This window comes from Rhizobium sp. 01T444 (assembly GCF_056398305.1).
On record NZ_JBFTPD010000002.1, the window covers coordinates 170,748 to 227,893 of the forward strand.

General features: G+C 59.9%; 55 protein-coding genes and 1 pseudogene (2 of these 56 cut by a window edge). 41 read left to right on the forward strand and 15 right to left on the reverse strand.

Going from position 1 to position 57,146, the window contains the following annotated elements; all coding sequences use genetic code 11:
- The 4 genes and pseudogenes from AC1DTN_RS03555 to AC1DTN_RS03570 all read left to right on the forward strand — a co-directional run.
- A protein-coding gene (locus AC1DTN_RS03555) for an efflux RND transporter permease subunit (protein ID WP_439016334.1) crosses the window boundary here: on the forward strand, positions 1-2,882 show its 3' portion. 316 nt of this gene lie to the left of the window's left edge; the window shows 2,882 of its 3,198 coding nt (coding positions 317-3,198); the start codon falls outside the window, past its left edge; it ends in the stop codon at positions 2,880-2,882.
- Positions 2,883-3,131: 249 nt separating this feature from the next.
- A pseudogene (locus AC1DTN_RS03560) lies at positions 3,132-4,049 on the forward strand (NAD(P)-dependent oxidoreductase); the annotation flags it as partial.
- Entirely contained in the window at positions 4,046-5,830 is a 1,785-nt protein-coding gene (locus AC1DTN_RS03565; RefSeq protein WP_442206904.1) for an IlvD/Edd family dehydratase, read from the forward strand. The pseudogene AC1DTN_RS03560 and the gene AC1DTN_RS03565, both read left to right, overlap by 4 nt.
- 115 nt (positions 5,831-5,945) lie before the next feature.
- Positions 5,946-7,757, forward strand: coding sequence for a putative bifunctional diguanylate cyclase/phosphodiesterase (locus tag AC1DTN_RS03570; RefSeq protein WP_442206903.1), 1,812 nt, complete (start codon positions 5,946-5,948; stop codon positions 7,755-7,757).
- A gap of 132 nt (positions 7,758-7,889) precedes the next feature.
- On the opposite strand, the gene AC1DTN_RS03575 is transcribed toward AC1DTN_RS03570, so the two are convergent.
- On the reverse strand, positions 7,890-8,090 hold the full coding sequence (locus AC1DTN_RS03575) for a KTSC domain-containing protein (protein WP_051942244.1): 201 nt from the start codon (positions 8,088-8,090) through the stop codon (positions 7,890-7,892).
- 266 nt (positions 8,091-8,356) lie between these two features.
- Between AC1DTN_RS03575 and AC1DTN_RS03580 the strand changes: the two genes are divergently transcribed.
- Positions 8,357-8,890 (forward strand): hypothetical protein, encoded by a 534-nt coding sequence (locus AC1DTN_RS03580; RefSeq protein WP_442206902.1) that lies wholly within the window; start codon positions 8,357-8,359, stop codon positions 8,888-8,890.
- Here AC1DTN_RS03580 and AC1DTN_RS03585 read toward each other — a convergent pair whose 3' ends face one another.
- Together AC1DTN_RS03585 and AC1DTN_RS03590 are read right to left on the reverse strand one after the other, a co-directional pair.
- Positions 8,891-9,730, reverse strand: coding sequence for a DUF6030 family protein (locus AC1DTN_RS03585; RefSeq protein WP_442206901.1), 840 nt, complete (start codon positions 9,728-9,730; stop codon positions 8,891-8,893).
- 126 nt (positions 9,731-9,856) lie between these two features.
- Complete coding sequence (locus AC1DTN_RS03590) at positions 9,857-10,066, reverse strand: KTSC domain-containing protein (RefSeq protein WP_113325391.1); 210 nt, start codon at positions 10,064-10,066, stop codon at positions 9,857-9,859.
- A 263-nt stretch (positions 10,067-10,329) separates the two neighbouring features.
- Between AC1DTN_RS03590 and AC1DTN_RS03595 the strand changes: the two genes are divergently transcribed.
- Positions 10,330-10,668 (forward strand): hypothetical protein, encoded by a 339-nt coding sequence (locus tag AC1DTN_RS03595; protein WP_113325390.1) that lies wholly within the window; start codon positions 10,330-10,332, stop codon positions 10,666-10,668.
- A 267-nt stretch (positions 10,669-10,935) separates the two neighbouring features.
- Positions 10,936-11,784, forward strand: a complete 849-nt coding sequence (locus tag AC1DTN_RS03600) for a GNAT family N-acetyltransferase (RefSeq protein WP_113325389.1) — start codon at positions 10,936-10,938, stop codon at positions 11,782-11,784.
- Here the strand turns inward: AC1DTN_RS03600 and AC1DTN_RS03605 are convergent.
- A complete protein-coding gene (locus AC1DTN_RS03605) occupies positions 11,781-12,698 on the reverse strand; it encodes a DMT family transporter (RefSeq protein ID WP_442206900.1) in 918 nt (305 codons plus the stop codon). The genes AC1DTN_RS03600 and AC1DTN_RS03605 overlap by 4 nt on opposite strands.
- Before the next feature lie 188 nt (positions 12,699-12,886).
- Between AC1DTN_RS03605 and AC1DTN_RS03610 the strand changes: the two genes are divergently transcribed.
- Entirely contained in the window at positions 12,887-14,185 is a 1,299-nt protein-coding gene (locus tag AC1DTN_RS03610) for an adenylosuccinate synthase (RefSeq protein WP_113325387.1), read from the forward strand.
- Positions 14,186-14,245: 60 nt separating this feature from the next.
- Positions 14,246-16,630, forward strand: coding sequence for a hypothetical protein (locus AC1DTN_RS03615; RefSeq protein ID WP_442206899.1), 2,385 nt, complete (start codon positions 14,246-14,248; stop codon positions 16,628-16,630).
- An 87-nt stretch (positions 16,631-16,717) separates the two neighbouring features.
- Here the strand turns inward: AC1DTN_RS03615 and rpoH are convergent, their stop codons facing one another.
- Positions 16,718-17,626 (reverse strand): RNA polymerase sigma factor RpoH, encoded by a 909-nt coding sequence (gene rpoH / locus AC1DTN_RS03620; protein WP_037104500.1) that lies wholly within the window; start codon positions 17,624-17,626, stop codon positions 16,718-16,720.
- A 268-nt stretch (positions 17,627-17,894) separates the two neighbouring features.
- Here rpoH and AC1DTN_RS03625 point away from each other — a divergent pair, with 268 nt between their 5' ends.
- The gene (locus AC1DTN_RS03625) at positions 17,895-18,056 is read left to right on the forward strand and encodes an entericidin (protein WP_113321620.1); all 162 of its coding nucleotides are present in this window, start codon (positions 17,895-17,897) and stop codon (positions 18,054-18,056) included.
- A gap of 13 nt (positions 18,057-18,069) precedes the next feature.
- On the opposite strand, the gene AC1DTN_RS03630 is transcribed toward AC1DTN_RS03625, so the two are convergent.
- Positions 18,070-19,095, reverse strand: coding sequence for an RluA family pseudouridine synthase (locus AC1DTN_RS03630; protein WP_113321621.1), 1,026 nt, complete (start codon positions 19,093-19,095; stop codon positions 18,070-18,072).
- 42 nt (positions 19,096-19,137) lie between these two features.
- On the opposite strand from AC1DTN_RS03630, the gene AC1DTN_RS03635 reads away from it, so the two are divergent.
- Both AC1DTN_RS03635 and AC1DTN_RS03640 read left to right on the forward strand, forming a co-directional pair.
- Positions 19,138-19,530, forward strand: coding sequence for a hypothetical protein (locus AC1DTN_RS03635; protein ID WP_477919993.1), 393 nt, complete (start codon positions 19,138-19,140; stop codon positions 19,528-19,530).
- A gap of 7 nt (positions 19,531-19,537) precedes the next feature.
- The gene (locus tag AC1DTN_RS03640; protein WP_113321623.1) at positions 19,538-20,362 is read left to right on the forward strand and encodes a TrmH family RNA methyltransferase; all 825 of its coding nucleotides are present in this window, start codon (positions 19,538-19,540) and stop codon (positions 20,360-20,362) included.
- A 6-nt stretch (positions 20,363-20,368) separates the two neighbouring features.
- Here AC1DTN_RS03640 and AC1DTN_RS03645 read toward each other — a convergent pair whose 3' ends face one another.
- Together AC1DTN_RS03645 and AC1DTN_RS03650 are read right to left on the reverse strand one after the other, a co-directional pair.
- Complete coding sequence (locus AC1DTN_RS03645) at positions 20,369-21,529, reverse strand: coiled-coil domain-containing protein (protein ID WP_442206898.1); 1,161 nt, start codon at positions 21,527-21,529, stop codon at positions 20,369-20,371.
- Between the two features lie 129 nt (positions 21,530-21,658).
- Positions 21,659-22,249: a DUF1134 domain-containing protein gene (locus AC1DTN_RS03650; RefSeq protein ID WP_007815180.1), complete on the reverse strand. Its 591-nt coding sequence runs from the start codon at positions 22,247-22,249 to the stop codon at positions 21,659-21,661.
- 181 nt (positions 22,250-22,430) lie between these two features.
- Here AC1DTN_RS03650 and chpT point away from each other — a divergent pair, with 181 nt between their 5' ends.
- Together chpT and AC1DTN_RS03660 are read left to right on the forward strand one after the other, a co-directional pair.
- Positions 22,431-23,078, forward strand: a complete 648-nt coding sequence (chpT, locus tag AC1DTN_RS03655) for a histidine phosphotransferase ChpT (RefSeq protein ID WP_113321625.1) — start codon at positions 22,431-22,433, stop codon at positions 23,076-23,078.
- A gap of 113 nt (positions 23,079-23,191) precedes the next feature.
- Positions 23,192-23,554, forward strand: coding sequence for a response regulator (locus tag AC1DTN_RS03660; RefSeq protein WP_037104520.1), 363 nt, complete (start codon positions 23,192-23,194; stop codon positions 23,552-23,554).
- 127 nt (positions 23,555-23,681) lie between these two features.
- On the opposite strand, the gene ctrA is transcribed toward AC1DTN_RS03660, so the two are convergent.
- Positions 23,682-24,383 (reverse strand): response regulator transcription factor CtrA, encoded by a 702-nt coding sequence (ctrA, locus tag AC1DTN_RS03665; RefSeq protein WP_007815188.1) that lies wholly within the window; start codon positions 24,381-24,383, stop codon positions 23,682-23,684.
- Positions 24,384-24,819: 436 nt separating this feature from the next.
- Here ctrA and AC1DTN_RS03670 point away from each other — a divergent pair, with 436 nt between their 5' ends.
- Positions 24,820-25,170 (forward strand): hypothetical protein, encoded by a 351-nt coding sequence (locus AC1DTN_RS03670; protein WP_007815190.1) that lies wholly within the window; start codon positions 24,820-24,822, stop codon positions 25,168-25,170.
- 116 nt (positions 25,171-25,286) lie between these two features.
- Here AC1DTN_RS03670 and AC1DTN_RS03675 read toward each other — a convergent pair whose 3' ends face one another.
- On the reverse strand, positions 25,287-25,565 hold the full coding sequence (locus AC1DTN_RS03675) for a GNAT family N-acetyltransferase (protein ID WP_442206897.1): 279 nt from the start codon (positions 25,563-25,565) through the stop codon (positions 25,287-25,289).
- Positions 25,566-25,617: 52 nt separating this feature from the next.
- Here AC1DTN_RS03675 and AC1DTN_RS03680 point away from each other — a divergent pair, with 52 nt between their 5' ends.
- Entirely contained in the window at positions 25,618-26,133 is a 516-nt protein-coding gene (locus tag AC1DTN_RS03680) for a paraquat-inducible protein A (RefSeq protein ID WP_439016231.1), read from the forward strand.
- A gap of 15 nt (positions 26,134-26,148) precedes the next feature.
- On the opposite strand, the gene sciP is transcribed toward AC1DTN_RS03680, so the two are convergent.
- Positions 26,149-26,424, reverse strand: coding sequence for a CtrA inhibitor SciP (gene sciP, locus AC1DTN_RS03685; RefSeq protein ID WP_007533628.1), 276 nt, complete (start codon positions 26,422-26,424; stop codon positions 26,149-26,151).
- A gap of 399 nt (positions 26,425-26,823) precedes the next feature.
- Here sciP and AC1DTN_RS03690 point away from each other — a divergent pair, with 399 nt between their 5' ends.
- The gene (locus AC1DTN_RS03690; protein WP_442206896.1) at positions 26,824-27,570 is read left to right on the forward strand and encodes a helix-turn-helix transcriptional regulator; all 747 of its coding nucleotides are present in this window, start codon (positions 26,824-26,826) and stop codon (positions 27,568-27,570) included.
- A gap of 24 nt (positions 27,571-27,594) precedes the next feature.
- On the opposite strand, the gene AC1DTN_RS03695 is transcribed toward AC1DTN_RS03690, so the two are convergent.
- Positions 27,595-28,311, reverse strand: a complete 717-nt coding sequence (locus AC1DTN_RS03695; RefSeq protein ID WP_439017268.1) for a sugar transferase — start codon at positions 28,309-28,311, stop codon at positions 27,595-27,597.
- A 685-nt stretch (positions 28,312-28,996) separates the two neighbouring features.
- The gene (cysQ, locus tag AC1DTN_RS03700; RefSeq protein ID WP_439016229.1) at positions 28,997-29,794 is read right to left on the reverse strand and encodes a 3'(2'),5'-bisphosphate nucleotidase CysQ; all 798 of its coding nucleotides are present in this window, start codon (positions 29,792-29,794) and stop codon (positions 28,997-28,999) included.
- A gap of 507 nt (positions 29,795-30,301) precedes the next feature.
- Here cysQ and AC1DTN_RS03705 point away from each other — a divergent pair.
- From AC1DTN_RS03705 to AC1DTN_RS03735, 7 genes are all read left to right on the forward strand, one after another.
- Positions 30,302-31,204, forward strand: coding sequence for a branched-chain amino acid ABC transporter permease (locus AC1DTN_RS03705; RefSeq protein WP_113321631.1), 903 nt, complete (start codon positions 30,302-30,304; stop codon positions 31,202-31,204).
- 3 nt (positions 31,205-31,207) lie between these two features.
- Positions 31,208-32,605, forward strand: coding sequence for a high-affinity branched-chain amino acid ABC transporter permease LivM (livM, locus tag AC1DTN_RS03710; protein WP_113321632.1), 1,398 nt, complete (start codon positions 31,208-31,210; stop codon positions 32,603-32,605).
- Positions 32,605-33,471 (forward strand): ABC transporter ATP-binding protein, encoded by an 867-nt coding sequence (locus AC1DTN_RS03715; protein ID WP_442206895.1) that lies wholly within the window; start codon positions 32,605-32,607, stop codon positions 33,469-33,471. Before livM ends, AC1DTN_RS03715 begins: the two co-directional genes overlap by 1 nt.
- Positions 33,471-34,202: an ABC transporter ATP-binding protein gene (locus tag AC1DTN_RS03720; protein ID WP_439016228.1), complete on the forward strand. Its 732-nt coding sequence runs from the start codon at positions 33,471-33,473 to the stop codon at positions 34,200-34,202. The genes AC1DTN_RS03715 and AC1DTN_RS03720 overlap by 1 nt, the downstream gene beginning before the upstream one ends.
- Before the next feature lie 22 nt (positions 34,203-34,224).
- Positions 34,225-34,578 carry a DUF6867 family protein gene (locus AC1DTN_RS03725; protein ID WP_113321634.1) on the forward strand — a complete coding sequence of 118 codons (354 nt, stop codon included), beginning with the start codon at positions 34,225-34,227 and terminating at the stop codon, positions 34,576-34,578.
- 119 nt (positions 34,579-34,697) lie between these two features.
- Positions 34,698-35,819: a branched-chain amino acid ABC transporter substrate-binding protein gene (locus AC1DTN_RS03730; protein ID WP_477919997.1), complete on the forward strand. Its 1,122-nt coding sequence runs from the start codon at positions 34,698-34,700 to the stop codon at positions 35,817-35,819.
- A gap of 165 nt (positions 35,820-35,984) precedes the next feature.
- Complete coding sequence (locus tag AC1DTN_RS03735) at positions 35,985-36,953, forward strand: 2-hydroxyacid dehydrogenase (RefSeq protein ID WP_442206894.1); 969 nt, start codon at positions 35,985-35,987, stop codon at positions 36,951-36,953.
- Positions 36,954-36,973: 20 nt separating this feature from the next.
- Here the strand turns inward: AC1DTN_RS03735 and AC1DTN_RS03740 are convergent, their stop codons facing one another.
- Positions 36,974-37,885: a response regulator gene (locus AC1DTN_RS03740; protein WP_113185405.1), complete on the reverse strand. Its 912-nt coding sequence runs from the start codon at positions 37,883-37,885 to the stop codon at positions 36,974-36,976.
- Positions 37,878-41,231, reverse strand: coding sequence for a hybrid sensor histidine kinase/response regulator (locus tag AC1DTN_RS03745; RefSeq protein ID WP_442206893.1), 3,354 nt, complete (start codon positions 41,229-41,231; stop codon positions 37,878-37,880). Before AC1DTN_RS03745 ends, AC1DTN_RS03740 begins: the two co-directional genes overlap by 8 nt.
- Positions 41,232-41,408: 177 nt before the next feature.
- On the opposite strand from AC1DTN_RS03745, the gene AC1DTN_RS03750 reads away from it, so the two are divergent.
- From AC1DTN_RS03750 to AC1DTN_RS03830, 17 genes are all read left to right on the forward strand, one after another.
- Positions 41,409-43,313 carry an acid phosphatase gene (locus AC1DTN_RS03750; RefSeq protein WP_442206892.1) on the forward strand — a complete coding sequence of 635 codons (1,905 nt, stop codon included), beginning with the start codon at positions 41,409-41,411 and terminating at the stop codon, positions 43,311-43,313.
- A gap of 184 nt (positions 43,314-43,497) precedes the next feature.
- Positions 43,498-44,790, forward strand: coding sequence for an urea ABC transporter substrate-binding protein (urtA, locus tag AC1DTN_RS03755; protein WP_113321639.1), 1,293 nt, complete (start codon positions 43,498-43,500; stop codon positions 44,788-44,790).
- A 194-nt stretch (positions 44,791-44,984) separates the two neighbouring features.
- A complete protein-coding gene (urtB, locus tag AC1DTN_RS03760; protein ID WP_442206891.1) occupies positions 44,985-46,604 on the forward strand; it encodes an urea ABC transporter permease subunit UrtB in 1,620 nt (539 codons plus the stop codon).
- Positions 46,601-47,764 (forward strand): urea ABC transporter permease subunit UrtC, encoded by a 1,164-nt coding sequence (gene urtC, locus AC1DTN_RS03765; protein ID WP_442206890.1) that lies wholly within the window; start codon positions 46,601-46,603, stop codon positions 47,762-47,764. The genes urtB and urtC overlap by 4 nt, the downstream gene beginning before the upstream one ends.
- A gap of 3 nt (positions 47,765-47,767) precedes the next feature.
- Positions 47,768-48,523 (forward strand): urea ABC transporter ATP-binding protein UrtD, encoded by a 756-nt coding sequence (urtD, locus tag AC1DTN_RS03770; RefSeq protein WP_442206889.1) that lies wholly within the window; start codon positions 47,768-47,770, stop codon positions 48,521-48,523.
- A 1-nt stretch (position 48,524) separates the two neighbouring features.
- Positions 48,525-49,220 (forward strand): urea ABC transporter ATP-binding subunit UrtE, encoded by a 696-nt coding sequence (gene urtE / locus AC1DTN_RS03775; protein WP_442206888.1) that lies wholly within the window; start codon positions 48,525-48,527, stop codon positions 49,218-49,220.
- 178 nt (positions 49,221-49,398) lie between these two features.
- A complete protein-coding gene (locus AC1DTN_RS03780; protein WP_439016220.1) occupies positions 49,399-50,223 on the forward strand; it encodes an urease accessory protein UreD in 825 nt (274 codons plus the stop codon).
- 20 nt (positions 50,224-50,243) lie between these two features.
- The gene (locus tag AC1DTN_RS03785; protein WP_007816043.1) at positions 50,244-50,546 is read left to right on the forward strand and encodes an urease subunit gamma; all 303 of its coding nucleotides are present in this window, start codon (positions 50,244-50,246) and stop codon (positions 50,544-50,546) included.
- 10 nt (positions 50,547-50,556) lie between these two features.
- Positions 50,557-50,808: a DUF1272 domain-containing protein gene (locus tag AC1DTN_RS03790; RefSeq protein WP_113321645.1), complete on the forward strand. Its 252-nt coding sequence runs from the start codon at positions 50,557-50,559 to the stop codon at positions 50,806-50,808.
- 10 nt (positions 50,809-50,818) lie between these two features.
- On the forward strand, positions 50,819-51,124 hold the full coding sequence (locus AC1DTN_RS03795; protein ID WP_113321646.1) for an urease subunit beta: 306 nt from the start codon (positions 50,819-50,821) through the stop codon (positions 51,122-51,124).
- A gap of 27 nt (positions 51,125-51,151) precedes the next feature.
- Positions 51,152-51,562, forward strand: a complete 411-nt coding sequence (locus AC1DTN_RS03800) for a lysozyme inhibitor LprI family protein (protein ID WP_442206887.1) — start codon at positions 51,152-51,154, stop codon at positions 51,560-51,562.
- A 16-nt stretch (positions 51,563-51,578) separates the two neighbouring features.
- A complete protein-coding gene (locus AC1DTN_RS03805) occupies positions 51,579-52,202 on the forward strand; it encodes a Urease operon accessory protein (protein WP_442206937.1) in 624 nt (207 codons plus the stop codon).
- A gap of 3 nt (positions 52,203-52,205) precedes the next feature.
- Positions 52,206-53,918 (forward strand): urease subunit alpha, encoded by a 1,713-nt coding sequence (gene ureC, locus AC1DTN_RS03810; protein WP_442206886.1) that lies wholly within the window; start codon positions 52,206-52,208, stop codon positions 53,916-53,918.
- Between the two features lie 21 nt (positions 53,919-53,939).
- Positions 53,940-54,614: a TIGR02117 family protein gene (locus AC1DTN_RS03815; RefSeq protein WP_442206936.1), complete on the forward strand. Its 675-nt coding sequence runs from the start codon at positions 53,940-53,942 to the stop codon at positions 54,612-54,614.
- 406 nt (positions 54,615-55,020) lie between these two features.
- Entirely contained in the window at positions 55,021-55,884 is an 864-nt protein-coding gene (locus AC1DTN_RS03820) for a GGDEF domain-containing protein (RefSeq protein WP_442206885.1), read from the forward strand.
- Positions 55,885-55,969: 85 nt separating this feature from the next.
- Positions 55,970-56,509 (forward strand): urease accessory protein UreE, encoded by a 540-nt coding sequence (gene ureE / locus AC1DTN_RS03825; protein ID WP_113321650.1) that lies wholly within the window; start codon positions 55,970-55,972, stop codon positions 56,507-56,509.
- 6 nt (positions 56,510-56,515) lie between these two features.
- Positions 56,516-57,146, forward strand: partial view of an urease accessory protein UreF gene (locus AC1DTN_RS03830; protein WP_442206884.1) — the 5' portion only. 41 nt of this gene lie beyond the right edge of the window; 631 of the gene's 672 nt are visible here — the first part of the coding sequence; it begins with the start codon at positions 56,516-56,518; its stop codon lies off the right edge, out of view.

Consider the following 57,146-nt stretch of genomic DNA (forward strand, 5'->3'; position numbering starts at 1 on the left):
AGCAGCTCGTGCAGAACCGCGTGTCGCAGGCCGAACCGCGCCTGCCGGCGGAAGTTCGCGCGCTCGGCATAACCACGGTCAAGAGCTCGCCCGACTTCATCATGGTCGTCAACCTTGTCTCTGACGGGAACAGCCATGACATCACATATCTGCGCAACTATGCGACGCTGAACGTCAAGGACCGGCTAGCCCGTATCGCCGGTGTCGGCCAGGTGCAGGTCTTCGGTGCCGGCGACTATTCCATGCGTGTGTGGATCGATCCGCAGAAGGCAGCCGAGCATAATCTTGCCGCAAGCGACATCAGCAATGCGATCAGCTCGCAGAACGTCCAGGCCGCTGCCGGCATCATCGGCGCTTCGCCGAGCCAGAAGGGTGTCGATCTTCAGCTCAACGTGAACGCCCAGGGTCGTCTGCGCACGCCCGAGGAGTTCGGCAGCATCATCGTCAAGACGGGCGCCAATGGCGAGATCACCCGTCTGCGCGATGTTGCCCGGATCGAACTGGGTGCCGCCGACTACACGCTGCGTTCGCTGCTCGACGGCAAGCCGGCTGTCGCCGTTGCCGTTCTCCAGGCGCCGGGTTCGAACGCAATCGAGATCGCCGACAATGTCCGCGCGACGATGGACGAGCTGCAGTTGGCCATGCCTTCAGGCGTGAAGTACGAGATCGTCTATGATACGACGAAGTTCGTTCGCGCCTCGATCGAGAAGGTCATCGACACGCTGCTCGAAGCCATCGCGCTCGTCGTTCTCGTCGTCATCCTGTTCCTGCAAACATGGCGTGCCTCGATCATCCCGCTGATTGCCGTTCCGGTATCCATCATCGGTACATTCGCGGTCATGTACATGTTCGGCTTCTCGATCAATGCACTCAGCCTTTTCGGCCTGGTGCTGGCGATCGGTATCGTTGTGGATGACGCGATCGTCGTCGTTGAAAACGTCGAACGCAACATCGAGGCTGGGCTCAGTCCGCGTCAGGCGACTTACAAGGCCATGAAGGAAGTCTCCGGCCCGATCATCGCGATCGCGCTGGTGCTTGTCGCGGTCTTCGTGCCGCTCGCCTTCATCTCCGGTCTGTCGGGTCAGTTCTATCGCCAGTTCGCGCTGACGATCGCGATCTCGACTGTCATTTCGGCCTTCAATTCGCTGACGCTGTCTCCGGCGCTTGCCGCCCTTCTCCTGAAGGGGCACCATGCGCCGAAGGACTGGCTGACGCGGTTCATGGACGCGATCTTCGGCTGGTTCTTCCGCGGCTTCAACCGCGCTTTCGGCGCCGGTTCGAACGCCTACGGCAAGGGCGTCGGCGGTCTGGTATCGCGCAAGAGCATCGTCATGGTGATCTATCTTGTGCTGGTCGGAGCGACATACAGCATCTTCAATACGGTGCCGGGCGGCTTCGTGCCGTCGCAGGACAAGCAGTATCTGATCGGTTTTGCCCAGTTGCCGGATGCTGCAAGCCTCGACCGCACGGAAGACGTCATTAAGCGCATGACCGACATCGCTCTGGCGCAGCCGGGCGTTGCCAACGCGATCGCCTTCCCGGGCCTGTCGATCAACGGCTTCACCAACTCTTCGAACGCTGGCATCGTCTTCGTGACGCTGAAGGATTTCGAGGAGCGCAAGACGCCTGATCTTTCGGGTGGGGCAATTGCCATGGCCCTGAACCAGAAGTTCGGCGCCATCCAGGACGCCTTCATCGCCATGTTCCCGCCGCCGCCGGTCAACGGCCTCGGCACGACGGGTGGTTTCAAACTGCAGATCGAGGATCGCGCGGGCTTGGGCAACCAGGCGCTCGACGAAGCCACGAAGGCCGTGCTTGCGAAGGCCTATCAGACGCCTGAACTGGCCGGCCTGTTCTCCAGCTTTCAGATCAACGTGCCGCAGCTCTATGCCGATCTCGACCGCGCCAAGGCCGAGCAGCTCGGAGTTTCCGTCACCGACGTCTTCCAGACGCTGCAGATCTATCTTGGCTCGCTCTATGTGAACGACTTCAACGCCTTCGGCCGCACTTACAGCGTCCGTGTGCAGGCCGATGCCAAGTTCCGCGCCCAGCCGGAAGATATCGGCCAGTTGAAGGTTCGCTCGGCATCGGGCCAGATGATCCCGCTTGCAGCCCTCCTGAAGGTGGACGCAAGCACTGGCCCGGAGCGTGCGAACCGGTATAACGGCTTCCTTGCTGCCGATATCAACGGCGGTCCGGCACCGGGCTTCTCGTCCGGGCAGGCTCAGGCGGCAATCGAGAAGATCCTGCATGAGACACTTCCCGCTGGCATCGACTTCGAGTGGACGGACCTGACCTACCAGCAGATCCTCGCCGGTAACTCCAGCGTCGTCGTCTTCCCGCTGGCCTTGCTGCTCGTCTTCCTGGTGCTTGCTGCCCAGTATGAGAGCCTGACACTCCCGCTTGCGATCATCATGATCGTGCCGATGGGTGTTCTCGCCGCCTTGACCGGCGTCTGGCTCACCGGTGGAGACAACAACATCTTCACACAGATCGGCCTCGTCGTCCTTGTCGGTCTATCGGCCAAGAACGCGATCCTGATCGTGGAATTTGCCCGCGAACTCGAGTTCGAAGGCAGGACGCCACGTGAAGCCGCGATCGAGGCCAGCCGCCTGCGTCTGCGCCCGATCCTGATGACCTCCATGGCCTTTATCATGGGTGTCGTGCCGCTCGTCACCTCGACCGGTGCCGGTTCCGAAATGCGCGCGGCCATGGGTGTCGCCGTCTTCTCGGGCATGATCGGCGTGACCTTCTTCGGCATCTTCATGACGCCGGTATTCTACGTGCTTCTGCGCCGGATGACGGGCAACCGCCCGCTCGTTCAGCACAACGACAATCATCCGCAGGACGAGGACGACCATATGAAGGTCGCTGCGGAATAACCTCTCCTTTGTCGGGTAAATCGGGCGGGGGCCTTGGTCCTCGCCCGTTTCGTTTTAAAGCGTCCTTTGTACGTCCATCCGGACGCCCAAAGGACGCTTTAAATCTTTGAATCTACTCATCGTGCTTCCAAAAATCGATTCCGATTTTCGGGCCGATGCTGTGGGTATGAGACAAAAATGCGTTACGTCCATCAAAACTGTTGCATGCTGAGGTAAGGAGACTATCAAAGGCAGACAACAGTTCGGGAGGGCTGGGTGACGCACGCATCAAAAGACAGCGGGAAGCGCAAGATCGCTTTCCTTGGCACCGGCCTTATGGGCGCGCCGATGGCGCGGCGCCTGCTTGGCGCAGGCTTTTCCGTCACCGTCTGGAACCGTGATCGAACCAAGGCTGAGACCCTTTCCGGCAATGGTGCCACTATCGCCTCCGCACCCGCCGAAGCCGCCTCAGCGGCCGATATCGTCATCTGCATGCTGACCAATGCTCAGGCCGTCAGTCAGGTGCTGTTCGACATGGGCACGGCCGAGGCCATGAAGCCGGGTGCTGTTGTCATCGACATGAGCTCGATCGCTCCACCTTTCGCGCGGGAACACGCAGAGAAGCTTGCCAAGCACGGCATCCGCCATATCGATGCGCCGGTTTCCGGCGGCGTGGTCGGGGCTTCGGCAGGGGCGCTTGCCATCATGGCGGGTGGGGATGCGTCCGTCATTGCTGAACTCTCGGATGTTTTTGCGCCGATGGGGCGCGTCACTCACGTCGGCCCCGATGGGGCAGGGCAGCTTGCGAAGCTCGCAAATCAGCAGATCGTGGCAGTGACGATCGGCGCCGTCGCGGAGGCGATGATGCTGATCGAGGCCGGCGGTGGTTCTCCGGCCGCTTTCCGGGATGCGGTGCGTGGTGGCTTTGCGGACAGCCGCATTCTGGAGATCCACGGCAAGCGCATGATCGACCGGCAGTTCGCGCCGGGTGGTTCTTCGGCTAACCAGTTGAAGGATCTCGACGCCGTCATGGCGACCGCGAAAGCCCTTTCCCTGACCTTGCCGCTGACGGAAGCGGTTCATGCCGAATTCACAGAATTTGTTGCCAGGGGCAACGGCGAGACGGATCACAGCGCCTTGCTGCTCCATCTCGAAGACAGGAATGCCCGACCGGGAGGAAAGAAATGACCGACAGCAAGACCGCCAAGCGCCGCCTGCGTTCGCAGGACTGGTTCGACAATCCCGATCATATCGACATGACGGCGCTCTATCTGGAGCGCTTCATGAATTACGGGGTAACGCCGGAGGAGCTGCGGTCCGGCAAGCCGATCATCGGCATCGCCCAGAGCGGCAGCGATTTGACCCCCTGCAACCGCGTCCATATCGAATTGGCAATGCGCGTGCGGGACGGCATCCGCGATGCGGGCGGCATCCCGATCGAATTTCCGACGCATCCGATCTTCGAGAACTGCAAGCGCCCGACGGCAGCACTCGACCGCAATCTCGCCTATCTCGGGCTTGTCGAAATTCTCTACGGCTATCCGCTCGACGGTGTTGTGCTGACGACCGGCTGCGACAAGACCACGCCTTCGGCGATCATGGCGGCTTCGACGGTCGATATTCCGGCGATTGTTCTCTCCGGCGGGCCAATGCTCGACGGCTGGCATGAAGGAAAACTCGCCGGCTCGGGCATGGCGATCTGGCAGTCGCGCCGGAAGCTCGCGGCTGGCGAGATCGACGAAGAGGAATTCCTGCAGACGGCACTCGATTCGGCACCCTCCGTCGGCCATTGCAACACSATGGGCACGGCCTCGACCATGAACGCGCTGGCCGAGGCGCTAGGCCTGTCGCTGACAGGCTGCGGTAATATTCCGGCTGCCTATCGTGAGCGCGGCCAGATGGCCTATCGTACCGGCCGTCGCGCCGTCGAGATCGTGCTCGAAGACCTGAAGCCGTCCGATATCCTGACGCGCGAAGCCTTCCTCAACGCCATCAAAACCAATTCGGCGATTGGTGGCTCGACGAACGCCCAGCCGCATCTTGCCGCCATGGCGAAGCATGCTGGGGTCGAGTTGTATCCCGAGGATTGGCAGGTGCATGGTTTCGATATTCCGCTGCTGGCGAATGTGCAGCCGGCTGGTGCCTATCTCGGCGAGAAGTTCCACCGTGCCGGCGGCACCCCTGCTGTCATGTGGGAATTGCTGCAGGCCGGCAAGCTCGACGGCGACTGTCGCACCGTCACCGGCAAGACCATGGCGGAGAATCTGCGAGGGCGCGAGGCGCGCGACCGTGACGTCATCAAACCTTACAGCGAGCCTCTGAAAGAGCGTGCGGGCTTCCTCGTACTCAAGGGCAACCTCTTCGATTTCGCCATCATGAAGATGAGCGTCGTATCCGAGGATTTCCGTAAGCGTTACCTGCAGGAGCCGGGCCGGGAAGGCGTCTTCGAGGGCAAGGCTGTCGTCTTCGACGGTTCGGAGGATTACCACAAGCGCATCAACGATCCGGAGCTCGGCATCGACGAGAACACGATCCTCGCCATCCGCGGCGCTGGTCCGCTCGGCTGGCCGGGCTCTGCGGAAGTGGTCAACATGCAGCCGCCGGATCATATCCTGAAGCGCGGCATCAAGAGCCTGCCGACGATCGGTGACGGGCGACAGTCCGGCACTTCGGACAGTCCGTCGATCCTCAATGCCTCCCCGGAAAGTGCGGCAGGCGGCGGGCTTGCGTGGCTCAGGACCGGCGACATCATTCGCATCGATTTCAATCAAGGGCGTTGCGATATGCTGGTTGACGAGGCTGAAATCGAGCGACGCAAGGGCGACGGAATCCCGCCGGTGCCGGCCGATGCGACGCCATGGCAGCGCATCTACCGGAAAACGGTGACGCAGCTGTCAGATGGTGCGGTCATCGAGGGGGCAGCAGAGTTCCGGCGGATTGCCAGGAACCCACCGCGACACAATCACTGATTAAAACAATACTGATTGAAAAGAAGGCAGTCGTAACGAAGAGTTCACCTAGTAACTAGTTCGGTACTTACGAAAAGGCTTCATTAATGAGGGCTTGCGACTATATTATGAGTTTTTGCAGGCTTCGAAGGCTGAAACGAAATTGCCCGAGAATAAACCAACGCGATCAGAGCGAGAGTTCCAGGATCTTCTTCGGCGACTGGAGCTGGCGCTTGATGCTTCGCAAATTGGTGTGTGGGAACACAGCATCAACAAGGATGCTATTCTCTGGGACGCGCAGATGCATCGCCTCTACGGCACCGGTCAGACAGATCGAGAGGTGCCGACCTCTGTCTGGTCCGAGGCCATACATCCTGACGACAGGGGGCAGGCCGAGCGGGATTTCGAAAAAGCGGTTGCCGCCCGGGGTGCCTATAACTCCCAGTTTCGCATCATCCTGCCAAGCGGCGAGATCCGCTATCTGCGGTCACGTGCGCATTTCTATGTCGATGAGGAGGGCACCCCCTCCTTCATCGGTGCCGAATGGGATGTTACATCCGATGTGCTGCTCAATGCCGAGCTCGGCAAGCAGAAGATGATGGCCGAGGCCCGGGCGCTGGCGCTTGAAGAAAGCAATGCGCGGATCGAGCATGTCGCCAATCATGATTATCTGACCGGCATGCCGAACCGGCGCCTGTTCGACAGGCGGCTCGCGGCGTTGCTGGCGGAAAAGAGCGTGTCGACGCTTGCCGTTCTGCATCTCGATCTCGACCAGTTCAAACAGATCAATGACAGCCATGGCCACGCCGCCGGTGATGCCGTGCTGCGCACGGCATCACTCAGAATTGCCGCTGCCATTCCCTCAGATGGCATGGCTGCCCGTGTCGGCGGCGACGATTTCGTTATCGTACTGATCAATTTCGCCGGCCTCGATGCGCTGAAGGCAATCGTTGAGGATGTGCAGAGGCGACTGCTGAAGAAAATCCGCTTCGGGCAGGAGATGCTGCAATCCGGTGCATCGATCGGCGTATCCTGGAGCAGCGACAAAAGGGCGCGCAACCTGCTCGCCGAATCCGATCTGGCGCTCTACCAGGCAAAAAAGCTCGGCCGTAATCGCATCGAATTCTTCAGCCGACAGCTTCAGGACGACTTGCGCGGCAAGCGTCGCCTGGCCGAAGATCTCGCCCAGGCCCTGGAGCAGGGTGAGATCATTCCCTACTATCAGGTGCAGCTCGATGCGCGCACCCGCGAGATCACCGGGCTGGAGGCGCTGGCACGCTGGAACCATCCGGAAAAGGGCGTGCTTGCGCCAGGCGTCTTCCTGCGCATTGCGGATGAATACGGGCTTTCGGCGGAGATCGATGCCGCAGTTCTGCAGCGCGCGCTTGAAGATCGGGCCGCCTGGCAGGCCTTGGGCTACCATGTGCCGCGGATCGCCGTGAACATCTCGCCCGGGCGTCTTGCCGATCCTGCTCTGCTGGACAAGCTGCGCCGGCTGGCCATTCCGCCGGGTGCCATCGTCTTCGAGCTGGTGGAGACGATCTTCCTCGACGATTGCGATGAGAAATTCCTCGCCAATATCGACCTCATCAAGCAGATGGGCATCGATATCGAGATCGATGACTTCGGTTCCGGCCATGCCTCGCTCATCGGCCTCGTGCGACTGAAACCGAAGCGGCTGAAGATCGACCGCCAACTCGTCACCGATGTGGTGGAATCGGCTGAGCAGAGGCGCGTGGTCGGATCGATTGTCGAGATTGCCAAGGCTCTCGATGTGGAAGTGATTGCGGAAGGGGTGGAGACCGAAGCCCATGCCGTGACGCTGTCATGGCTCGGCTGCGACAGCCTGCAGGGTTTTGCGCTCGGCTATCCCTCCAACGCCGCCGATACAGGGCGCCTTCTTGCATCAAACGGCCACGGCGGCAAATCGCGAAGTGTGGCTGGCTGAGATTTGGGGGCTGAAGTTTAGTCGATGAATGGAATGGGAAGCCGATTTCGGTTCGAACGATCCAGTCGGCGAGCACTTTAAGCTAACTCTCAGTGCACTGACACGGCACGCCTTGGGTGCGTGCCGTATTTTTCAGGTAGTGCGGAAGCGGCCCCGGATCTGGCTCATGTAGAAGTCGCCAGGAGAAGCTGCTGCGGTCAGTCCGACGACGATGCCTTCAGGGACATCTTCATAATGGCGGCGTTGACCGTTGGTCAGATAGAGCGTGAGGTGTCGAGTCTCGCGCTTGTAATCGATCGCTTCAATGAGTTTGGACTGCAGTCTAGTTTCCATGCGGTACTCCCCGATGTGTTTCGCGCGAGAGAGGTGGCTGCTGGATCCGACGAGCGGTTCAAGACAGCGTCAAGCTAATCTCCGGTCGATTCAAGTCAAGGATCCAAAGAGTGGAGCCCTACCTATTTTGAGTTAAATGCGTCTGAAGTTTGACGCTCTAAATTAGCCCGAAAGCGTTATGACAATTAAGCGCAACCTGCAGCGGAACAATGCTCCCTCAGCGAGCGTTCAAAAGCGTTTCGTCCAGCCTTAAAATGGGGATGTCCTTGCGGGTGATTGCAGAGCTGATCATTCTTTTCGGCCGCATCTGTTGCGCGCTCGTGGCCGTTGTGGGCACGATGGCTTTCGCCTCCTATCTGATCGCCTCTCCGGTGGATGCGACGCCACGGATGGATGCAGAAAGTGGAGCGATCTGGACCCTCGTGCCGGTTCATATCGATCTGAGCCATCAGCCCTATGAACGCGAGCCCGATCGCTATCCCTTCAAGTTTTCTGCCGGCCCGGCCCTGAAGGTCATCGACAATGCGACCTTTTCCCTTGATGGCAACACCTTCGTCATTGCCGGTGTCGCGCGGATCGCCCGACGGGCGCTTTGCGCCGATGCGCAGGGTCGGCGCCTTGCCTGCGGCCAGAATGCAGCGAGCCTGCTGCGGACTGCCTTGCGCCGCAGCTTCATCGAATGCACCAGCAAGGAGTTAGCGCCGAAGCTGTTCATGGTGAGTTGCCGGCGGGACGGTCAGGACCTCGCCGGGTTGCTCAACGACATGCCCGAGGTGCAGCTCGTTGCCAGCGCGAAGTGATCAGGCGCGTCGCCAGAAGATGAGTTCCGGCACCTGCCAGGAGGGGTCGGGCGCGGGTAGCCAGGTCTTCGGGGAGAAGTAATCCTTCGTGCGGCGCTGTTGGGCGGAGGCCTCCTGAAGCAGGAGCGTGAAGTTGAAGGCGCCCGGCCGAGAATATTCCTGGGTGAAATTGATGAGGGCACCGAAGCCTTCCTCCTTCACATCCCTGAGATTGCGGATTGCCGTCAGTGCATCATGGAAATCCAGCCACGCCGGCTGAGTCAGCATGGTTTCAAAGATGCGCGATATGCTGGGATCAAGCTGTCCGTTGCTGTCGGTCGCGGGACCGAGGAGCTTCACGCGCATGCTCGTAATCGTGCCTCTGCCATTGCCGCGCACGACGAGGAAGAGCGAGCTGACGACGTGCTCCTTCTCCTTCTTGTAGACATGTTCGTAGGAGCATTCGAACGTATCGGAATTGAACGCCGTTTCCGCCCATTCGCTGGTTTCCACGCCGGCTGAGCGCAGCGCTTCGCACATGACCGGGCCGGAAATCCGCCAGGTGCGCAGGAAAACGCTCGCGAGCGCCGGCTGCGGCGGGTCGAACATGCGCGGTGCGATCTTGATGCTGACAGGTTCGGTGCGGCGGAAGACCTTGGGCGGCGGGGGAGGCGGAGGTGCCGCGGGCGGAAAAAGCTCTATGCCGAAGTAGTGGGCTAGCGACTTCAGGTGCCGCATGTCATTCGACAGCAGCACCGTTGCGCCAACAATTGAAACGGACAGAACAATCAGCAGCCACATGACGGCGCGGCCCTTTCGCGGCTGCGGCGCCAGTTTCATGTTCTGATCGGACGATGGCATCGTCAGTTCGCGAGACCTCGGACAATGGAAGTCATCATTTATAAGGCTCGGACCGATGTGGCAATCGATCTCACCTGGCGCGGCGTAATCGATTTAAAGCCGCGCCGGTAAAAGTATCGAAGTGCTTTAAGCTGCGATGCGACGGTAACGCTTTCTGATGCGGTCGATATAATACTGGCCCGGGGAGGGCGCCATCACCATGGTGCTGACGTCGTCAGCCGGTACGCCTTCGAACAGGCGTTCTTCGCCGTTGCGGAAGCAGATGCGCAGGCGCCCGTCTTCCTGGCTGAAATAGACGTTCTGGATAATACGGGATTTGACTGGAACTTCGTGCATCGTTTTTGCCCCTGTTTCGTTTTGAGGCACCTTAAAAGTAAGGATGCGAAGATACCGTCAAGGCGTATGGTAAAGATTGTTTTCTGCTTGAACAGCGACAGTCTAAAAAATCGCGTTTCAATAAAATTGTACGGATCGGCTTAAAAAGCCTGCAAATACTGGCATGTAGAGTGCGCCTCATGAAAGCGGCCGGGCATGGACAGATGCGACCGGCGCTGCGGCCAGGCGGAAATCGCCGGCCGACTGGAAAAGGGGACTTTAAGATGAGCAGACTTCTTCTCGCTGCGACGCTCGCAATGACGGTATCGGCTGCAAGCCAGCCGGCTTTCGCCTTTGGCCCGGGCGGTTTCGGCCGCGATCTCATATACACGTCGGCCATAGGCCATCTGCCCGAGGAGCCGCTGACAACGAGCATTGGCTTCGTTCGCCCGAACATTCCCTTTGCCCTGAGCGCTCCGGCACAGGTCGAAGGCGAGGGCTATCAGCTGAAGGCCTATTCGCAGCAGCTGACCATCGTTGTCGGCTTCGTTTTCGACAGTGTTCTCAGCCAGGCTGCCCAGACCATCGGTACTGCCGAAGCGCTGGGTCCGTTTCTGCGCTAAGGCTTAAATACTTCATATGTCGTCTTTCGATTTGCGCCCGCCGGAAGGATCCGGCGGGCGCAGTAATTTTCTTGAGATTGCAATTACATTGTTTCATGGTAAGGCGAGATCGAAGTTCTTTTGCATTGCATTTCAAAACGACGACACACATCGTTCAAGCCGTGAACGCGAGTTCATCATGACCGGTCTGAGCGCAGGGACAATCGACTTGACGATTGCTTGGCGCATGGCGGAATGGACTTGCGGGTTTCAATCTGGGAAGGTTGCATGAATTCGGAATTTGCCGTTCGTTCCATGCGGCCCGGCGAACTGGAGCTTGCGCTGGAATGGGCACGTCAGGAGGGCTGGAATCCTGGCCTCGACGACGCGATCGCATTCCACGAAGCTGATCCTTCCGGATTTTTCGTCGGCGCCATCGGTGAGGTGCCGGTCGGTTCTATCTCGGTCGTCAAATATGGCGACAATTTTGCCTTTCTCGGTCTTTACATCGTGCATCCCGATTTCCGTGGCCGGGGCTTCGGCAAGGCGATCTGGAACGCCGGCATCGCTTCGGCGGGAGACCGGACGATCGGCCTCGATGGAGTTGCGGCTCAGCAGGCAGCCTACCGCAAGGCCGGTTTCGAGGTCGCCTATAACACGATCCGCTATGGCGGCGTGCCGACATCGGTGCCGCAGTCGTCACTCGTCGCGCAGCCGGTCCCGGATGCGAGGCTCGAAGGCCTGCTTCGCTATGACAGCGGTATTTTTCCGCAGCCCCGTGCGGCCTTCCTTGCCGCCTGGTGCACGGGCCGCAAGGGGCGCAGCTCGGTCGTCGTGCGCAAGAGCGGCAAGATCCGCGGTTACGGTACGATCCGCCGCTGTTATGAGGGCTACAAGATCGGCCCGCTTTTTGCTGGCGACGCAGATAGCGCCGCCGCTCTTCTGGCCGGCCTCATTCCTCAGGCGCATGGCGCGTCGATCTATATCGATATCCCCTCGGCCAATGCCGAGGCTATTGCACTTGCAGAAAGCGTAGGGCTCGAGCCAGTCATGGAAACCGCGCGCATGTATCGCGGTCCGGCGCCGGAAATCCCGCTGAAGAACGTCTATGGCGTGACGACGCTGGAGCTTGGTTAGTCGACCGGCGAAGCAGGCACGGTGGGTGCAGCCGTTTTCGGGCGGCCCTTTTCGGCGATAGCGATGCCGCCGAGCGTCAGCACCAGCGCAATCATGTGGAAAAGCTGCAGCGTTTCGCCGAGCAAGGCGACAGAAAGCAGCGTGCCGAAAACCGGGACGAGATTGATGAACAGGCCGGCGCGATTGGCGCCGATTTCCTCGACGCCTCTGATATAGAGTATCTGCGCCAGCAGCGAGGCGAAGATTGCCGTATAGAAGGCAATCGCCCAGCCTTTGTCATCAGGCCATTGGGCCGCACCGCGGGAGGCTTCCCATAGAAGCAGTGGCAGGGCAGTCAGCGCCGCGCCGAGCGCGGGGATCGCCATCAGCGTGCGCCAGTCGACGACGGGCTTCCAGCGCAGGAAGATCGTATAAACGGCATAGGCGGCGACAGCGATCAGCATCAACCCATCTCCGCGGTTCAGGCTGAGCTGCAGCAGGGTTGCAAGATCGCCATGGGCAGCCGTCAGTGCGACGCCGACAAGGGTCATGCCGAAGCCGACGACCTGGGCCAGCGAAACGCCGGTGCGGAAAAAGACGAAATTCAACAGGAAGATCAGCATGGGAATGCCGGCCTGCTCGATCGCGACATTGATTGCCGTCGTGTACTGCACGGCCGAATAGAGCATGGCATTGAAGGTCGTGTAGCCGATCACACCATAAAAGAAGAGGAGGGGCAGGTTCTTGCGCACCACCAGCCAGTCCTTCTTCAACTGTGACAGCGAGACGGCGGCGATCAGCACGACAGCCAGGAACCAGCGAAGGAAGGTCAGCATCATCGGGCTGACATGGCCGAGCGCCAGCTTGCCTGCCACGGCATTGCCGCCCCAGCAGAGAGTTGCAATGACGAGGCAGATATAGGCTGTAGCTTGCAAGGGGATCTTCCCGTCTTTGTCGTCTCTGGCAGGCTTTTTATGACGGGGCTTAGCCTGCCGGCGGCTGATTTGTCACGTAAAAAGCCGAATCTGCTGTGACAACAGGGTCGCTTTCCCAAAAACAAAGCTTTATAGATGCGCGGGTTTGAGCAGGTGTGCGGTTCTCCGCCGGTAACAGGAAGAGTTTGATGACGAACGTGGTCGTGGTCGGTTCGCAGTGGGGCGACGAAGGCAAGGGCAAGATTGTCGATTGGCTTTCGGAACGTGCTGACATCGTTGTGCGCTATCAGGGCGGACACAATGCCGGCCATACGCTCGTCATCGACGGTACGAGCTACAAGCTCTCGCTGCTGCCTTCCGGCGTCGTACGCCCCGGCAAGATGGCCGTCATCGGTAACGGTGTCGTCGTTGATCCGCATGCGTTGATCGCCGAGATCGGCCGGCTGGAAGCGCAGGGCGTGAAGGTGACGCCTGAGAACCTGCGCATCGCCGACAACGCGACCCTCATCCTTTCCCTGCACCGCGAGCTCGATGCCTACCGCGAAGACGCAGCCTCCAACAGCGGCACCAAGATCGGCACGACGCGGCGCGGCATCGGCCCGGCCTATGAAGACAAGGTCGGCCGTCGTGCCATCCGCGTCATGGATCTCGCGGACCTCGAAGCCTTGCCGGGCAAGGTCGATCGCATCCTGACCCACCACAACGCGCTTCGCCGCGGCCTCGGCGTTGCGGAAGTCAGCCACCAGACGATCATGGACGAGCTGACCTCGATCGCCGACCGTGTGCTGCCTTTCCGCGATACGGTCTGGTTGTTCCTCGACAAGCAGCGCCGCAAGGGCGCCCGCATCCTCTTCGAAGGTGCGCAGGGCAGCCTCCTCGATATCGATCACGGCACCTATCCCTTCGTGACCTCGTCCAACACGGTGGCCGGCCAGGCCGCTGCCGGTTCGGGCATGGGTCCGGGTTCGCTCGGCTATATCCTCGGCATCACCAAGGCCTATACGACGCGCGTCGGCGAAGGTCCGTTCCCGACCGAACTGACGGATGAGATCGGTCAGTTCCTCGGCGAGAAGGGCCATGAATTCGGCACGGTGACGGGGCGCAAGCGCCGTTGCGGCTGGTTTGACGCTGCACTGGTGCGCCAGTCGGTCGCCACGAACGGCATCAGCGGCATTGCGCTGACAAAGCTCGATGTGCTCGATGGTCTCGACGAACTGAAGATCTGCGTCGGCTACAATCTCGATGGCGAACAGATCGACCATCTTCCGGCAAGCCAGGCGGCACAAGCTCGGGTCGAGCCGATTTACGTCACGCTGGAAGGCTGGAAGGAATCGACGGTCGGCGCCCGCAGCTGGGCGGATCTGCCGGCGCAGGCGATCAAATATGTTCGCCAGGTCGAAGAACTGATCGGCGCGCCCGTTGCGCTTCTCTCGACAAGCCCTGAGCGTGACGACACCATACTTGTGACTGATCCGTTTGAGGATTAATGTCGCGGGTCACCTAAGGCGAGTGTTCGGGAGTGTGCCGGACTTCTTGAGAAAGTACTGATGGCGGATTTTATTGCAGTTATTCGGCGGGCAGTCGACGGCCTGTCTGAAAATACGCCCGAGATGCGGGTGAAGGTCTACGAGCGTGCGCGCGGCGCAGTGCAGCGGCAGCTCGAGAACATGAAGCCGCGTCCGCCGGAAGCCATGCTGCAACGCCAGCTCGAAAAGCTCGAGGCCGCAATCCGCGAAGTCGAGGGCGAACACTCGGAAGCCGTGCCTGTCGAGGAACCGGTCGCAGCCGCGCCGGAGCCTGAGGTCCATGAGGAGCCCGCGCTCGAACATGAGCCTGTCGCGGAGACGGCCCCTGTTGCCGAAGCAGCCGTCTCCGAAAGCCATGAGCAGCAGGAGGACGTAGAACCCCCCGTCTACGAGCAGCCTGCCGAGCCGGAGGAGGTCGTTCAGGCGGCGGCTGCCGCCGAAGAGGTGGTGCCCGAGCACGCCGAATGGCATCCGCCTCATGAGGAAGAAGCGCCTGCAGAAGAATGGCGCGCGCCGGAGCAGGCAGAGGTTCATGCCGAGCCCGAGAGCCCTCATGAGCCGGTGGCGGAATATTATCCGGAAGAATCGCGGCCGGAAGAGGTCGCTGCAGAGCCGGTAGCCGAAACCGCCCATGAGGTGGAAGAAGAGCTTCAGCGCGAAGAGGCTCATCAGCCGGCTCCACGCGGCCTTGACCGTGCGTCCAACCGGCTCGTCGAGCCGATGGCCGATTTCGAACCCCAATCGCAGCCGCAAACCAGCGACTTCATCGAGCACACGCGCGAAGAACCGATTGCAATGGATGCGGCAGCGCATTTCGATCGCATGTGGTCCGAGCCGGCTGCCGAAACACCGGCTCCAGTAGCGCAGGAAGCTGAGACCGAATGGGCGCGCGAAGAACTCCATTCCTATGCTGAGGCAACGCCCGCCGTTCCCGCCGATGCTTCGGCACGCGCTCTCAATGAGGTTTCAACGCTCAGAAACAGCGCTTCGCCGGCCGTCATGCCGGCTGCCAAGGAAAATTTCTCCTGGGAAGCTGCCGCTTTCGACGATCTGCCGCCGATCGAGGCTGGCACGGGCAAGAAGACACCAGCTTCCGCGCATTTCGACGACGTCGATATCTTTGCGGAAGTGCATGCTGGCAACGGTTCCGGCTCTGCAGCTCCCGCACCGGCCGCAGCGCCAAGCGAAGGCTGGCGTGAGGCGCGGACACTGCGTGGTTATGACCGCCGCAACGCTGCGACCGATGACGACGACAGCAATCCGCCGATGGATCTGGACCAGATCGTTGCCTCGAAGATGCAGGGCAAGAGTTTCCGCATGGAACCGAAGCGCCGGCGCTTCGGCATCGGCACCATTCTGGCGATTCTCGTTACGCTCGGCATTCTCGGTGGCGCCGCCTACGCGGGCTGGATGAACCGCGAAGCGGTGATGGAAATGGTCGATGGTCTCGTCAGCTCCGCGCCGTCACAGGCTGCGCGCGACGAGACTGTGACGCCAGCCACAACGCCTCCGGTGCAGCAAAACAGTACGCCGGCCACGGCCCAGCCGGCAGATCAGAGTGCTACTACGCCGCCGGCGCGGCCCAACCAGGAAGTTGCCTCGCTGGACGGTTCGGCTGCCAATACCAAGTTTACCCAGCGGCTGCTCGCCGATGGCACCGAAGTCGATAGCGGCCCTGCAGCAGTGCCGGGAACGCCGACGGCGGAAGGCAAGTCGGTTGCCGCGCAGAACGTTGCTGCAGCCGATACCAGCACGCCGAGTGTCCAGTCCGATGCTGCGCCTGCTGAAAACCTGACGCCGAACGGCCCTGCCGCAGCACCTGCGGCGCAGAACACACCTATCGGCGCCACCGAAAAGATGTTCCTCTATGAGGAGCGGATCGGCGAAAGCTCGCCGACGGCAATCGAGGGGTCGGTCGTCTGGACCGTTCAGCATGAAGCCGGACAGGACGGCCGCCAGGAAGCCACCGTGCAGGGCAATGTCACCGTTCCAGAGCGCAATCTTTCGGCGCTTGTAACCTTCAAGCGCAATTCCGACCCGTCGCTGCCGGCAAGCCATCTGGTCGAGATCGTCTTCTCCGTTCCGCCGAATTTCGAAGGCGGCAGCATCGATAGCGTCCAGCGCATCTCGATGAAACGTACGGAGCAGGATCGCGGCGATCCGCTGATTGCGGTGCCGGCCAAAATTACCGACGATTTTCACATGATCGCGCTCAACGACTATCCGGATGCGCGCAAGGCCAATCTGGACCTGCTTGCCACGCGCGACTGGATCGACATTCCGGTCACCTATCGCAACGGCCGCCGTGCGCTGCTGACCATGCAGAAGGGCGCCACAGGCGGGAATGCCTTCAACACGGCTATCAAGGAATGGACAGCGCTCGGAGATCTCTCGACCAGCCAGTAAGGCCGGCGTCGCGGAGCCTCGGAAATCACGCAAAATAAAAGGCGGGCCGCAGGGACCCGCCTTTTTTGATTTCAGATGACGACCAGCTTATGCGGTGGCTTCGACCACACGCACGGCCTTGGCACGCTCCAGCGCTTCCTTGCGGACCGCATCCTGCACCTTTTCAAAGGCGCGGACTTCGATCTGGCGGACACGCTCGCGGCTGATGTCGAACTCGGCCGAAAGATCTTCCAGCGTCACCGGATCTTCAGCAAGGCGGCGAGCCTCGAAGATGCGGCGTTCGCGGTCGTTCAGCACGCTCATGGCCTTCGACAACATACGGCGACGGGTATCGAGCTCATCCTGCTCGATCAGCACGTCTTCCTGGCTGTCGTGGTCGTCCACGAGCCAATCCTGCCACTGGCCGCTGTCGCCTTCAGAGGCCTTGATGGGCGCGTTCAGCGATGCGTCGCCGGAAAGGCGGCGGTTCATCGAAACGACCTCTTCCTCAGAGACGTTCAGCTTGGTAGCGATTTCGGTCACATGCTCCGGCTTCAGGTCGCCGTCATCGATGGCCTGGATACGGCCCTTCAGGCGACGCAGGTTGAAGAACAGGCGCTTCTGATTGGCAGTCGTGCCCATCTTCACCAGAGACCACGAACGCAGGATATATTCCTGGATCGAGGCCTTGATCCACCACATGGCGTATGTGGCGAGGCGGAAACCACGTTCCGGATCGAACTTCTTGACGGCCTGCATGAGGCCGACGTTACCTTCGGATACGACTTCGCCGATCGGCAGGCCGTAGCCGCGATAACCCATGGCGATCTTCGCGACGAGGCGAAGGTGGCTGGTGACAAGCCTGTGTGCGGCGTCACGATCGCCGTGCTCGGAGTAACGCTTGGCGAGCATGTACTCTTCCTGCGGCTCCAGCATCGGGAATTTACGGATTTCGTCCAGGTAACGATTGAGACCGGCTTCGCCGGCGGTAATGGACGGCAAGTTATTTCGGGCCATGATGCACCCTCCTTATATGGATTCCGGTTCCCGATGGAACGCGCCCTCGCGTTAAAGGCAAACCGGGACATGCGGCTCTCTCCAAGCCCACAATAAGTCCATATACAGATAAGTATGGCGAAACAGCGATTCAAGGTCCCCTCGGCGTTCACGAGGGCGTTATCCGGCCGTTGCCAGCGCCAATCAGAGGCATTGATTTTACCGACAGCTGCCGCATTTTTCCAGTGGTGGTGGCACTCTTGCCAGCCGCTTTTATGAGGGGAACCAGATGATCAGACCAGCCCTTGCCGCCATCCTGCTGCTTTCGCTTTCGACCGCTCTTTCATCCTGCGGAAACACCGCCAGGGGACTGGCGCAGGACGGGCGCGACACCAGCCACGCTCTCGACAATGCGACGCATCGGGTCCTGGGTGCCGGCTCCAAGAAATAGCAGCGGCCGTTTCTCATCCGCGCAGGGCGTCAGCGAGCTCCACCATATCACCTGGTAGCGGCACTTCGAAATGCATCACTTCGCCGGTGCGCGGATGCTCGAATTGCAGCATGTAGGCATGCAACGCCTGGCGATCGAAAGCCTTGACGACCTTGCGGGCGTCGTCGGGCAGAAGATTGGCCTTGGTCTTGAAGCCGGCGCCGTAGACGGCGTCGCCCAGCAAGGGATGGCCGATATGGGCCATGTGGACGCGGATCTGGTGCGTGCGGCCGGTTTCGAGGTGGCATTCGACGAGCGAGGCAAGCGCGCTCGCATCCGGGCTTTCATGGAAGCGCTCGAGCACTTCGTAGTGGGTGATCGCCTCGTCGGCACTCTCGTTTTCGGGGCGCTTGACGGCGCGGCGGGTGCGGTCGCCGGTGGCGCGGCCGAGCGGCGCGTCGATCGTTCCTGAGAGCGAGCGCGGACGGCCCCAGACGATCGCCCGATAGGCACGTTCCAGTGGCATGGTGCGGCCGTGATCGGCGAACTGCAGCGAGAGATGGCGATGCGCCATATCGTTCTTGGCGACGACCATGACGCCGGTCGTATCCTTGTCGAGGCGGTGAACGATGCCGGGACGGCGCACACCGCCAATGCCGGAGAGGGTATCGCCACAATGGTAGATCAGCGCGTTGACGAGCGTACCGGTCCAGTTGCCGGGGCCTGGATGGACAACGAGGCCAGCCGGCTTGGAAATGACGATGACATCGTCATCCTCGTAGAGGATATCGAGCGGAATATCCTCGCCCTTCGGGGCAGGGTCTTCGGGCTTGGGCAGGATGATCTCGTAGCTGTCTCCGGCTCGCACCTTCTTTTGGGGATCGGTAATCGGCGCGCCCTTCAAAAAGACCTGCCCGTCCTTGATCAGCGCCTTGATGCGGCTGCGGGAAAATTCCTCGCCAACCTGCGCGGTCAGCCAGGCGTCGAGGCGGCCTTCGGCTGTCTCATCGGCGGTCAGGACTTTTCTATTGTCATCTGCTTGTTTAAAGGGGTCGCTCAAGACGCTTCTTCTCCGACGTATTTTTAGAACGGGACGCCATAGATGACGAAATTCGAGCCAGCCGACGATGAGCAGGAAGAAAAGCCCCTTGATCCGGCTATGGAAAGTGTCCGGCGCAAGATGGTTCGCCTGCAGATCGTCTCGGGCGCCATCATGTTCGTGAGCCTTATGGCGGTCTTCGGCGCTGTTGTCTACAAGGTGACGCGTACGRAGCCCTCGCAGACCACAGCGTCCGCAGGCTCTTCCGGTGTTCCCTCCGACGCGCCGATGAATTCGACAGCCTCGCTGCCGCTCGGCTTCAAGATCGAGCAGACATCGCTTTCGGGCGGACAGATCCTGTTTTACGGCACGGCGGTGGACGGCAAGCGCAGGGCCCTAGTCTTCGATATCAAAGCTGGCCGTATCGTGGCTGACATCACGCTGTCGGGTAATTGAGGCCGGTATGGCCGGACAACCTCTCACGATCGAAACCCCGGACGATCTGCGGATCGCGGAGTTTCGCGATATCCGCGAGCGCGACCTGACGGGCAGGCAGAACCGCTTCATCGCCGAGGGTACCGTCGTGCTGCGCATGCTCGCCGATGCGCATGCGACGGGTAGAGGATTTTCAGCCGAAAAGATCTTGCTGCTCCGCAATCGGCTCGACGGCGTGGCGGAGATCCTCGACACCTTTCCGAACGACGTACCCGTCTATGTGGCCGACGCCGATGTTCTTGACGGTATCGTCGGCTTCAACATGCATCGCGGCGTGCTTGCGCTCGGTCGCCGCGAGCAGGCGACGGAAACCATGCTTCTCGATGCGCTACCCGAGCAGGCGCTGCTCCTTGTCGGCTGCGGCATTTCCAATCACGATAATGCCGGGTCGATGTTCCGCAATGCCGCTGCCTTCAGGGCGGATGCGATCCTCCTTGATGAGACCTGCTGCGACCCGCTCTACCGCAAGGCACTGCGCGTTTCGGTCGGCTCGGTCCTGAGCATGCCCTATCATCGCGGCGGCGATGCGCTCGCTCTTCTTTCGAGCCTTGCCGAGCGCGGCTTTGCAATCTGGACGCTTTCGCCACGCGGCGAGACGGATATCCGGCAGATACCGGCTTCCGGTCGCATGGCGCTCGTCGTCGGCACTGAGGGCGAGGGACTGCCGGAAGCGGTGCTTTCCCGTTTCCGCAGTGCGTGCATTCCGCAGTCTGAAGGACTGGACAGTCTCAACGTGGCGACGGCGACCGGTATTGCGCTCTTTGCGATATCTTCGGCGATGGCGCGGATCTGATGAAGTTCAGCGCTGCGGATCGGCGATGATCGCGGCTGCGCGGTCGGCGAGGTTCACGCGGTCGTTTGCGCCCTTCTTCTCCCCGCCATCGGGCAGCAGGGACAGGATCGGAGAGGACGGGCCTTCCTTGAGCGCAGTGAGCGCTACCATGTTGGCGGCGATCGAGGTGATTTCCTCGCGAAGCGCGCCATCACGGCCGGTATTGTTTCTTGCCTTCTGAAGGTGGTCGGCAAGTGCTGCGCTGCGCCGGCGCACATTGTCGCTCATCTGCGCTGTGATGGCAGCGAGATCGAGTTCAGAGGCCTCTGCTTCGCTGGCCGCTTCGGCGGGCAGATCGGCAATGTCCTTGGAGAGGCCGGCATCACGCAGCACCTTGGCGACCTTACGGAGTTCGGCATTGGCAGCCTTCAACTGATCCTTCAGCTTGGCGATTTCCTGTTGCCGGCGGCCGAGCAGGGCTTCCTTGTCCGTGGCAGAGGCGGCCTCACGGGCGGCCTTGTCTTCCAGGCGAATGACCAGGTGCTGCTGCTGGCTGAGCTTCTGTTCGGCATCCTTGGCGCGCTTCTGCAGCACGGTCACGTCCTGGCGCATCGTATCGCGTTCGTCGCGCAGGGCATTGGTGCGGAACTTCATATTCTCGGCTTCAGTCTCACGCGCAGCAAGGTCGATCTTCAGGTTGTTGGCCTGTTCGGTGATCTTGGAAAGCCGCGCCCGCAGCGTTTCCAGCTCGCTATCCTTGTTGGAGCCAGCCTGCTCGGCAATATGCAGGCTCGTCTTCAACTGGCTGATATAGTTTTCGTCCTTGCGCAGGTGGGAGCGCTGCTCGGCAGCCTCTACCTGCATTTCGCCGATCTGTGCGCGCGCCTCATTGACTTCAGAGGCCAGCCTGCCGGCATCGACGGCGAGTGCGTCGTGGCGCAGCTGGAGGGAGAGCGACTTTTCGCGTTCGCGGTGCAGGTCCTGTGCGGTGCGGGCATTTTCAGCGGCGTAGAGCGCGCGCACCATGTCCTTCTGTGCCCGTACTTCCTGCGGGCTCAGCGGCATCGTCGCCTTGAGGCGGTTTTCGGTATACCAGACGATGCGGCGGTGAACCGCGGGCGAGACCAGAAAGACGAGAAAGGCCGCGGTCAGGAAGCCCAATCCGAACAAAAGAGCGTATTCGATCACGGCGCGGCCATCGATTCGAAGGTTGATACGGGTCAGTCCGCCTGATTAAGCACGCAGCGCGCGCAGCGACAAGGCTGCTGGCACCGGCAAGACTGTATTCCCAAGGATATTAGCGCCGATTTTGGCTTTTCAGAAGGGGTTCCAGGTCGGGTTCGGGGTGACCTTCAGATAGCCGACATTGATGCCGAGGCGGGCGCCGACACCAGTGCGGATCGGCACGACCAGAACATTGTTGTTCTTGAGAAGCGTCATGCCGAAGCCGGCAATGACATAGGCCGAGCCGCTGACGCCGCCGAAGCGAGCATAGATGGAGTCGATGGACGGCAGATCGTAGACCAGCATCATGACGCGGGAGCCCTGGCCACCGTAATCGAGGCCGAGAGATGGACCCTGCCAGTAAAGCGGATGCTCGCCGGCATTCTTGGTATTGAGCTGGCCTTCGCCGTAGGTGAGGCCGGCGATGAAGGCGCCGCCGCCCTCCTGGCCGAGGATGTAGCCGTTCGGCAGGCCGTATTTCTGGAAGGCGCTTTCAACGACTTTGGCAAGGCCGCCGCTGGTCTCGCCGAAGAAGGAATGACCGGCATCAACGATTTCCTGCACTGTGTACTGGCCGTTGTTCTGCTGCGCTGCGGCCTGTCCGGTAATCATCACCGACGAGATCATGATAGCGGTCAGCAACTTGCAGAAGCCGATAAATCTTCCGAGAAATTGGAGGCGCATGATGTCATCCATTCGTCATTGTCGGGGGCATTGGCATTTGATGCATTTTGCTCCGATCGTCTTAACAATCGGTTTACCAAATATGGTGTCATTATGGCGGCGAGTACGGTCGCAAACTTCGCGCAATTTTGATCAGGCACACTACCGGGTGGAATGACACTGCCGCCCTCAGGAGACGATGATGTCCAAGAACCCGAATCTCACTTTGTCCGGCCCGGACCTGGCAGCACTTCTTTGCAGTCGTGTGTGCCATGACGTGATCTCGCCCGTCGGCGCGATCAATAACGGTCTGGAACTTCTGGACGAAGGCGGAGCGGATTCGGACGCGATGGATCTCATCCGCACCAGTGCGCTCAATGCCTCGGTCCGTCTCAAATTCGCGCGCCTTGCCTTCGGTGCATCCGGTTCCGTCGGCGCCTCGATCGATACCGGCGAGGCCGAACGTGCAGCCAAGGACTTTGCCGTGGCAGAGAAGAAGACCGAGGTCAGCTGGAGCGGCCCACGCGCGATCGTCGCCAAGAACAGGGTCAAGCTTCTCCTTAACCTCTTCCTCGTCGCATATTCTTCCATTCCGCGTGGCGGCAATCTGGATATTACGCTGGAAAATCCGGAATTCGATGCCAGTTTCAAGCTCGTCGCCAGGGGCAAGCTGATGCGCTTGCCGCCGAAATTCGTCGAAATCGCCACCGGCACCGCCGAGGAAGCGATCGATGCGCATTCGATCCAGCCTTATTACACTGTACTGCTAGCGGAAGAATGCGGCATGGTTCTGGATTATTCAGCCAGCGCCGAAGAGATCGTCTTCACTGCCAAGGTTGCCGCAGCGTAGTTCACCGATTGCTGATCGAAGCCGGTGCAGTAACGATTCCTTAGCCTGATCAACCTATCCTCGAAGGTCAGGAAGACCCTCGACGGAGACAGCGCGAGGGGTAAGGAGCTGCCATGCAAAGATTCATGATCACCGATAGTTCGGACATCGTTCGCAAGGTCGGCAAGCGAATCCTTTCAGAGCTCGATTTTCTGGTCAGCGAAGCTTCGAATGCCGAGGAGGCGTTGCAGCGCTGCCAGGCTGAGCTTCCCGAATATCTGATCGTTGATTCGGGCATGGAAGGCGCGCTTGATCTCATCGCCAATATCCGCGCCATGGACGGCGGCAAAGAGGTCAAGATCTACTATTGCGTCATCGAGGCCGATCTGAAGAAGCTGATGGCCGGCAAGCGGGCAGGGGCAACCGACTTCCTGCTCAAGCCSTTCGACCGCAARATCCTYACCGCCGTGTTCGGAAATCGCGCAATCGCTGCCTGAAKAGGTCGCRCAAATCGTTAACGSGRGCCGTCCTTTTGGGCGGCTTTTTCWTTTCCGSACATTGCCGACAAAATAAAAGTCCCGCCGGMGAGGCGGGACTTTTCATTTGGTAAGGGGATTCGGCGGATCAGGCGGTTTCGGCGTATTCGGCACCATCGGGCTCGCGCAGCACATAGCCGCGGCCCCAGACGGTTTCGATGTAATTGGCGCCGCCGGCAGCATTTGCGAGCTTCTTGCGCAGCTTGCAGATGAAGACGTCGATGATCTTCAGTTCCGGCTCGTCCATACCGCCATAGAGGTGGTTCAGGAACATTTCCTTGGTGAGCGTGGTGCCCTTGCGGAGCGAGAGAAGCTCCAGCATCTGATATTCCTTGCCCGTCAGGTGGACGCGTTGGCCGCCGACTTCGACGGTCTTGGCGTCGAGGTTGACGATAAGCTCGCCCGTGATGATGACCGACTGGGCATGACCCTTGGAACGGCGGACGATGGCGTGGATACGGGCGACGAGCTCGTCCTTGTGGAACGGCTTGGTCATGTAGTCGTCGGCGCCGAAGCCGAGACCACGAACCTTGTCTTCGATGCCGGCCATGCCCGAGAGGATGAGGATCGGCGTCTTGACCTTCGACAGGCGGAGAGTGCGCAGCACTTCGTATCCGGACATGTCGGGAAGGTTCAGATCGAGAAGGATGATATCGTAATCATACAACTTGCCCAGATCCACGCCTTCTTCGCCGAGATCTGTCGTATAAACATTAAAACTCTCAGATTTGAGCATCAGTTCGATGCTCTGCGCCGTAGCGCTATCATCCTCGATGAGAAGTACCCGCATAATTATCCCCTTTACCGCCGCCGAAAGGTGGCATGGCCCCCTACGCGATACCGAATAAGCTACGTGATTTGGAAGCTGCCACGAAATGGTTAACAAATTCTAATTCACTCTGGCAAGGAGTATCGAATTTATTAAATAATTTTTCCATTTCCCTGTTTTCCAATGGGAATCTCGAAGCGCAACTCTCAACTTCAACATTAAGAATATGCGCTAAGTGATTCATCCGACTCGCTAATGAAAAGGTTCGGCTTTCCTGTCCTGGTGTTTACCGAGCCTTAAATCATCGGGCCTATCATTAACGATGCCCGTAAACGAAAGGTTACCAGCGGTAGGTTTTTGTTAATATCGCAGGAAATTTTTTAGCAAACCGTGTCAAAGCGGCGCGCAAGGGCGGTTTCAAGTTGAGCCGGGGTCTCGCATCACGGGAGTAATGCGTATGAAGTCGCGAGAGAGCCTCGTTCGCCTGAAAGAGTTTCAGGTTAACGAAAAACGTCGTCAGCTGCAGCAGTTGCAGATGATGATGTCCGAATTTGAACGGATGACGAAGGATCTGGAGAGCCAGATCGTCGTCGAGGAAAAGAAGTCCGGTATTTCCGACCCGAATCACTTTGCATATCCGACCTTCGCCAAGGCCGCACGTCAGCGCGCCGACAATCTTCAGGTTTCGATCAAGGAACTGAAGGTTCAGGAGGAGGCGCTGGAATTGGCGCTTGAGGAAATGCAGGCGGAATATGCCAGGGCAACGGCGCTCGAAGAGCGTGATGGCGCGGTTCGCGTCCGGGCCTGACGAATGTTGCAGGCGCCGGTCACGGCGCCTTGGGGGATAACCACAGAAGCCATGCATGACGGGCGCGGTGTCCGTCATGCATGGCTTTTGGTGTTTCTTTCGTATGGTGGATGTTCTCAGTTTACCACGTCGTTCCATTCCGGATGGCGCTGCGCCTGTGATTTAAAGAAGGGGCAGAGCGGGATGATCTTCCAGCCGCCCTCGCGAGCCGCCTCGACCGCATGAAGGGCGAGTGCCTGGCCGACGCCCTTGCCGCGCAAAGCGTCCGGCACGCGGGTATGATCGATGATGATGAGTTTCGGTGATGTGCGGGAATAGGTCATTTCCGCTTCATGGCCTTCCAGCGTCGCAACATAGCGGCCGCCGGAGGTGTTTTCTTCAATCCTGATATCCATGTCTGTCTCCTGACGAATTATGTGATCGCGAACGTGACATGGCGGCATCGGCATGCCAAGCCGTAGCGGCAGGAGACAGTGTGTTCAAAGGGGAGGCGGAAAATTGAACAGGCTTTCGGCGGTCCGGCCCGTTCTATTGGTGACGGCGCCGTTTCTACTGGCGCTTGGCCTCGTGTTGCCGCTCATCCGCTTCGAGAAGCTCTGGTTCTTCGACGAGACGCCGTCACTGCTGGAAATCGTGGCTTCGCTCTGGAATGGAGGTGACGTGGCGCTTGCGGCACTGGTTGCGCTCGTCTCGATCGTATTGCCGGTTTTGAAAATGATCGGGATCGCGGCTGAATCCATGGCTGCCGGCGGCACCGGCAGCCTGTTTTATCGCAACGTCGTGCCGCATCTGTCCAAGTGGTCCATGATGGACGTGCTGCTCGTCGCGATCGTGATTGCGGCAGCGAAGACGACGGGACTTGCGAATGCGTTTACGCAACCCGGCCTCTGGTGTTACGCGGCCTCGGCAATGATTTCGGGCCTTCTTCATTCCCTCGAGGGAAATGCGTCCGGCCCGAAATAATCAAATCGAATGGAATCAGTGGCGGTACTGCTGGATGCGCGTAGTGCGCAGGCCGGCGAGACCATGGCTGTTGATGGAGGACTGCCAGGAAAGGAATTCTTCGACAGTAAGCGTGTAACGCTCACAGGCTTCTTCCAAGCTCAACAGGCCACCGCGAACAGCCGCGACAACCTCTGCCTTCCGGCGGATGACCCAGCGCCGCGTGTTCGGCGGCGGAAGATCCGCAATCGTCAGGGGGCTGCCATCGGGGCCGATGACATATTTCACTCGGGGACGTATCATTTCGGTCATTGGACTCTCTACACAACGCAAGACCACGGGCGCCACTCTAACTTGCCACATTTAAAAATTGCCTAAACGCATCGTAAGACTTTGATAATAACTTTAGACGCGCTCCCGGAGGGCTGATTTGCTGGCCCCTGCCGTTACGTCAATTTGATGCGGCTGCATGGGAGCCATGCGGAATAAATGTTACATATTTCTTCTGGATAATTTTATAAGCGCTGCAACATAAGTTGAGCGCAAAGACTTCGTCTCCGTTGCTCTCGCAGTATCAATAAAGATTGCCGTTTGAATGCTTCGTATCCTTCGGATGCGGGGCAGATGCCGTCCTTCCTGATCGTCCGGCGCGTCCAATCCGCTGCCGGTTGCGAGGCCGAGCCGAAGCGAGGCCCGTGAAGGAATAAGAGAATGAAGAGACGTGAACGCGCAGTCCGCGACTGCGCCGATGATGCCGCATTTTCTGCGTTCGAGGCCCGTTCTGCGGGCATTTCCGCTGTCGACGGTGCAAGCCGCCTGGACGAGCTGACGAAGGCCGCCGGGTTCGAATTCCATCTGTTTTCCGTATTCCCGCGCGGGGACCGGACGGCCTTTCTCGAGAACAAGCTGATCAGCAACTGGCCGCAGAGCCTCGTCAACTTTTACGAGGAGGCGGACCTCTTCTATTGCAGCAAACTGGTCGCTGTCATGAAGCGCACGATCATGCCTGTCTTCTGCGAAGAGGGGTCTTTTAGTGGCAATGCAGCGAATCAGGAAAACCGCCGTCTGAACACGATGTTTCAGATGCACGGGCTGAAGCATACGTTCGCATTCGCGCTGCACGACGCTGACCTGAAACAATACATCTTCGCCTTTTCGGGCGCGCGTGCCATGCCCACTCGCGAAGAAGCGACGACGCTGATTTATGGCTGTATGGAGCTTCTGGACACGCTGCCGGGCGACGAGAAGCCGCAAGACCGGCCCTCGGAAAGCCTCACCCGGCGCGAGATCGAATGCCTGCGCTGGTCGGCCGCAGGCAAGAGCAGCGACGAAATTGCGATCATTCTCGATCTCTCATCGCATACGGTGGTGGGATATCTGAAGAGCGCGATGCGCAAACTGGATTCGGTCAACCGCATGCAAGCCGTCGCCCGGGCATTTCGGTATCGGCTGCTGTAGCAGCCGATACCCTTACTTCTCCAATCAGAAGCCTTTGCCGCCATTCAGCTCGGAAATCAGCGTTCCGATGATGATGCGGATGTCCATCAATATCGAGAAGTTCTCGACATAGTGGAGATCGCTGGCGATGCGGGCGCGCGCCTTGGCCGGACGGTCTGTCGGGCCGCGCAGGCCGCGCATCTGCGCCAGACCAGTGATGCCCGGACGCATGGCGTGGCGGTGATGATATTCCGGAACCAGCTCTTCATAGAGCATGCCGCCGGCACGCATGCCGATTGCATGGCAACGCGGCCCGACAACCGACATGTCACCCTTGAGCACGTTGAGGAGCTGCGGCAGCTCGTCAATGTTCGAACGGCGCAGGAAGGCACCGACGCGGGTAACGCGGGGGTCATTCTTGACCGTTTGTGCAACGCCGGTGACGTCTTGCATATCCGTACGCATGGAACGGAACTTGTAGACCTTGATGGCGCGGCAATTCTTGCCCCAGCGGGTCTGCTTGAAGAGCACTGGACCGCGGCTGTCCATCTTGATCAGGGCTGCGACGACCAGAAGAAGCGGAGCAAGCACGATAAGTGCGCTGATCGAGGCAAAAATGTCGAAGGCTCGCTTCAGCACGAACTGCATGGAGGCAGGTGGCGGAACGATGCTGTCGAGTGCGGTAACTGGGAACCTCGCGTTTACCTGACGAACAGGCGGAACGCGAAAGCTCTCTTCAGAAATACTCTTGTTAAGGTCCATGACGCTCAAGGATCTACCCTTTGTATTTTGAAGCTTTCGGCGGTGTCATTCGCTGGCTTGGTTAGCGCCACATTAAGGCACCAGAATGTTAGGCGACGTTTAACCCTACTACATCCTAAATTTGCGACATTTGTTTAACCGAGTCCAGAGAAATTTCGCATCGCAGCAAACTTCGCAGTTGCGTTAAGTTTATGCAAAATCAGGAGTTTTATTTTTCAACCGGCGTTTTTATTAGGAATCTTATGTGTTTGGCCAGATTCGGAACACAGACGACGGTTGTGATGGGCATGGCTTACACCGTGCCAAAACGCTCCAATCCCGGTAGGGCCTACGGGATCCCGGTCCCGTTTGGATCGAATATATTGTCTATTGCGCCGGAGCCGGATGAGCGCAGGCTGTCGGAATTGGTATTCCTAAACTATGGATTTAATACCATAATTATATCTGCCTCTGCGCTAATGTTACCGAAGTCACATGATGGCGGCAGCGGCGATTATGGCGACATTGCGGCGGGAGAGCATGCGACCGGAAGAAGGGAAGGGTGCGGACTCCGAATCAGAAGTGAAGACCGGAGATGGAACCTACCGGGTGATTTTCCCGGCCGGAGGCATCCAGGCAATGGTGTCGAACAGCCCGCTACAATATTGCAGCGACAAAGCTGAAAGACACCGACTTTCGGCGGTCGCTACGCCCGCTCGAGCGCAGGCTTTGTGCCGCCCCATGAGACGAAATGGGGATTTGCGAAGTCGAAATCAGCAGCCGCACCGGTTTTGCCGTAGATGAGCGGCTGGCCGTCCATGGTGACAGTCGATCCGCCGGCTGCGCGCAACACCGCATCGCCGGCCGCCGTATCCCACTCCATGGTGCGGGTGAAGCGTGGGTAGACGTCGGCCTTGCCTTCTGCCAGCAGGCAGAATTTCAGGGACGAGCCGATGTTGGTGCATTTGGAGATCGCGTGCCTAGCGAGGAAGAGGCCAGTCTCGGGACTATCATGCCGAAAACTCGCGAGCGCCATACTTTCTGTGGGCTGTTTGCGCACTTTGATCGGCATTCTCTCCGTTATCGCAAAGTTCTCGTCGATCACTAGTTTCTCTGCGCTTCCGCGCTCGCCGGAAAAAGCGATGCCGAGCGCCGGGGCATAGACGATACCGGTGACGGGGATGCCATTTTCCACATAGGCGATATTGACGGTGAACTCCTGGCGCTTATCCAGGAATTCGCGGGTGCCATCCAGAGGATCGACCAGAAAGAAGGACTTTCCGGCGATATCAGGCACTCTGCCAGCGGCTACCGATTCTTCGGCGATGACGGGGATCTCAGGGAAATCGCGTTTCAGATACGCCAGTATGATGCGCTCGGCCTCCTGGTCGGCGATCGTCACCGGGCTTGCATCAGCTTTCATTTCCACCGGGCAGCCATCGCAGAAGACTTCTATGATGGCTTTGCCGGCTTCGAGTGCCGCCCGTTCAAATGTCTTCAGCATATTCCTGCCGTTCGTCTGCAAATTCGTCTTGAGACCACCGCGCTATATATAGTGTATAGGAGGTGCTGCCGCACCCCTTTGCTGGAATCCCGTAACATTAGCACAGGCTCGTGGGGTTTGCACAAAGCGCGTCAGAAGCGATTGCTCGTGAAATGCCATTTGCAATTGACAGCATCTTCGAGTTTGAAATTTCGTCAATTTCCTTACTTGTGGAACAATTTACGCATAAGGCGAGCGTCTCTGGTTTCGTTCGGTGCCAAAAGATTAATTGACGAAGCCTGCTTTGGCTAAAAATTTGCCAGTCGATGCCGCTTTTATGTGGATTTTGGTTTGAATTGCGCCATTTAGGCCTGTTTACCCAAGATTCTGGCGCAATAAATCCTTTTTGTCTTCACATTTCCAACGAAACCGCTATGCAATGCGACTAGTGGCTCGTGTGAAAGCACGCGCGATAAAACTAATAAGAGATGCAACTTAAATTTGGTTCGCATCCAGGGGAAATGACATATGGAGTATTTTATCCAGCAGCTCTTCAACGGGCTGACTCTCGGATCCATCTATGGCCTTGTGGCTATTGGCTATACGATGGTTTACGGCATTATCGGCATGATCAACTTCGCCCATGGCGACATTTTCATGCTCGGTGGTTTCGCTGCTCTTATCGTCTTTCTCGTTCTCACATCCATCTTTGCAGGTCTTCCGGTAGCCGTGCTGCTGCTGGCGATGCTTGTGGTCGCGATGCTGATGACGAGTTTGTGGAATTGGACGATCGAGCGCGTCGCCTACCGCCCGCTGCGCGGCTCATTCCGCCTGGCACCGCTGATTACCGCGATCGGCATGTCGATCACGCTATCGAACTTCATCCAGGTCACGCAGGGTCCGCGCAATAAGCCGATCCCGCCACTTGTCGGCACGGTTTATAATGTCGGCAATCTCTCGATCTCGCTGAAGCAGATCATCATCATCATTGTGACCGTCGTCCTGCTCGCCGCCTTCTGGTACATCGTCAACAAGACGGCACTCGGGCGCGCCCAGCGCGCAACGGAGCAAGACCGCAAGATGGCGGCACTGCTCGGCGTCAATGTCGATCAGACGATCTCCATTACCTTCATCATGGGTGCGGCACTCGCTGCCGTCGCCGGCACGATGTACCTGATGTATTATGGTGTCGCCTCGTTCAACGACGGCTTCGTTCCGGGCGTTAAGGCCTTCACTGCAGCCGTTCTCGGCGGCATCGGCTCACTGCCGGGCGCTGTTCTCGGCGGGCTGATGATCGGCCTTATCGAATCCCTGTGGTCGGCCTATTTCACCATCGCGTACAAGGATGTCGCTACCTTTGCCATTCTTGCATTCGTGCTGATCTTCAAGCCGACGGGCATTCTCGGCCGGCCGGAAGTCGAGAAGGTATAAGTCATGGCAAACATCGACACTTCCGCTGGCAAGTCCGACGCCGGGCTTGTCCAGAAGGGGCTCAGGGAAGCCTTCTTCTCCGGCCTCATCGCACTTGGCCTGTTCGTTCTCTATGTTGGTCTCGGCACGCAGCAGAACATCAACAACGAGTTGATCGTCGTTCAGCGCTGGGGATTGCTGGCCATTTTCGTGCTGGTCGCCGCCATCGGCCGTTTCATCGTGGTCGTTTTCGTCAGGCCGCATCTTGATCAGCGCAAGCTTTCGAAGGCGCGTCGCGGCGATCTCGAGATTTCGACAGAGAAGGGCTTCTTCCGGACGCATTTCCTGAAGATTGCGCTCGTATTCCTTCTGGTCTATCCGCTTGCCACTGCCTATTTCCTCGGCCCGCAGGGCGCGTTGAAGTGGGTGGACAATTTCGGCATCCAGATCCTGATCTATGTGATGCTCGCCTGGGGTCTGAACATCGTCGTCGGCCTCGCCGGGTTGCTCGACCTCGGTTACGTCGCCTTCTACGCTGTCGGCGCCTATTCCTATGCGCTGCTTTCGGCCCATTTCGGCCTGTCCTTCTGGGTTCTGCTGCCGCTCGCCGGCATCTTTGCAGCTCTTTGGGGCGTCATCCTCGGCTTTCCGGTGCTGCGCCTTCGCGGCGACTATCTGGCGATCGTCACGCTTGCCTTCGGTGAAATCATCCGCCTGGTCATCATCAACTGGACGGAAGTGACCAAGGGCACCTTCGGTATCTCCGGCATCGCAAAGGCTTCGGTCTTCGGCATCTTGAGCTTCGATGTCGGCAAGGCGAACAATTTCGCCAAGGTTTTCGGCCTGCCGTCATCATCGGCCTACTATAAGATCTTCCTGTTCTACGTCATTCTGGCGCTCTGCATGTTGACGGCCTATGTGACGATCCGGCTGCGCCGCATGCCGATCGGCCGTGCGTGGGAAGCATTGCGCGAGGATGAAATTGCCTGCCGCTCGCTCGGCATCAACACGGTGACGACGAAGCTGACGGCTTTCGCCACCGGTGCGATGTTCGGTGGCTTCGCCGGCTCCTTCTTCGCCGCACGCCAGGGCTTCGTCTCGCCGGAATCCTTCGTGTTCCTGGAATCGGCCGTCATCCTCGCCATCGTCGTTCTCGGCGGCATGGGTTCGCTGACGGGTATTGCGATCGCCGCCGTCGTCATGGTCGGCGGTACGGAAGTGCTGCGCGAAATGGACTTCCTCAAGGTCGTCTTTGGGCCGGATTTCACGCCGGAACTCTACCGCATGCTGCTCTTCGGTCTTGCCATGGTCATCGTCATGCTGTTCAAGCCGCGCGGTTTCGTCGGTTCGCGTGAACCGACAGCCTTCCTCAAGGAGCGCAAGGCGGTATCCGGAAGCTTTACCAAGGAGGGCCATGGTTGATGAGCCCCGTCGAGAATACGATGTCGAATGACACTTTGCTCAAGGTCGAGCACTTGTCGATGAAGTTCGGCGGCCTGATGGCCATCAACGACTTATCCTTCGAGGCCAGGCGCGGCGAGATCACCGCGCTGATCGGCCCGAACGGTGCGGGCAAGACGACCGTCTTCAACTGCATCACCGGCTTCTACAAGCCGACGATGGGCATGATTACGCTGACGCAGAAGAGCGGCAAGCAGTACCTGCTCGAGCGTCTGCTGGACTTCCGCATCACCAAGGAAGCCAAGGTTGCCCGTACCTTCCAGAACATCCGCCTGTTCTCGGGCCTCACCGTTCTGGAAAACCTGCTGGTTGCCCAGCACAACAAGCTGATGAAGGCTTCGGGCTTCACGGTGCTCGGCCTGCTCGGCATCGGTCCCTATAAGAAGGAAGCGGCTGCCGCCATCGAGCTTGCGCGCTTTTGGCTGGAGAAGGCCGATCTTATCGACCGCGCCGACGATCCGGCCGGCGACCTGCCTTACGGCGCCCAGCGTCGTCTGGAAATCGCACGCGCCATGTGCACCGGTCCGGAGCTGCTCTGCCTCGATGAGCCGGCTGCCGGTCTCAATCCGCGTGAATCGGCAGCGCTCAATGCCTTGCTGAAAGGCATTCGCACCGAAACTGGGACCTCTATCCTGCTCATCGAGCACGACATGTCGGTAGTCATGGAAATTTCCGACCACGTCATCGTTCTGGAATACGGCCAGAAGATTTCCGACGGCAATCCTGACCACGTGAAGAACGACCCGAGGGTTATTGCGGCCTATCTCGGTGTCGAGGATGAAGAAGTCGAAGAGGTCATTGCGACCGTAGAGGGGGGCGCAATCTGATGGCGGCCGGAGAACAGCTTCTCAAGGTTCAGGGCGTCGAGACCTATTACGGCAATATCCGCGCGCTCGCCGGCATCGATGTCGAGGTGAAGAAGGGTGAAATCGTCAGCCTGATCGGCGCCAACGGTGCCGGCAAGTCGACGCTGATGATGACGATCTGCGGCAGCCCGCAGGCTCGCACCGGCTCCATAATCTTCGACGGCCAGGACATCACCAAGCTGCCGACGCACGAGATCGCACGGCTGCGTATCGCGCAGTCGCCCGAGGGACGACGCATCTTCCCGCGCATGACCGTTCTGGAAAATCTCCAGATGGGCGCGGGTCTCGACAACCTCAAATATTTCAATGAGGACGTCGAGAAGATTTTCACGATGTTCCCGCGCTTGAAAGAGCGCCAGTCGCAGCGCGGCGGTACCCTTTCGGGCGGTGAACAGCAGATGCTTTCGATCGGCCGCGCGCTGATGGCCCGACCGAAACTCCTGCTGCTCGACGAACCCTCGCTCGGCCTCGCGCCGCTGATCGTCAAGGGCATCTTCGAAGCCATCAAGGTGCTCAACGAGAAGGAGGGGCTGACCGTCTTCCTCGTGGAGCAGAACGCATTCGCCGCACTTAAGCTGTCGCACCGTGCCTATGTGCTCGTGAATGGCAAGGTGACGATGAGCGGCAGCGGCAAGGAACTGCTTGCCAATCCTGAGGTCCGTGCTGCCTATCTCGAAGGCGGGCGGCATTGACCGCAGAAGGGAGAGTTTGATTATGCAGGGACTTTTCTTCGAAAGCGACAACGGCGTAAAGATCGTCATCCGCGGACTCGTTGTGCTCATCGGTTTCTGGACGGCGTGGCGTGCCGGCAGGGCGGTTGCGGACGGCTGGAACAACTATCCGCTGGTCGTCGTCTATACCTTCCTGCTCGCATGGGCGATGCAGTTCCTGCATCATGCGCTGTTTAACGGCCCGATGCTCAGCGGCCTCTTCTACATTATCGATTTCGTAACTCTGCTGATCTTCTCGACAGCAGGGTTCCGCTATCGCCGCACCAACCAAATGGTGAACAACTATTACTGGCTGTATGAAAAAACTTCCGCGTTTTCGTGGAAGGAGAAACATTGACAGCCCGTTGAAACTAGGCATGAATTGCCTTCAGAGCGGAACAGCTTTCCTGGCGCAGTCAAAGGTGGGGTATGCGTCAGGCCTTGGAAGAAACCCGCCCAAAAATTGGGAGTAACAATATGAAGAAGTCTCTCTTGTCAGCGGTGGCACTGACGGCGATCGTCGCTTTCGGCGGCATCGCACGAGCTGACATCCTGATCGGCGTGGGTGGTCCGCTGACGGGCCCGAACGCTGCGTTCGGTGCCCAGCTGCAGAAGGGTGCCGAGCAGGCAGCCGCTGACATCAATGCTGCTGGCGGCATCAACGGCGAGCAGATCAAGATCGAACTCGGCGACGACGTTTCCGACCCGAAGCAGGGCATCTCCGTTGCCAACAAGTTCGTTGCTGACGGCGTGAAGTTCGTTATCGGTCACTTCAACTCGGGCGTTTCCATCCCGGCTTCTGAAGTTTACGCCGAAAACGGCATTCTCGAAATTACCCCGGCTGCTACCAACCCGGTCTTCACCGAGCGTGGCCTGTGGAACACCTTCCGCACCTGCGGCCGTGACGACCAGCAGGGCGCTATCGCCGGCAAGTATCTGGCCGACCACTTCAAGGACGCCAAGATCGCCGTCATTCACGACAAGACGCCTTATGGCCAGGGTCTCGCTGACGAAACCAAAAAGGCTCTGAATGCCGCTGGCGTCACCGAAGTCATGTACGAAGGCGTGAACGTCGGCGACAAGGACTTCTCGGCCCTCATCGCAAAGATGAAGGAAGCCGGCGTTTCGATCATCTACTGGGGCGGTCTGCACACCGAAGCCGGTCTCATCATCCGCCAGTCGGCCGACCAGGGCCTGAAAGCAGCGCTCGTTTCGGGTGACGGTATCGTCTCGAACGAACTTGCTTCCATCGCTGGTGACGCCGTTGCCGGTACGCTGAACACCTTCGGCCCGGATCCGACGATCAACCCGGCCAACAAGGACCTCGTTGCGAAGTTCAAGGCTGCCGGCTTCAATCCGGAAGCTTACACCCTCTACTCCTACGCTGCGCTGCAGACGATCGCTGCTGCTGCCAAGGCTGCCGGTTCTACCGACGCTGAAGCTGTTGCCGCAGCCATGAAGGAAAAGGGTCCGTTCCCGACCGTTCTCGGCGATATCTCCTTCGACGGAAAGGGCGACCCGAAGCTTCCAGGCTACGTCATGTACGAATGGAAGAAGGGCGAAGACGGCAAGTACAGCTACTTCCCGAAGGCCRACTAATTTCAGCCTCTGGCAGTGATGCCTTTCATGGAAGCCCGGTCATCGACCGGGCTTCTTTCGTTTCGCCTGCGCCGGTCAAGATCGCAGTCTCTACGGGTTCGAAAGCCATTCCATTCCTAGCCTTCATGGCCTAAGTCAGAGGCAAAGGATGGAGGATCCAGATTCATGCCAAAACCCCGCATTCTCGTCACCCGACGCTGGCCTGCCGCGGTAGAGGCCGTGCTCGCGGAGCGCTTCGACCTGACGCTCAACAGAGATGATGTACCGCTTGCTGAAAGCGAACTGCGTCAGGCGCTGGCGGATTATGATGCGGTGTTGCCGACCGTTTCTGACAAGCTGCCGGCTGCGGTCTTTTCCGGGGATGTCCGTACGAAAATCCTCGGCAATTTCGGGGTCGGCTTCAATCACATCGATATCGCCACCGCCGAGGCGAAGGGCATCGTGGTGACGAACACGCCTGGCGTCCTGACCGATTGCACGGCTGATATCGCCATGCTGCTTCTTCTGTCCGTCGCACGTCGCGGCGGGGAGGGCGAGCGGCAGCTGCGTTCCGGCGAATGGAAGGGCTGGTGCCCAACGCATATGGTTGGCACGAAGGTGACGGGCAAGACGGTCGGCATTATCGGCCTTGGACGAATCGGCAAGGCTTTCGCACAACGCTGCCATTTCGGCTTCGGCATGGATGTCGTGTTCTACAACCGCTCACAGATCGATCCCGCCGAAGCGGCACGCTACGGAGCGCGCCAGCTTGCTTCGGTGGAGGAGGTGCTTGCCGCTTCCGATTTTGTTTCCCTGCATTGCCCCGGCGGCGCAGAAAACCGGCATCTGATGAATGCTGCGCGGCTTGCGGCAATGAAGCCAGGCGCCTTCCTCATCAATACGGCGCGCGGCGACGTGGTCGATGAGACGGCGTTGATTGCTGCGCTTGATAAAGGCACGATCCGCGGCGCAGGGCTCGATGTCTACGAGGCGGAGCCGCATGTGCCGGACGCATTGCGGCGGATGGAGAATGTCGTTCTGTTGCCGCATCTCGGCAGCGCGACGGAGGAAACCCGCACAGCGATGGGGATGAAGGTCGTGGAGAATGTGACTGATTTCTTCGAGGGCCGCGAGGCGCCTGACCGGGTGGTTTAAGGCACGTCGCCTGCCATCCTTCACATTTCATGCAGCACATGTGCCGCCTTCACCGCGGCGGATGCCCTGTTCTCGACGCCGAGCTTCACATAGATCTGTTCGAGGTGCTTATTCACCGTGCGCGCAGAGAGGCCGAGAATTTCGCCGATATCGCGGTTGGCCTTGCCTTTGGCGATCCACATCAGAACCTCGGATTCGCGCTGTGTCAGCGCAAAGTGCTGACGCAGGACCGCGTCGTCGTTGCGCTGGTTGGCGGCCGTCAAGCGGAAGAGATATTCGTCCGGACCGATGGCGCCGAGGAAGGCGAGTTGCAGGGCAGCCTGCCCGGCATGAGCAATGGAGATGAGTGCATCGCGGGCGGCTGCGGCGCGTTCTTTCATCCAGTTGCCGATCGTGCGGGAGACGACCTCCATGCCGTCGTCGCTGCCCATGGCGGCGTTGACGAGGCGGGTTGCCTGCGGCGTCGACCAGTGGATCGCACCATTGCCCTTCACGGCCAGAAGGTGGCGGCCGGCGGCATCGAGCGCCACGCGCGCGCTCTGCGCCGAGCGTGCGTTGCGCAGGTGAACGCGAATGCGGGCACGCAGCTCGTCGATATTGATCGGCTTCGACAGGTAGTCGACGCCGCCTGATTCCAGCGCATGCACGACATGTTCGGTTTCGGTGAGCCCGGTCATGAAGATGACGGGCACCTGGGCGACGGCGGCATTGGCTTTCAGCCTGCGGCAGGTCTCAAAACCGTCCATCGAGGGCATGACCGCATCAAGCAGGATGAGATCGGGCGTGATGCGCTCGACGATATTGAGCGCGGCCGAGCCGGAGGTGGCAATCAGTACGGAAAATCCTGATTGTTCCAGTGCGTCGGTCAGGAAGCCGAGGGCTTCGGGCGAGTCATCGACCAGCAGAACGATGTCGCGGGGAAGCTCAGCCAACGGTTTCACCTTTTTCTTCGAATTTGTGCAGGAAATCCATGAAGCCGGCGAGATCGAAGGCGGCGACATAGGAGCGGAGTTCTTCTGTGAATGGCTGATTTGCCTCCGCCTTGGCAAGGTCGGCGAGCTTGGCTTCTATGCCTCTGATGTAGCCGATCTCTCCGAGACGCAGCAGTTCCTGTACATGCGCTGTTCCAGGGCTCTTGAGCGGCATGGCATAGAGCCATTTCAGGGCGAGATGCAGGGCCAGCTTGTCGCGCAGCTGCTTGATGTCGACCGGCTTGCCGATCGCGTCACTGTGGCTGTCGTCGCTGTCGCTGTGAGCAGCGGCATCGCCGATATTGGCTGACAGCATCAGGATCGGTGCTGCGCTTCCCGCCTCGCGCAGCCGGGAGACGAGCTGCCAGCCGTTCATGCCGGGCATGGAGATATCGACGAGGAAGAGATCCGGCTCGATACCCGCGATCAGCGTCAGGCAGTCGGGACCGCTTGCGGCGGTCAGCACGATGAAATCGAGGGGAACCAGGATTTCGCGCATCATCTCGCGATGATCCTCATTGTCGTCGACAACGACGATGGTGCGGCGCAGGCCGTCATAGCCGACGATCTTTTTCTCCTGCGGCGGTGCTGCAACGGCGCGCATGACGGCCGACAGCATGAGACGGACGCGGAAGGTCGAGCCCTTGTCCTTTTCACTCGTGACAGAGATTTCGCCGCCGAGCGTGTTGGTCAGTAGGCGAGTGATGGTGAGGCCAAGGCCGAGACCGGGCATCGGCCGCACGCTCTCCGCTTCGCCGCGCTGAAAGGGCTCGTAAATGCGCGTCAGATCCTTCTCGGCGATGCCGCGGCCTGTGTCGGAGACGGTGAAGGTCGCGACCTGGCTGCGGTAGCCGACATCGAAGGTTACGCTGCCTTCGTCGGTAAACTTGATGGCATTGGAGAGCAGGTTGACGAGAATCTGGCGCAGCCGCTTCTCATCGGTGCGCACGAATTGCGGCAGGGACGAAGCACGCTCGTGGATAAAGGAGAGCCCCTTTGCCTGCGCCTGCGGTCGGAACATATCGACGATCTGGTCGAGGAAGTCCTGGATATTGATTTCGTTCGAATAGACCTGCAGACGGCCGGCTTCGATCTTCGAGATGTCCAGAAGGCCATCGATCAGACCGGAGAGATGTTCGGCGCTGCGACGGATCACCTTGATCGAGGACTGGCGTGGCGCGGGAATCGTCTCGTCGCGTTCGAGGATCTGCGCATAGCCGAGAACGGCGTTCAGCGGCGTGCGCAATTCGTGGCTCAGGCCCACGACATAGCGGCTCTTGGCACGGTTGGCGGCTTCGGCGGTTTCCTTGGCGGTCTGCAGCGCGGCATCGGTTTTCTTGTGTGCGGCGATTTCTTTCAGGAGAAGTGTGTTCTGGCGGGAGGATTCTTCCTCGGCGACGACGCGGCTGTCATGGGCAAGCACATAGAACCAGCAGGCGACGCCGGCGATGACCGAGAAGACGAAGAAGACGATCAGGATGGTGCGGTTCACGACTTCGGCCGTCTCCGGCGAGGCCGAGCTGACCTGATGGGCGATCATCGCAAGAATTGCACCGACGGCCGTCAGCGCCAGCGCCACGGCAATACCGTAGCGGCCGAGGCGGGTGGTCAGCTTCTGGACGATGGTTTCCGGCAGCAGGGTCTTTGCGACGGCGCCGACCTGCGCATTGAAGCGGGCATTCGGCTTGCACATGTCGTGGCAGCGGCTGTCGAGCGAGCAGCAGAGCGAGCAGATCGGCGCGGCATAGGCCGGGCACCAGGCCATGTCTTCCGGCTCGAATGGATGTTCGCAGACGGAGCAGGTGATGGTGGTCAGGTTCGTCCAGGCATGGCGCGGTTTGCGGGCGAGATAAAACTTGCCCTTCGTCGCCCAGGCGAGGGTGGGGGAGGCGATCAGCGCGATCACGAGGGTGATGTAGGGCGCAAGCGAAGCCGCGATCGAGCCGAAGACGCCGAAATGGGCGATGAGCGCGACGCCGGCCGAGAGCGTCATGGCGCCGAGGCCGACCGGGTTGATGTCGTAGAGATGGGCGCGCTTGAATTCGATGCCGGGAGGGGCAAGGCCGAGCGGCTTGTTGATGAAGAGATCGGCCGAGATCGTGCAGAGCCAGGCCATGGCGATAATCGAGAAGATACCGAGCGTTTCCTCAAGCAGCCGGTAGATGCCGAGCTCCATCAAGAGTAGCGCGATCGCCACGTTGAAGACCAGCCAGATGACACGGCCGGGATGGCTATGCGTCAGGCGCGAAAAGAAGTTCGACCAGGCGAGCGAGCCGGCATAGGCATTCATCACGTTGATCTTCAGCTGCGAGACCACGACGAAGGCGGCCATCAGCAGCAGGGCGGCATTGTGCCAGGGGATCATGTAGCCGAAGGCGGTCAGGTACATCTGCGCAGGATCGGCGGCGCGGTCGAGGGGCACGCCCGACGTGAAGGTCAGCACGACGAGAAATGAACCGGCAAGCAGCTTGGGTGCACCGATGATGACCCAGCCGGGACCGGCGAGGAAGATGGCGAGGCGATGGCGCCACTTGCGCTGTGGGTCCGGCGGCAGAAAGCGCAGGAAGTCCGCCTGTTCGCCGATCTGCGACATCAGCGCCAGGATGACGGCAGAGGCCGCGCCGAATTCGACGAGGTTGAAATCCGCGATCGTGCCGGGCGGGCCGGAGGCATGGCGGATGCCGGCGAAGGCGCGCCAGACATCGAATTTGCCCCAGTCCAGAAAAGCGATGAAGATGAAAGGCAGGATATTCAGGATGATCCAGAAGGGCTGGGTCATCAGCTGGAATTTGCTGATCAGCCGCACGCCGTGGGTGACGAGCGGGATCACCATCACGGCGCTGATGATGTAGCCGATCCAGAGCGGAATGCCGAGCGTCAGCTCCAGCGCACCCGACATGATCGAGGCCTCGATCGCAAACAGCATGAAGGTGAAGCTGGCGTAGATCAGCGAGGTGATGGTCGAGCCGATATAACCGAAGCTTGCACCGCGCGTCAGCAGGTCGATATCGACGCCGTGGCGAATGGCGTATCGGCTGATCGGCAAGCCGATCGCCAGCATGGCGACCGAGGCAACAATGATGGCATAGAAGGCATTGGTGGTGCCGTAGGACAACGTGATGGCGCCGCCGATCGCCTCCAGCGCCAGGAAGGAGATCGCGCCGATCGCCGTCTGCGAGATGCGCTGGGAGGAGAAGCGGCGGGCGCTCTTTGCGGTGAAGCGCAGCGCGTAATCTTCGAGCGTCTGGTTGGCGACCCAGCGATTATATTCGCGTCTCACCGGAATGATGCGTTGGCGCGCTGTCATGCCCTCTTTCCGGCGTTCCGGTCAGCTTATCGTCTCTGAGCCACTTTTGGCGGGATGGGCGGGAAAGGCAAGAGGCGGAACGCCGGCAGATTCACAGAACGGCAATATTTTTGAAACCGGTCTGTCACATAAGGGCTCTAACTCTCCCGCCGTCCGTTCAACCATTTCGGTGTCACCATGTCTGTTCCAAGCCTCTGCCGCCTGAGCACTGCGCTCGTTTGCCTTCTTTCGATCGTGCCATCGCTTGCCGCTGCCGAGCAGGCCACGGCGGCGAAAGCGCCTTATGTGGAGGCTGGAAACACCAACAAGCGTGGCGACGCCTGCTTCTCGACGTTGGACACCAATGCTGCCGTCCATCTTCTCTCCGGCTTCCTCGAAGTCTGGACGCCGCGCACGCCGTTCGTGGATGCCGGTGTAGAGGCCCCGGCCAAGGACAATTGCCCTGCGGTTGCCAAGACGGATTGGGACGGCATTCCCCTAAGCAAGACAGACGGCCAAGTCGTCAACAAGCTCGTCCACGATGCGAACATTGCCTATGTCGTCAAGGCGACGCGAGCACGGACGGCCGATCAGGCGGTTGCTGCTTATCTCGACGATCGGCGGGGCAAGAATGCCAGCATTGTCGATGGCCTCGGCCCGCTGACGGATGCATGGAAGGCAGGCTCCAAGCAGACCACCACGATCACCGAAGTCGCGGTCGATGCGACGACGGTCAAATACGACGACAAGGGCAATAATCGCGGCGCCGGCAGCAAGCCGGACACGGAAAACAAGACCGATGCCAACCCGGACATGGGCCTTGCCATCGATTTCATCAATGCCGCGAGCGGTGATGGCTCGACGGAGCCGGCGAAGCGCTATTTCAAATATGCCCGCCCCTATCGTTGGAGCCAGGACGTCTCGGTCGTCCCGACGCTCGAGCCCGCCAAGAACGGCAAGCCGGTCGAGGACGGCGGCTTCCCGAGCGGGCATACGGCGGAAGCCTGGCGCGATGCGCTCGCCATGGCCTATCTCGTGCCGCAGCGTTTTCAGGAAATGATCACGCGCGCCAGCGAATTGGGCGAAGACCGTATCCTTGCCGGCATGCATTCCCCCCTCGACGTGATGGGCGGCCGCATGCTCGGCACCGCCGTGGTCGTCTACAATCTGAACAAGGCCGACAATTCAGCGCTGAAGAGCGATGCTTACGCCCAAGCGCAGTCATGGCTCATTGCCAAGTCGGGCGTTGCGGATGCGGGCGCGCTCGAAGTCGCGGCCCATGCAGCGCCGCTCGCCGCAGACCGTTTCGCCGATCATGACGCCAACCGCGCTTACGTGCTGCAGCGTCTGAGCTATGGCCTGCCCGCCATCCACGGGACCGACCAGCCGGCGCGCGTACCGCAGGGTGCCGAAGCGCTTCTCGAAACGCGTCTGCCCTATCTCGACGGCGAGCAGCGCCGCGACGTGCTTGGCACGACGGAGATCGCCTCGGGCTATCCGCTGCTCGATGACGCTGAAGGCTACGGCCGCCTCAACCTGTTTGCCGCGGCAGACGGTTATGGCGCCTTCGATCAGGACGTCACCGTGACGATGGATGCCGCAAAGGGCGGCTTCAATGCGATCGACACCTGGCGCAACGATATCGGCGGCAAGGGCAAACTGGCGAAGCGCGGCAGCGGCATTCTCGGCCTTTCCGGCGCCAACAGCTATGCCGGCGGCACGGTGCTGGAAGAAGGCGTGCTGGTGGCAGGCTCGCCCTTGGCCTTCGGCACCGGCGGACTGTCCGTGAACGGCGGTTCTCTCATCCTGGCGGCCGATAGGCCCCTGATTGTAGGTGGTGATTACCAGCAGCTCGCCAATGCCGCGGCGAAACCGACGCTCGGTGCTGACGGCGCGGGCACGGTGGTCATCGCAGGCAAGGCGGCACTCTCCGGCGACCTCGACGTCACACTTGCCTCGGGCTATGCCCCGGCGCCCGGAACGAAGATCGAGATCCTGAAGGCGGGAGCCATCACCGGCATCTTCGACAAGTTCACCATCTCCGGCCACAAGGCGACCCTTTCCTATGGCCCGACATCCGTCACCTTGACGATCGGCGGATAATATCGAACTGACAGGGCATCCCCTCCGTGGGATGCCCTGGCTTGTCTTTGCCTGCCCGTTTGCCCCTGCCGCCTACGTCATTTTGCGTATGTGTTTTTGCGTTGCAGCACCCGATAGTCCCCTCGGCAACAGTTAATTTCCGTTTCCGGCCTGTTGCGGAACAAGAAGAGGGGAGTTCAACGAGATGAATCTCAGGTCCACTATCACGGGCGTCGCGCTCGGCGCCGTCATGGCGGCAACGGCAGCCTTCCAGGGCGCAATTGCCGCCGACGACACGATCAAGGTCGGCGTGCTGCATTCGCTTTCCGGCACGATGGCGATTTCCGAAACGACGCTGAAAGACGCCATGCTGATGCTCATCGATGAGCAGAACAAGAAGGGTGGTCTCCTCGGCAAGAAGCTCGAAGCCGTCGTCGTCGACCCGGCTTCCGACTGGCCGCTGTTTGCCGAAAAGGCACGCGAACTGATCGAAAAGGACAAGGTTGCGGCCGTCTTCGGTTGCTGGACCTCGTCTTCGCGCAAGTCGGTCCTGCCGGTTTTCGAAGAGCTGAACTCGCTGCTTTTCTACCCGGTCCAGTACGAGGGTGAAGAATCCTCGCGCAACATCTTCTATACGGGTGCCGCTCCGAACCAGCAGGCAATTCCGGCCGTCGACTACCTGATGAACACCGAAGGCGTTAAGCGCTTCGTGCTCGAAGGTACCGACTACGTCTATCCGCGCACGACCAACAAGATCCTGGAAGCCTATCTCGAATCCAAGGGCATTCCGAAAGAAGACATCCTGATCAACTACACGCCGTTCGGCTTCTCCGACTGGCAGACGGAAGTCTCCAAGATCAAGGAATTCGGCTCGGCCGGCAAGAAGACCGCCGTCGTCTCCACAATCAACGGTGACGCCAACGTTCCCTTCTACAAGGAACTCGGCAACCAGGGCGTCAAGGCAACCGACATTCCTGTTGTCGCCTTCTCGGTCGGCGAAGAAGAGCTTGCCGGTCTCGACACCAAGCCGCTCGTCGGCCATCTGGCTGCCTGGAACTACTTCGAATCGGTCGATACGCCGATCAACAAGAAGTTCATCAAGGAATGGCATGCCTACACCAAGAACGACAAGCGCGTGACCAACGACCCGATGGAAGCTGCCTATATCGGCTTCAACGCCTGGGTTAAGGCTGTTCAGGCTGCCGGCACGACCGATACGGACGCGGTTCTCGACCACATTATCGGTGTCTCCGTTCCTAACCTCTCCGGTGGCACGGCGACCGTCATGCCGAACCACCACATCACCAAGCCGGTGCTGATCGGTGAAATCCAGGCGAACGGCCAGTTCGAAATCGTACAGCAGACCCCTGAGGTCGTCGGCGACGAATGGTCCGACTTCCTGCCGGACTCCAAGGATCTGATCTCCGATTGGCGCAAGCCGATGAACTGCGGCAACTTCAACGTTGCCACCGGCAAGTGCGGCGGCAAGGGTTCCTGAGTTAGCCGATCCGACACGAGCCAGAAGAACTTCCGTCCGGATTTCAAATCCGGGCGGAAGCTCCGTCCCCAGCGGGTTGGCGAAGAGGCCGACGCTGGAGCAATTCCAGAAAGACTGCGCAGCGTTTGCGTCCGGAATTGCGAAAACAGGGGGATAGAGCATTTCGAAATGCTCTAGTTTAGGCGGGAAAGCCGATGTATCGCGCCATCAAGATCTTTCTTTTGACCATTTGCCTGACGCTCACGGGGCTGACGACCGGCCTCAAGGCCCAGGATGATGTCCACGCTCTTGTCGATGCACTTGGCGTCGGCGGCTTTCCGGAGCGTGAAGCGGCCATCAAGGCGCTCGTCGCTTCCAAGGATGCGCATGTCAGCCAGATATTGCAGCAGCTGAGCGACGGCCTGCTTTACGTCAATTCCGACGAGGGTGGTCCCGTGCTCCTGCAGGGCGGCACGGATGACGAGCCGACTTATTCCGATCCGCTCACCGGCGAGGCGGTCGCCGATATCGATCCCGACACGATGTCGAAAGTCAGGGTCAACAATTCGGTGCGCACGCTCATTGCCACGCAGATGAGCCAGCTGACGCTGCTGAGCCCTGATCGCGGCGCTCGCTTTGCTGCTGCCCAGGGCCTTCTGAAAGATGCCGATCCCGCCAATCTCGATCTGCTGAATTCCGCTCTGGCCGATGAAAAAGACGCCGAGATCAAGAGCACCATGGAAGCGGCTCGCGCCGTGATGGTGTTGAAGAGCGATATGAGCGCCGACGAGAAGAGGGCTGCCATCGATACGGTTGCCGCCCGCGGCGGCCGCGATGCGCTGACTATTCTGACCACGGCGCTGGCAACCGCGCCCGATGATCTCAAACCTGCCATTCAGGCGCATATCAGCACCATCAACCTTAGTCTGGCTCTCTGGAATATCGTCCAGAATGTCTGGTACGGGCTGTCACTCGGCTCGGTGCTGTTGCTTGCGGCCATCGGCCTTGCCATCACCTTCGGCGTCATGGGCGTCATCAACATGGCGCATGGCGAGATGGTGATGATCGGCGCCTACACAACCTATGTCGTGCAGGAATATATCACTGCAAACTTTCCCGGCTTGGCTGACTATTCGCTGGCCTTTGCAGTGCCCGCCGCTTTCGTCTTCACCGGTTTCGTCGGCCTTATCATCGAACGTGTCGTGATCCGCTATCTCTACGGCCGGCCGCTGGAAACGCTGCTCGCCACCTGGGGTGTTTCGCTGATCCTGCAGCAAGCGGTGCGTACGGTCTTCGGCCCGACCAATCGCGAGGTGCGCAATCCGAGCTGGATGTCCGGTGCCTTCGAATTCGGCGGCTTGGCGATCACCTGGAACCGTCTCTGGATCATCGTCTTCTCGATGGCAGTCTTCGTGGCGCTGCTGATGCTGCTGAAGCGCTCCGCCTTCGGCTTGCAGATGCGCGCGGTCACCCAGAACCGCCGCATGGCTTCGTCCATGGGCATCCGCACCGGCTGGGTCGATGCCTTCACCTTCGCGCTCGGTTCCGGCATTGCCGGCATGGCGGGTGTGGCGCTCTCGCAGATCGATAACGTCTCGCCGAACCTCGGCCAGAGCTACATCATCGACAGTTTCATGGTCGTGGTCTTCGGCGGCGTCGGCAATCTCTGGGGCACGCTGGTCGGTGCTCTGTCGCTCGGCGTCGTCAACAAGTTCCTCGAGCCCTTCGCCGGCGCCGTGCTCGGCAAGATCCTGGTGCTCGTCCTCATCATTCTCTTCATCCAGAAGCGTCCACGCGGGCTCTTCGCACTCAAAGGAAGGGCGGTGGAAGCATGATTACGGCCTTCCTTCTCCGGTCTCTCGATCGCCGGATCTCCATTGCCATCGCCATCCTGCTGGTGATCGCGGTTCTGGTGCCGGTGCTCAATCTGGCGACATCGGCGGACAATCCGCTGCATGTGCCTACCTACATCATGGCGCTGTTCGGCAAGTATTTGACCTATGCGCTGCTGGCGCTGGCGCTCGATCTCGTCTGGGGTTTCTGCGGCATTCTCTCGCTCGGCCATGGGGCCTTCTTTGCGCTCGGCGGTTATGCGATGGGCATGTATCTGATGCGCCAGATCGGTTCGCGCGGCGTCTATGGTGACCCTGTTCTGCCCGACTTCATGGTCTTCCTGAACTGGAAGGAGCTGCCCTGGTTCTGGCACGGTTTTGACCAGTTCTGGTTTGCCGCGCTGATGGTGCTGCTGGTGCCCGGCCTGCTTGCCTTCGTCTTCGGCTGGTTCGCCTTCCGCTCGCGCGTCAACGGCGTGTACCTGTCGATCATCACCCAGGCCATGACCTATGCGCTGCTGCTTGCCTTCTTCCGCAACGACATGGGTTTCGGCGGCAATAACGGCATGACCGATTTCAAGGATATCCTTGGCTTCAATGTGCAAGCCGATGGTACGCGTGCGACGCTCTTTGCTGCAACCGCGATCTTCCTGGCGCTCTCGCTGATGATCGCGTCGGCGATCGTGCGTTCGAAATTCGGCAAGGTGCTGGTTGGCGTGCGCGATGCGGAAAGTCGCACGCGCTTCCTCGGTTATCGCGTCGAGCATTTCAAGCTCTTCACCTTCGTCGTTTCGGCGATGATGGCGGGTATTGCCGGGGCGCTTTATGTGCCGCAGGTCGGCATCATCAATCCCGGTGAATTCGCACCGGCCAATTCCATCGAAGTCGTCATCTGGACGGCCGTCGGCGGCCGCGCGACGCTGATCGGACCGATCATCGGCGCCATCCTCGTCAATGGCGGCAAGACGATCTTTACCGGCCTCTTTCCCGATTACTGGCTGTTCGCGCTCGGCGGCCTCTTCGTGCTCGTCACGCTGCTGCTGCCCAAGGGCATCGTCGGCACGATCGCCCAGTATCTCGGCAAGCGGAAGCCGGTCTCGACCAGCGTGCCGCCAGCGACAGCCGAAGAAGGCGTCGACGCGAAAATCCAGGCTGCGGAGTAGACCATGATCCCCGACGTCAAACCCAACAGCGTGCTCTATCTCAACGGTGTCTCGGTCTCCTTCGATGGCTTCAAGGCGCTGAACTCGCTCTCCATCGTCATCGAACCCGGTGAACTCAGAGCAATCATCGGCCCGAATGGCGCCGGCAAGACGACGATGATGGATATCATTACCGGCAAGACCCGGCCCGACGAGGGCGAGGTCTTCTTCAACGGCACGATCGACCTTACCAAGAAGGACGAGGCGGATATCGCTCAGCTTGGCATCGGCCGGAAATTTCAGAAGCCCACGGTCTTCGAAAGCCATACGGTCTGGGACAATCTGGAGCTGGCGCTGAACCGCCGGCGCACGGTGTTTTCAACGCTGTTTTATCGCCTCTCCGGTGAGGACAAGGCGCGTATTGAGGAAATCCTGGAAACGGTGCGGCTGACGCATCGCCGCGACGAATTCGCCGCCAATCTCTCGCATGGCCAGAAGCAGTGGCTGGAGATCGGCATGCTGTTGGCGCAGGAGCCGAGGCTCCTGCTCGTCGACGAACCGGTGGCGGGCATGACCGACGCCGAAACGGCTGAGACGGCGATCCTGCTCAAGGATATCGCCAAGACGCGTTCGGTCGTCGTCGTCGAGCACGACATGGGTTTCATCCGCGATCTCGGTGTGAAGGTAACCTGCTTGGCGGAAGGTTCTGTATTGGCCGAAGGGTCCATTGATTTCGTCAGCAACGATCCGAAGGTGATCGAGAACTATCTGGGGCGCTAAGATGCTGACCGTTGAAAATGCAAGTCTTCACTATGGCGCGGCACAGGCCCTGCGCGGCATCTCCATGAAGGCCGAGATGGGCAAGATCACCTGCGTGCTCGGCCGCAATGGCGTGGGCAAGAGTTCGCTGTTGCGCGCCGTCACCGGCCAGCACCCGATATCGGCGGGAACCATCACCTTCAACGATGCGAAGCTGAATGGCCTGCCGCCTTTTGCCCGCGCCAAGCAGGGCATCGGCTATGTGCCGCAGGGGCGTGAAATCTTCCCGCTGCTGACGGTCAAAGAAAACCTCGAGACCGGCTTTGCTCCGCTTGGCCGCCGCGACCGCAACATCCCAGACGATATCTTCAGTCTCTTCCCGGTGCTGAAGTCGATGTTGTCGCGTCGCGGCGGCGATCTTTCGGGCGGGCAACAGCAGCAGCTGGCGATCGGTCGCGCCATGGTCACGCGGCCGAAGATTCTCGTGCTCGACGAGCCGACCGAGGGCATCCAGCCCTCCATCATCAAGGATATCGGGCGGGCGATCCGATACTTGCGCGATTCCACTGGCATGGCGATCCTGCTTGTCGAGCAATATCTCGATTTCTGCCGCGAGCTTGCCGACTATGTCTACATCATGGATCGTGGCGAGATCGTTCACGAAGGCCTTGCCGAGACGCTGGATACGCCGGAAGCGCGTCGCCATCTGACCGTATGACCTCTCTGGCGATCGCGCTGGCAGATGCCGCATTTTGCGGCAAATGCCTTCCGCGCCATCCTTACAGCCCGTGGGGGCACGGGCTTTCGAAAAGCGGCACGGGACTTGCTTTGTTGCAGTCAACAGACACATTCAACGCAAGTTGCCAGACAGGACGGCATCTGCGCACGGGGGTGGCATGACAGGCGCGGCGGCGGGCATCACGAGACCGCAGAGAGCGGAAGGACGCGGGCATCTTGCTGCCAAGGTGCAGGATGGGCGTACGCGAATCCGTGAGCTTTATCAGGAAGGTGCAGCGAAGATCCGCCTGCCGGATACGTTCGATTCCTCGATGGAGGCTGTTCTCATCAATACGGCCGGCGGGCTGACCGGCGGCGACCGGATGATCTGGAGCGTATCGGCTGGAGCGGGTACGCGCATCGATGTGACGACGCAGGCCTGCGAGAAGATCTACAAGGCATCGGCCGGCACAGCAGAGGTGACGACGCAGATCGAGGTTGGGCCGGGCGCCCGCGTCGACTGGCTGCCGCAGGAGACGATCCTCTTCGATCGCGCCTCGCTGTTTCGCCGTCTGGATGTCGATCTAGACGACAGCGCGGAGTTCCTCGCCGTCGAGGCAATCCTGCTCGGGCGCAAGGCGATGGGCGAGACGATGGAGACGGGGCTGTTTCGCGATCGCTGGCGTATCCGCCGGTCGGGCCGGCTGATCCATGCCGAGGAGTTGCGTCTTTCCGATGCCGTGGCGCTGCTTGCGGCAGAGCAGGCGGTGCTCGGCGGGCAGGTGGCTTTTGCGACGGTGCTTTATGCCGGACCGATGTCGGAAGCCTATCTCACCAAAGTACGGCCGCTCGTGGACGGGCATATGGGCGGGGCAAGCGCCTGGAGCGATAAGATCGTCGTGCGCCTTGCCGCAGCCGATGGCTTTGCGCTGAGAAAAATCCTGATCCCGGTCATTTCCGCCTTGCGCAATGGAGCGCCTGTGCCGAAAGTCTGGAATCTATGAGTTCAACAAGCGGATAGACGATGAACCTCACCCCGAGAGAAAAAGACAAGCTGTTGATTTCCATGGCCGCCATGGTGGCCCGCCGGCGGCTGGAGCGCGGCGTCAAGCTGAACTATCCGGAAGCTATCGCCCTCATCAGCGATTTTGTCGTCGAGGGCGCGCGTGATGGCCGCCCGGTTGCCGAGTTGATGGAGGCCGGCGCCCATGTGATCAGCCGCGACCAGGTGATGGAAGGCATTGCAGAGATGATCCATGACGTGCAGGTCGAGGCGACATTCCCCGATGGCACGAAGCTGGTGACCGTGCACGAACCGATCCGCTGAGGAGTACGCCATGCTGGAGCTTCGACCCAATTGCGAATGCTGCGACAAGGATCTGCCGCCTGAGAGCGCGGAAGCGATGATCTGCACATTCGAATGCACGTTCTGTGCGGATTGCGTTGAAAATGTCCTCAAGGGTGAGTGCCCGAATTGCGGCGGCAATCTCGTTATCAGGCCGATCCGGCCTGCGGCAAAACTTGCGAACAATCCGGCCTCCACGAAACGTGTTCTGAAGGCCGAGGGCTGCGCGCCCAAGGCGGCTTAAGGAGAGATAGATGATCCCTGGCGAAATCATTGCTGCGAGCGGCGAGATCGAGCTCAATGCCGGCGCACCGACTGTGATGCTCGAGGTTTCCAATACCGGCGACCGTCCCGTGCAGGTCGGCAGCCACTATCATTTTGCCGAGACCAATGCCGGCCTGTCCTTCGATCGCGACAAGGCCCATGGCATGCGGCTCGATATTCCCGCCGGCACGGCCGTGCGTTTTGAGCCGGGCCAGACCCGCTCGGTGACGCTCATTCCTCTGTCCGGCAAACGTGAAGTCTACGGCTTCCGCCAGCTCGTCATGGGCCGGCTCTAATTAAAAGAAAATGACGGGAGGAAATTCATGCGCTTGAAGATCGGGCTCATCGGTGGAGCGTTTATGCTGCTTGCCGCCGGTGCTGCCCATGCCGAGGACGTGGACTGTGACAATGCGCAGACACAATCCGATATGACGAGCTGCGCGCAGGCGCGCTATGAAGAGGCCGACAAGGCGCTCAATGCCCAGTACAAGCAGACGCGCGCCGCCATGGTGGCGATCGACAAGGATCTCGATGGTGACATGAAGGGCGCCGAACAGGCGCTTCTCAAGGCACAGCGCGCCTGGATCAGTTATCGCGACGCTCAATGTGAGAATTACGGCTTTCAGGCACGCGGCGGCACGATGGAGCCGATGCTGGTGGCGGGCTGCCTTGCTGACCTGACGGATCTCAGGACCAAGGAGCTCAAAGAACTCGCCAATGGAATGGGCCAGTAAGGTGGGCAGGACGATCATGATCGTGGGCAACGGCGAAGTGGGAGAAGGAGGGGCTGAGATCATCGATGCCGCCGACTTCGTCATCCGCTTCAACGAGTGCCGCTCCTATGGCGCCGGTGGCACGCGCACGGATGTGGTTGCGGTATGCAATACCGGCCGACCCGCCAAGGCCATGCTCGGCTCGGAAAGCTGGCGCATCCATCCCGGTGTTGTCGAAGCCTCGGAAATCTGGAGTGTGCGCAATCCCGAAAAATTCGCGGCGATGCGCGCACCTCTTGCGGCTTCGCATCCGGAGCTCGATGATTTCTGCGACGATTACACCAACCAATTCAGCGCTTTCTGTGCTGAAGCTGGCAAGGTGCATCGGATCGTTGACAAACAGGTTCACGAAGCCGTCGATCAGGCGCTGTCTGCCTTCTCGCCGGCGCCTTACATCGTGCCGAGCAGTGGCATGATCGTCATCGGCGAAGTGCTCGACAGATTTCCCAACGACGAGGTGACGCTCGCAGGCTTCGGCCATGTGGGCTGGGAATGGCATCCCTTCGCCGCCGAGAAGCAGCTCGTCGACTCCCATATTGCGGCCGGCCGTCTCAGACGGCTTGCCGGAAAACCATTCGTCTCTTCCTCCCAAGGAGCCTGATAGATGCCCTACAAGATCTCCCGCAAGGCTTACGCCGGCATGTTCGGTCCGACCACCGGCGACAAGGTCCGCCTTGCCGATACGGAGCTTTTCATCGAGATCGAAAAGGATTTTACCACCTATGGCGAAGAGGTGAAGTTCGGCGGTGGGAAAGTCATCCGTGACGGCATGGGCCAGAGCCAGGTGACGCGGGCAGATGGCGCGGTCGATACCGTCATCACCAATGCCGTCATCATCGACCATGCCGGTATCTACAAGGCCGATATCGGCTTGAAGGACGGTCGTATCGCGGCGATCGGCAAGGCCGGCAATCCGGATATGCAGCCGGCCGTCAATATCATCGTCGGTCCGGGCACGGAAGCGATTGCCGGCGAAGGCAAGATCATCACGGCCGGCGGCATGGACAGCCATATCCATTTCATCGCGCCGCAGCAGATCGAGGAAGCGCTGATGAGCGGCCTGACCTGCATGCTCGGCGGCGGCACGGGGCCGGCGCACGGGACACTTGCGACGACCTGCACGCCTGGCCCTTGGCATATTGCGCGCATGATCGAGGCAGCCGATGCTTTCCCGATGAACCTCGCTTTTGCCGGCAAGGGCAATGCGTCGCTTCCGGGTCCATTGCAGGAAATGGTGCTCGCCGGCGCCACCTCGCTGAAGCTGCACGAGGACTGGGGCACGACGCCCGGCGCCATCGACTGCTGCCTGTCGGTCGCCGACGAATATGACGTACAGGTGATGATCCATACGGATACGCTGAACGAGAGCGGCTTCGTGGAGGATACGATCGGCGCCATCAAGGGCCGCACCATTCATGCCTTCCATACGGAAGGAGCGGGCGGCGGTCACGCACCCGACATCATCAAGATCTGCGGCCAACCGAACGTCATTCCTTCGTCCACCAATCCAACGCGGCCCTATACGGTCAACACCATCGCCGAGCACCTGGACATGCTGATGGTCTGCCATCACCTGTCGTCGTCGATCCCCGAAGATATCGCCTTTGCTGAAAGCCGTATCCGCAAGGAGACAATCGCGGCCGAAGACATCCTGCACGATATCGGCGCTTTCTCGATCATCTCGTCGGACAGCCAGGCCATGGGCCGTGTCGGCGAAGTGCTGATCCGTACCTGGCAGACGGCCGACAAGATGAAGCGCCAGCGCGGCCGCCTGAAAGACGAGAAGGGCGACAACGACAATTTGCGTGTCCGCCGCTATGTCGCCAAATACACGATCAATCCGGCGATCGCCCATGGCCTGTCCCATGAGATCGGCTCCATCGAAGTTGGCAAGCGCGCCGACCTCGTTCTATGGAACCCGGCCTTCTTCGGCGTGAAGCCGGACATGGTGTTGCTCGGTGGCTCGATTGCCGCTGCACCGATGGGCGATCCGAATGCCTCGATCCCGACGCCACAGCCGGTGCATTACCGTCCGATGTTTGCCTCCTTCGGCAAGAGCCTGACGAACTCCTCGGTCACCTTCGTTTCTCAGGCTTCGCTCGACGCCGGTCTCAAGGGCCGCCTCGGCGTCGCCAAGAATCTCGTTGCAGTGAAGAATACCCGTGGCGGCATCTCCAAGGCATCGATGATCCACAACGACCTGACACCTGATATCGAGGTCGATCCGGAGACCTATGAGGTGCGGGCGAATGGCGAATTGCTGACCTGCGAGCCGGCGACGGTGCTGCCGATGGCGCAGCGTTATTTCCTGTTCTGAGCCCCATCTTTCATGCGCGGTTTGAAGCTGACAGCGCGATGGCTTATAGGGGCGATCGCGCTGTTTTTGTTGCTGGTGGCCGGTGGCACCTTCATTCCAAGGCCTATGCTTGGGGCAGCCGAGGCTTCTCCCGATATGACGTCCTCGCAACGCATTCTGCTGCTTTCCGGCCCGATCCATACGGATATTGCGATCCCGCTCGACGATCGGTTTCGGACGTCGTTTTCATTCCTTGAGGATGCCGGCATTCCGGTGAGCGATCCTGCCGCACAATGGCTGATCTTCGGATGGGGCGGTCGCTCATTCTATCTGGAGACACCGACCTGGGCCGATCTGAAGCCGATGCCCGTACTTCGGGCGCTGACGATCGACGGATCGGTGATGCATGTCGATGTTGCCGGAGGCATCTCCGAAACCCATCCGGCCGTGACGGTTCTCAATGTCGATGGTGGGCGCTTCGAGCAATTGCTCGGCTTCATCAATGACAGTTTCATCCGGGAAAATGGAGCGGTAGTGCCGGTCAGCGACAGGGGATATGGCGACTACGACAGGTTCTTCGAGGCGAAGGGCTATTTCAATGCGCTGTTTGGCTGCAATACATGGACTGCCGCTGCGCTACGGACAGGCGGCTTGCGAACGGGTTTGTGGAACCCGTTGCCGCAGACGCTGGTGCTTTCGCTTAGTCTCTATAATTGAAGTATAGAGGATCTTCTGCAGCTTGGCGCTGCTGACGGCGCGGCGTTATTTTCCGTTTTAACCCTTGTGTTTTAGAGACACTGTTCCCCATTGTTGCCCTTAAAGTGAAATCTGAGCATCATTCCCCGGCTGGTTGTGAAAATCGGTGGATAGACTGTGATTTTTAATCCATAGATCATTCTGGAACAGGCGCCGATTGTCCCCTCTAAAATCCGTTTGAAATCAAGTTTTTAGATGTGTTTCCCATAGTGGACATGCCTGTCCCGAAAAGTTGCACTCTCTGCTAGAAAAAACAGATCGGCTGAATCCCCTGAAATCACTCGAATTTTAGCGATTGGATTAAGACCTCCGCAGCAATTGCAACCCTATCAATGGCCTTGAAACGCTGGCAGGAAGGTCGATTCTCATGGAAAACTGGATATCGCTTCAGGCTGATCTAGGCAGTTTCGAGCATCGCAAAACCGTTTATACTTTTGCGCTGAAGATGAGTTTTCTGGCGGTTATCCTGTCCGGCTTCATCATCGTGGTCACGCTGCCTCCGCTCAACTTCATGGGAGTGCTGCCGATTACCCTCGGGCATGCCATGATCTTTGCCATCATCCTCTCCTGGCTGATCGGTGGAATGGTGTCCGGCGTGCTGTCGCTGGTGGCGGGTTTCGCCATTCATGACCTGACCGTCTCCCGTGCCAAATTCGAAAAGCTCAGCCGGACCGACACGCTGTCGGGGCTTCTGAACCGGCGTGCTTTCACCGATGCCCTGGAGAGAGTAGAGGGGGATGCCTGTCTCGCCATTTTCGACGTCGACCGTTTCAAGGCGATCAACGACCGTTTCGGCCATGGCTGTGGTGATGCCGTCATTACTGCCGTCTCAGCCATGCTTTCTGCGGCTTTCGATGGCGCGTCGGTCGTGGCGCGGCTCGGCGGCGAGGAGTTCGGTGTTGTCGTTCAAGGCGGGACGCGGGAGGAGCGGGTGGCGCGCATTGAAGGGGTGAGGGCACAGATTGCCGCGCGGCCGATTCCGGCGGATGGGCATGACGTCACCATCACGATATCAGGCGGTATTGCCGATCTCCACGAGGGACGCGACAAGGAGGCGGTCTATGCCTCCGCCGACAAGGCGCTCTATCTCGCCAAGGCGCTCGGCCGTAATCGTGTCGTCCACGAGCGGGAAGGGCTGAACCACGCCTGGCATGGCCTCGTCGAAAACGGCCTTGGCGTGCAGGGTGTCGGACCTGACGAGGGGAGCCTGCTGCAGGCATATGGAATCTAGGCTAGCGCGTTACGAAACGTGCATTGGTGCTTGCATCGCGAAGGGCTATTTTGCATGGTCTAGGTCCCAGTTTAACGGATATGTCATGCAGCGCGTCACATCTTACCTTCCCGCCGGCACCCCTTCCTCCCATCCGACCGCACAGGTCAAGCTGCCGCACGATCTGCGGCACCTGCGCCGCAAGCTCCTGCATCTGGAGAACGGCGAGATGGTGATGCTCGATCTCAAGGATCCGGTGCTTTTCGCCAATGGTGACATGCTGGTGCGCGAGGATGGCGAGCTGATCGAAATCCTTGCCGCCGACGAGAAACTGTTTGAAGTGCGCGGCCGTGACCGCGCGCATCTGATCGAACTTGCCTGGCATCTCGGCAACCGTCATCTCTCGGCGCAGATCGAGGAGGATCGCATCGTGATCCTGCGCGATCACGTCATCCGCACCATGTTGCAGGGGCTGGGCGCGATGGTGCTTGATATCAACGAACCCTTCCAGCCAGCTCGCGGCGCCTATCATTCTCAGGGCGGGCATTCGCACGGGCATGACCATCATGACCACGATCATGAGCATCACGACCATGATCATGAGCATGGCCACAACCACGACCACAGCCATCATAAGCATGATTGAAGCCTGATGGCTGAGGATCGTGAGCTGCAGGCTTTGCTGCGCCTGACGGCATGGCTCTCGCCGGCTTTTCCCGTCGGCTCCTTCGCCTATTCCGGCGGGCTGGAGCGGGCGGTGGCGGATGGACTTGTCGGCGATGCGGGCATGCTGCGGCGCTGGCTTCAGACGCTGACCAGCAACGGCTCGGTCTGGAACGATGCTGTGCTCTTTGCCGCAAGCCATCGTGGTCATAACGATGGCGACTGCCTTGCGGAGCTTGCAGAACTGGCAGCAGCGCTTGCCGGCTCGCGCGAGCGGCATCAGGAGACGATGTTGCTTGGCGAAGCCTTCCTGACGGGTGCGCAGGCATGGCCGGATGGGGTGTTCAGCCGATTGCCGAAGAAGACGGCCTATCCGGTGGCCGTCGGTGCGGTGACGGGCGCGCACGGGATAGCAATCGAGAAAGCGCTGGCTGCCTTCCTGCATGCCTATCTCTCCCAGGCGGTCTCCTCCGGTATCCGGCTCGGTGTCACGGGACAGAAGGACGGCGTTGCCGTTCTCGCCGGGCTGGAGGAGCACGTGATGGATATTGCCGCACGTGCTGCCCGCTCCACTCTCGAGGATCTCGGTTCCGCGACGGTTCAGGCCGATATTGCCGGGC

Bases quoted from the DNA above. Each gene is read 5' to 3' on its own strand.
- AC1DTN_RS03575 (WP_051942244.1), bottom strand. From the start codon at position 8,090: ATGGAAACTAGACTGCAGTCCAAACTCATTGAAGCGATCGATTACAAG.
- AC1DTN_RS03585 (WP_442206901.1), bottom strand. From the start codon at position 9,730: ATGCCATCGTCCGATCAGAACATGAAACTGGCGCCGCAGCCGCGAAAG.
- AC1DTN_RS03590 (WP_113325391.1), bottom strand. From the start codon at position 10,066: ATGCACGAAGTTCCAGTCAAATCCCGTATTATCCAGAACGTCTATTTC.
- AC1DTN_RS03595 (WP_113325390.1), top strand. From the start codon at position 10,330: ATGAGCAGACTTCTTCTCGCTGCGACGCTCGCAATGACGGTATCGGCT.
- AC1DTN_RS03600 (WP_113325389.1), top strand. From the start codon at position 10,936: ATGAATTCGGAATTTGCCGTTCGTTCCATGCGGCCCGGCGAACTGGAG.
- AC1DTN_RS03610 (WP_113325387.1), top strand. From the start codon at position 12,887: ATGACGAACGTGGTCGTGGTCGGTTCGCAGTGGGGCGACGAAGGCAAG.
- AC1DTN_RS03615 (WP_442206899.1), top strand. From the start codon at position 14,246: ATGGCGGATTTTATTGCAGTTATTCGGCGGGCAGTCGACGGCCTGTCT.
- rpoH (WP_037104500.1), bottom strand. From the start codon at position 17,626: ATGGCCCGAAATAACTTGCCGTCCATTACCGCCGGCGAAGCCGGTCTC.
- AC1DTN_RS03625 (WP_113321620.1), top strand. From the start codon at position 17,895: ATGATCAGACCAGCCCTTGCCGCCATCCTGCTGCTTTCGCTTTCGACC.
- AC1DTN_RS03640 (WP_113321623.1), top strand. From the start codon at position 19,538: ATGGCCGGACAACCTCTCACGATCGAAACCCCGGACGATCTGCGGATC.
- AC1DTN_RS03650 (WP_007815180.1), bottom strand. From the start codon at position 22,249: ATGCGCCTCCAATTTCTCGGAAGATTTATCGGCTTCTGCAAGTTGCTG.
- chpT (WP_113321625.1), top strand. From the start codon at position 22,431: ATGTCCAAGAACCCGAATCTCACTTTGTCCGGCCCGGACCTGGCAGCA.
- ctrA (WP_007815188.1), bottom strand. From the start codon at position 24,383: ATGCGGGTACTTCTCATCGAGGATGATAGCGCTACGGCGCAGAGCATC.
- AC1DTN_RS03670 (WP_007815190.1), top strand. From the start codon at position 24,820: ATGAAGTCGCGAGAGAGCCTCGTTCGCCTGAAAGAGTTTCAGGTTAAC.
- AC1DTN_RS03675 (WP_442206897.1), bottom strand. From the start codon at position 25,565: ATGGATATCAGGATTGAAGAAAACACCTCCGGCGGCCGCTATGTTGCG.
- AC1DTN_RS03680 (WP_439016231.1), top strand. From the start codon at position 25,618: ATGCCAAGCCGTAGCGGCAGGAGACAGTGTGTTCAAAGGGGAGGCGGA.
- sciP (WP_007533628.1), bottom strand. From the start codon at position 26,424: ATGACCGAAATGATACGTCCCCGAGTGAAATATGTCATCGGCCCCGAT.
- AC1DTN_RS03690 (WP_442206896.1), top strand. From the start codon at position 26,824: ATGAAGAGACGTGAACGCGCAGTCCGCGACTGCGCCGATGATGCCGCA.
- AC1DTN_RS03695 (WP_439017268.1), bottom strand. From the start codon at position 28,311: ATGGACCTTAACAAGAGTATTTCTGAAGAGAGCTTTCGCGTTCCGCCT.
- cysQ (WP_439016229.1), bottom strand. From the start codon at position 29,794: ATGCTGAAGACATTTGAACGGGCGGCACTCGAAGCCGGCAAAGCCATC.
- AC1DTN_RS03705 (WP_113321631.1), top strand. From the start codon at position 30,302: ATGGAGTATTTTATCCAGCAGCTCTTCAACGGGCTGACTCTCGGATCC.
- livM (WP_113321632.1), top strand. From the start codon at position 31,208: ATGGCAAACATCGACACTTCCGCTGGCAAGTCCGACGCCGGGCTTGTC.
- AC1DTN_RS03715 (WP_442206895.1), top strand. From the start codon at position 32,605: ATGAGCCCCGTCGAGAATACGATGTCGAATGACACTTTGCTCAAGGTC.
- AC1DTN_RS03720 (WP_439016228.1), top strand. From the start codon at position 33,471: ATGGCGGCCGGAGAACAGCTTCTCAAGGTTCAGGGCGTCGAGACCTAT.
- AC1DTN_RS03725 (WP_113321634.1), top strand. From the start codon at position 34,225: ATGCAGGGACTTTTCTTCGAAAGCGACAACGGCGTAAAGATCGTCATC.
- AC1DTN_RS03735 (WP_442206894.1), top strand. From the start codon at position 35,985: ATGCCAAAACCCCGCATTCTCGTCACCCGACGCTGGCCTGCCGCGGTA.
- AC1DTN_RS03745 (WP_442206893.1), bottom strand. From the start codon at position 41,231: ATGACAGCGCGCCAACGCATCATTCCGGTGAGACGCGAATATAATCGC.
- AC1DTN_RS03750 (WP_442206892.1), top strand. From the start codon at position 41,409: ATGTCTGTTCCAAGCCTCTGCCGCCTGAGCACTGCGCTCGTTTGCCTT.
- urtA (WP_113321639.1), top strand. From the start codon at position 43,498: ATGAATCTCAGGTCCACTATCACGGGCGTCGCGCTCGGCGCCGTCATG.
- urtB (WP_442206891.1), top strand. From the start codon at position 44,985: ATGTATCGCGCCATCAAGATCTTTCTTTTGACCATTTGCCTGACGCTC.
- urtC (WP_442206890.1), top strand. From the start codon at position 46,601: ATGATTACGGCCTTCCTTCTCCGGTCTCTCGATCGCCGGATCTCCATT.
- urtD (WP_442206889.1), top strand. From the start codon at position 47,768: ATGATCCCCGACGTCAAACCCAACAGCGTGCTCTATCTCAACGGTGTC.
- urtE (WP_442206888.1), top strand. From the start codon at position 48,525: ATGCTGACCGTTGAAAATGCAAGTCTTCACTATGGCGCGGCACAGGCC.
- AC1DTN_RS03780 (WP_439016220.1), top strand. From the start codon at position 49,399: ATGACAGGCGCGGCGGCGGGCATCACGAGACCGCAGAGAGCGGAAGGA.
- AC1DTN_RS03785 (WP_007816043.1), top strand. From the start codon at position 50,244: ATGAACCTCACCCCGAGAGAAAAAGACAAGCTGTTGATTTCCATGGCC.
- AC1DTN_RS03790 (WP_113321645.1), top strand. From the start codon at position 50,557: ATGCTGGAGCTTCGACCCAATTGCGAATGCTGCGACAAGGATCTGCCG.
- AC1DTN_RS03795 (WP_113321646.1), top strand. From the start codon at position 50,819: ATGATCCCTGGCGAAATCATTGCTGCGAGCGGCGAGATCGAGCTCAAT.
- AC1DTN_RS03800 (WP_442206887.1), top strand. From the start codon at position 51,152: ATGCGCTTGAAGATCGGGCTCATCGGTGGAGCGTTTATGCTGCTTGCC.
- AC1DTN_RS03805 (WP_442206937.1), top strand. From the start codon at position 51,579: ATGATCGTGGGCAACGGCGAAGTGGGAGAAGGAGGGGCTGAGATCATC.
- ureC (WP_442206886.1), top strand. From the start codon at position 52,206: ATGCCCTACAAGATCTCCCGCAAGGCTTACGCCGGCATGTTCGGTCCG.
- AC1DTN_RS03820 (WP_442206885.1), top strand. From the start codon at position 55,021: ATGGAAAACTGGATATCGCTTCAGGCTGATCTAGGCAGTTTCGAGCAT.
- ureE (WP_113321650.1), top strand. From the start codon at position 55,970: ATGCAGCGCGTCACATCTTACCTTCCCGCCGGCACCCCTTCCTCCCAT.